Source organism: Pseudoalteromonas sp. MMG012 (genome assembly GCF_018100875.1).
Taxonomy (GTDB): domain Bacteria; phylum Pseudomonadota; class Gammaproteobacteria; order Enterobacterales; family Alteromonadaceae; genus Pseudoalteromonas; species Pseudoalteromonas aurantia.
Window position 1 is genome coordinate 1 of the sequence record NZ_JAGJEF010000004.1, and the last position, 57,671, is coordinate 57,671.

General features: G+C 39.9%; 39 protein-coding genes (1 of these 39 running past the window's edge). 17 read left to right on the top strand and 22 right to left on the bottom strand.

Annotation, left to right across the window (positions count from 1 at the left end):
• Positions 1 to 189: 189 nt before the first annotated feature.
• Positions 190 to 1,599 (top strand): sodium:proton antiporter NhaD, encoded by a 1,410-nt coding sequence (gene nhaD, locus J8L97_RS02170; protein WP_211047757.1) that lies wholly within the window; start codon positions 190 to 192, stop codon positions 1,597 to 1,599.
• 296 nt (positions 1,600 to 1,895) lie between these two features.
• Positions 1,896 to 2,879 (top strand): hypothetical protein, encoded by a 984-nt coding sequence (locus J8L97_RS02175; protein WP_211047703.1) that lies wholly within the window; start codon positions 1,896 to 1,898, stop codon positions 2,877 to 2,879.
• 61 nt (positions 2,880 to 2,940) lie between these two features.
• Here the strand turns inward: J8L97_RS02175 and J8L97_RS02180 are convergent, their stop codons facing one another.
• From J8L97_RS02180 to J8L97_RS02190, 3 genes are all read right to left on the bottom strand, one after another.
• Entirely contained in the window at positions 2,941 to 3,333 is a 393-nt protein-coding gene (locus tag J8L97_RS02180; protein WP_210995467.1) for an MmcQ/YjbR family DNA-binding protein, read from the bottom strand.
• 745 nt (positions 3,334 to 4,078) lie between these two features.
• The gene (locus tag J8L97_RS02185; RefSeq protein ID WP_409455146.1) at positions 4,079 to 6,349 is read right to left on the bottom strand and encodes a putative bifunctional diguanylate cyclase/phosphodiesterase; all 2,271 of its coding nucleotides are present in this window, start codon (positions 6,347 to 6,349) and stop codon (positions 4,079 to 4,081) included.
• A gap of 76 nt (positions 6,350 to 6,425) precedes the next feature.
• Positions 6,426 to 9,098, bottom strand: a complete 2,673-nt coding sequence (locus J8L97_RS02190) for an insulinase family protein (protein WP_211047704.1) — start codon at positions 9,096 to 9,098, stop codon at positions 6,426 to 6,428.
• 161 nt (positions 9,099 to 9,259) lie between these two features.
• On the opposite strand from J8L97_RS02190, the gene sixA reads away from it, so the two are divergent.
• From sixA to yegD, 6 genes are all read left to right on the top strand, one after another.
• Positions 9,260 to 9,727, top strand: coding sequence for a phosphohistidine phosphatase SixA (sixA, locus tag J8L97_RS02195; RefSeq protein WP_211047705.1), 468 nt, complete (start codon positions 9,260 to 9,262; stop codon positions 9,725 to 9,727).
• A gap of 493 nt (positions 9,728 to 10,220) precedes the next feature.
• Entirely contained in the window at positions 10,221 to 12,530 is a 2,310-nt protein-coding gene (locus J8L97_RS02200; protein ID WP_211047706.1) for a TonB-dependent receptor, read from the top strand.
• A gap of 132 nt (positions 12,531 to 12,662) precedes the next feature.
• The gene (locus J8L97_RS02205) at positions 12,663 to 12,962 is read left to right on the top strand and encodes a hypothetical protein (protein ID WP_192508330.1); all 300 of its coding nucleotides are present in this window, start codon (positions 12,663 to 12,665) and stop codon (positions 12,960 to 12,962) included.
• 38 nt (positions 12,963 to 13,000) lie between these two features.
• Entirely contained in the window at positions 13,001 to 13,660 is a 660-nt protein-coding gene (locus tag J8L97_RS02210) for an HAD family phosphatase (RefSeq protein WP_211047707.1), read from the top strand.
• 48 nt (positions 13,661 to 13,708) lie between these two features.
• On the top strand, positions 13,709 to 14,548 hold the full coding sequence (locus J8L97_RS02215) for a DNA ligase (RefSeq protein ID WP_211047708.1): 840 nt from the start codon (positions 13,709 to 13,711) through the stop codon (positions 14,546 to 14,548).
• 52 nt (positions 14,549 to 14,600) lie between these two features.
• Complete coding sequence (yegD, locus tag J8L97_RS02220) at positions 14,601 to 15,971, top strand: molecular chaperone (protein WP_211047709.1); 1,371 nt, start codon at positions 14,601 to 14,603, stop codon at positions 15,969 to 15,971.
• Between the two features lie 133 nt (positions 15,972 to 16,104).
• Here the strand turns inward: yegD and J8L97_RS02225 are convergent, their stop codons facing one another.
• Entirely contained in the window at positions 16,105 to 16,734 is a 630-nt protein-coding gene (locus tag J8L97_RS02225) for a LysE family translocator (protein ID WP_211047710.1), read from the bottom strand.
• Positions 16,735 to 16,953: 219 nt separating this feature from the next.
• The gene (locus tag J8L97_RS02230; RefSeq protein WP_211047711.1) at positions 16,954 to 18,138 is read right to left on the bottom strand and encodes a multidrug effflux MFS transporter; all 1,185 of its coding nucleotides are present in this window, start codon (positions 18,136 to 18,138) and stop codon (positions 16,954 to 16,956) included.
• Positions 18,139 to 18,314: 176 nt separating this feature from the next.
• Here J8L97_RS02230 and J8L97_RS02235 point away from each other — a divergent pair, with 176 nt between their 5' ends.
• Complete coding sequence (locus J8L97_RS02235; RefSeq protein ID WP_210995475.1) at positions 18,315 to 18,779, top strand: hotdog fold domain-containing protein; 465 nt, start codon at positions 18,315 to 18,317, stop codon at positions 18,777 to 18,779.
• On the opposite strand, the gene J8L97_RS02240 is transcribed toward J8L97_RS02235, so the two are convergent.
• The 13 genes from J8L97_RS02240 to J8L97_RS02300 form a co-directional block, all read right to left on the bottom strand.
• Positions 18,780 to 19,175 (bottom strand): polymer-forming cytoskeletal protein, encoded by a 396-nt coding sequence (locus J8L97_RS02240; RefSeq protein WP_192508323.1) that lies wholly within the window; start codon positions 19,173 to 19,175, stop codon positions 18,780 to 18,782.
• Positions 19,165 to 20,139: a M23 family metallopeptidase gene (locus J8L97_RS02245; RefSeq protein ID WP_211047712.1), complete on the bottom strand. Its 975-nt coding sequence runs from the start codon at positions 20,137 to 20,139 to the stop codon at positions 19,165 to 19,167. The genes J8L97_RS02240 and J8L97_RS02245 overlap by 11 nt, the downstream gene beginning before the upstream one ends.
• 202 nt (positions 20,140 to 20,341) lie before the next feature.
• Positions 20,342 to 21,655 (bottom strand): fumarylacetoacetase, encoded by a 1,314-nt coding sequence (gene fahA, locus J8L97_RS02250; protein ID WP_211047713.1) that lies wholly within the window; start codon positions 21,653 to 21,655, stop codon positions 20,342 to 20,344.
• Positions 21,656 to 21,764: 109 nt separating this feature from the next.
• The gene (gene hppD / locus J8L97_RS02255) at positions 21,765 to 22,811 is read right to left on the bottom strand and encodes a 4-hydroxyphenylpyruvate dioxygenase (protein WP_192508320.1); all 1,047 of its coding nucleotides are present in this window, start codon (positions 22,809 to 22,811) and stop codon (positions 21,765 to 21,767) included.
• A 453-nt stretch (positions 22,812 to 23,264) separates the two neighbouring features.
• Positions 23,265 to 24,698, bottom strand: coding sequence for a peptide MFS transporter (locus tag J8L97_RS02260; RefSeq protein ID WP_192508319.1), 1,434 nt, complete (start codon positions 24,696 to 24,698; stop codon positions 23,265 to 23,267).
• Between the two features lie 265 nt (positions 24,699 to 24,963).
• Positions 24,964 to 26,175, bottom strand: a complete 1,212-nt coding sequence (locus J8L97_RS02265; RefSeq protein ID WP_210995479.1) for a DUF642 domain-containing protein — start codon at positions 26,173 to 26,175, stop codon at positions 24,964 to 24,966.
• Positions 26,176 to 26,339: 164 nt separating this feature from the next.
• Positions 26,340 to 30,422 (bottom strand): poly-gamma-glutamate synthase PgsB, encoded by a 4,083-nt coding sequence (locus J8L97_RS02270; protein WP_211047714.1) that lies wholly within the window; start codon positions 30,420 to 30,422, stop codon positions 26,340 to 26,342.
• A complete protein-coding gene (locus J8L97_RS02275) occupies positions 30,412 to 34,692 on the bottom strand; it encodes a hypothetical protein (RefSeq protein ID WP_211047715.1) in 4,281 nt (1,426 codons plus the stop codon). Before J8L97_RS02275 ends, J8L97_RS02270 begins: the two co-directional genes overlap by 11 nt.
• Entirely contained in the window at positions 34,671 to 35,432 is a 762-nt protein-coding gene (locus J8L97_RS02280) for a hypothetical protein (RefSeq protein WP_211047716.1), read from the bottom strand. Before J8L97_RS02280 ends, J8L97_RS02275 begins: the two co-directional genes overlap by 22 nt.
• Positions 35,419 to 37,698 (bottom strand): hypothetical protein, encoded by a 2,280-nt coding sequence (locus J8L97_RS02285; protein WP_211047717.1) that lies wholly within the window; start codon positions 37,696 to 37,698, stop codon positions 35,419 to 35,421. The genes J8L97_RS02280 and J8L97_RS02285 overlap by 14 nt, the downstream gene beginning before the upstream one ends.
• Positions 37,685 to 40,798: a poly-gamma-glutamate biosynthesis protein PgsC/CapC gene (locus J8L97_RS02290; RefSeq protein WP_211047718.1), complete on the bottom strand. Its 3,114-nt coding sequence runs from the start codon at positions 40,796 to 40,798 to the stop codon at positions 37,685 to 37,687. Before J8L97_RS02290 ends, J8L97_RS02285 begins: the two co-directional genes overlap by 14 nt.
• Positions 40,798 to 42,777 carry a hypothetical protein gene (locus J8L97_RS02295; RefSeq protein WP_211047719.1) on the bottom strand — a complete coding sequence of 660 codons (1,980 nt, stop codon included), beginning with the start codon at positions 42,775 to 42,777 and terminating at the stop codon, positions 40,798 to 40,800. The genes J8L97_RS02290 and J8L97_RS02295 overlap by 1 nt, the downstream gene beginning before the upstream one ends.
• Positions 42,778 to 42,798: 21 nt before the next feature.
• Complete coding sequence (locus J8L97_RS02300) at positions 42,799 to 45,030, bottom strand: CapA family protein (protein WP_211047720.1); 2,232 nt, start codon at positions 45,028 to 45,030, stop codon at positions 42,799 to 42,801.
• 260 nt (positions 45,031 to 45,290) lie between these two features.
• On the opposite strand from J8L97_RS02300, the gene tyrR reads away from it, so the two are divergent.
• Positions 45,291 to 46,847: a transcriptional regulator TyrR gene (gene tyrR / locus J8L97_RS02305; protein ID WP_192508310.1), complete on the top strand. Its 1,557-nt coding sequence runs from the start codon at positions 45,291 to 45,293 to the stop codon at positions 46,845 to 46,847.
• Between the two features lie 30 nt (positions 46,848 to 46,877).
• Here the strand turns inward: tyrR and J8L97_RS02310 are convergent, their stop codons facing one another.
• Positions 46,878 to 47,366, bottom strand: coding sequence for a hypothetical protein (locus J8L97_RS02310; RefSeq protein WP_211047721.1), 489 nt, complete (start codon positions 47,364 to 47,366; stop codon positions 46,878 to 46,880).
• A gap of 133 nt (positions 47,367 to 47,499) precedes the next feature.
• Here J8L97_RS02310 and J8L97_RS02315 point away from each other — a divergent pair, with 133 nt between their 5' ends.
• Positions 47,500 to 48,036, top strand: coding sequence for a thioesterase family protein (locus tag J8L97_RS02315; RefSeq protein ID WP_192508308.1), 537 nt, complete (start codon positions 47,500 to 47,502; stop codon positions 48,034 to 48,036).
• Positions 48,037 to 48,089: 53 nt separating this feature from the next.
• Here the strand turns inward: J8L97_RS02315 and J8L97_RS02320 are convergent, their stop codons facing one another.
• The gene (locus J8L97_RS02320; RefSeq protein WP_211047722.1) at positions 48,090 to 48,740 is read right to left on the bottom strand and encodes an OmpW family protein; all 651 of its coding nucleotides are present in this window, start codon (positions 48,738 to 48,740) and stop codon (positions 48,090 to 48,092) included.
• Positions 48,741 to 49,023: 283 nt separating this feature from the next.
• On the opposite strand from J8L97_RS02320, the gene dapE reads away from it, so the two are divergent.
• The 6 genes from dapE (at position 49,024) to J8L97_RS02350 (ending at position 55,839) form a co-directional block, all read left to right on the top strand.
• Positions 49,024 to 50,211, top strand: coding sequence for a succinyl-diaminopimelate desuccinylase (gene dapE, locus J8L97_RS02325; protein ID WP_211047723.1), 1,188 nt, complete (start codon positions 49,024 to 49,026; stop codon positions 50,209 to 50,211).
• Positions 50,212 to 50,380: 169 nt separating this feature from the next.
• The gene (locus tag J8L97_RS02330; RefSeq protein WP_192508305.1) at positions 50,381 to 50,827 is read left to right on the top strand and encodes an Hsp20 family protein; all 447 of its coding nucleotides are present in this window, start codon (positions 50,381 to 50,383) and stop codon (positions 50,825 to 50,827) included.
• Positions 50,828 to 51,076: 249 nt separating this feature from the next.
• Positions 51,077 to 53,611 carry a YdbH domain-containing protein gene (locus J8L97_RS02335; RefSeq protein ID WP_211047724.1) on the top strand — a complete coding sequence of 845 codons (2,535 nt, stop codon included), beginning with the start codon at positions 51,077 to 51,079 and terminating at the stop codon, positions 53,609 to 53,611.
• 11 nt (positions 53,612 to 53,622) lie between these two features.
• Complete coding sequence (locus tag J8L97_RS02340) at positions 53,623 to 53,802, top strand: YnbE family lipoprotein (protein WP_210995492.1); 180 nt, start codon at positions 53,623 to 53,625, stop codon at positions 53,800 to 53,802.
• 11 nt (positions 53,803 to 53,813) lie between these two features.
• Complete coding sequence (locus J8L97_RS02345) at positions 53,814 to 54,134, top strand: YdbL family protein (RefSeq protein ID WP_211047725.1); 321 nt, start codon at positions 53,814 to 53,816, stop codon at positions 54,132 to 54,134.
• 103 nt (positions 54,135 to 54,237) lie between these two features.
• Positions 54,238 to 55,839 (top strand): winged helix-turn-helix domain-containing protein, encoded by a 1,602-nt coding sequence (locus J8L97_RS02350; protein ID WP_211047726.1) that lies wholly within the window; start codon positions 54,238 to 54,240, stop codon positions 55,837 to 55,839.
• A gap of 17 nt (positions 55,840 to 55,856) precedes the next feature.
• On the opposite strand, the gene J8L97_RS02355 is transcribed toward J8L97_RS02350, so the two are convergent.
• On the bottom strand, positions 55,857 to 56,771 hold the full coding sequence (locus J8L97_RS02355) for a glycoside hydrolase family 16 protein (protein ID WP_247688500.1): 915 nt from the start codon (positions 56,769 to 56,771) through the stop codon (positions 55,857 to 55,859).
• Positions 56,772 to 57,353: 582 nt separating this feature from the next.
• On the bottom strand, positions 57,354 to 57,671 hold the 3' portion of the coding sequence (locus J8L97_RS02360; RefSeq protein ID WP_211047727.1) for an efflux RND transporter periplasmic adaptor subunit. The gene runs 777 nt beyond the window's last position; 318 of the gene's 1,095 nt are visible here — the last part of the coding sequence; its start codon lies beyond the right edge, outside the window; it ends in the stop codon at positions 57,354 to 57,356.

Sequence of the window (57,671 nt, forward strand, 5' to 3'; positions counted from 1 at the left end):
GGGCTCTGACAAACCCCTACCATTAAACGCAGCATTCCTCATGAATTCTATAATAAACCAGTAAATTTAGACTTGTGTACAATTGGCACGATTAAAATTTATGCTATCTTCTGAGCTTTAAAATTTAACATTTTTTCAATATAAAATTTAATAGGTATATAAATGAGGATTTGGGGATTAAAGCTTGGGATGATTCTGGCTACCATGTTTGGGGTGTCTAATACCGCGTGGGCTGGTGCAGAGAAACTTGATTTAACTACATCAAATGTAGGGATGCTATGTATAGGTATCTTCATTGCTGCGTACACGTTAGTCATGCTTGAAGAAAAATTACACTTACGTAAGTCGAAGCCCGTATTAGTTGCTGCTGGCCTCATCTGGATTTTAATCGGTGGGTTTTATGTTAACCATGGCTCCCCCCATATAACTGAAGAAGCTTTTCGCCATAATTTATTAGAATTTGCAGAGTTGATGCTCTTTTTACTCGTTGCGATGACTTATATCAATGCACTGGAAGAACGTAAGGTTTTTGATTCTCTCAGGGCGTGGATGATTAGAAAAGGCTTTAGCTATAAAAATTTGTTTTGGATTTCAGGGTTTTTAGCATTTTTTATTTCTCCTATCGCAGACAACTTAACAACAGCGCTATTGATGTGTGCCGTGATCATGAAGGTGGCGGAAGGGGACAAGCGGTTTATTAATTTAAGCTGTATAAATATAGTGATAGCGGCAAACGCTGGTGGCGCATTCAGCCCGTTTGGAGATATTACAACATTGATGGTTTGGCAAGCTGGTTTAGTTCATTTCAATGAGTTTTTAGTATTGTTTTTCCCATCTCTTGTTAACTATTTGGTACCCGCCGCAATTATGAGTTTTTATGTTGAAGATAAGCAGCCAAGTGCCGTCTACGAAGAAGTTGAGTTAAAACGAGGGGCATTGCGGATCTTAACGTTGTTTTTACTAACAGTTGCAACCGCGGTTGCATGTCATACCTTTATACATTTACCGCCTGTATTAGGCATGATGATGGGGCTAGGGTACTTACAATTTTTTGGCTATTTTTTAAGGGTGACTTTGCCTGGTTCTTTAGCTCGTAAAAGAGCGCTTGCAGAGCAAAGCGGAGACAAAGAACGATTAGCAAAATTAGGCAGTGTAGTACCGTTTGATGTGTTCAGCAAAGTATCTAGAGCTGAATGGGACACGTTGTTATTCTTTTATGGCATTGTGATGTGTGTTGGAGGCTTAGGGTTCTTAGGGTATTTAAGCCTTATGTCAGAATTACTCTATGGAGGGTGGTCTGCGACATCAGCGAATGTATTTTTAGGGGTTATATCATCTGTTATTGATAATATTCCTGTTATGTTTGCTGTATTGTCGATGCAGCCTGAGATGTCGCATGGGCAATGGCTGCTCATTACATTAACCGCAGGTGTTGGCGGAAGTTTACTGTCAATAGGCTCAGCAGCAGGAGTGGCATTAATGGGACAGGCTCGAGGCTACTATACCTTTTTTGGGCATTTAAAATGGGCTCCAGTTATTGCACTTGGTTATATCGCAAGTATTGCAATGCATTTGTGGCTTAATGCAGATCTTTTCTAATAGGCAATTGAACATGGGCTTTGAGGGCCCATCTTTGACTTTTTTATACACGGCAATACTTGATAGCAGTAATACGCAGAACTGCATCGACTCTATGTGATTGTTGTGTCAAACATAAAGAACAACGTTCGTTTTTCCATCGCTTCTTTTAAAAATAATTATGATTTGAAATAAAAAAGTCATTTTTACGGTTAATACTCAAGACACTTATAAAATAAATAGGTTGTTTAAAATGATCTATTTGCCTTTGCATAAGCGTATTTTTGTCGCTAGTTAAGAATAGTGAGTAGGAGAGTATGGAGATTGCCAATTCAAAGATGCAGATATATCAGGATTATGAGTGCGCTATAAATCATGCGCCAACCGTTCAATTAACAAGTGAGATAGAGGTAACGCCCCAGCACTTCTTAAAGTATCATCATACACTAGACAGTGTGCAGACATTATTGTCTGAGATAACTTTTGATCCAAGTTATCGTTTAGTCGCGAGTGAAAATAATGGGCATCTACAAATACAAGTAGCAATGCTCAGCAGCGATAATTATCAAAAAAAGAGTAAAAAGTTACTATTCGGGCGCAGTTGGCCAGTAGAAGTGAACCTTCCGACATCTGAGCTATTACAAACCGCATTCTTGGCTTTATATGTTGCGAGAGAGCATGAGATCAGAGAGCGTTTAACTTTACAGTGTGACGGCGCAACGACTACGCCTTTGAATAATCACCAAGATATGCCTTTAATTACGCAAGCAGCTTACTTGCTGCGCGACACCGTATCTTCTTTAACCGAGACTAAAGTCAAAGAAATTTTAAAAACACTTCACTTTTTGGGGCAGTCTTTCAGTCTTGAAAGTTATATGGTAGTGGATGCTGCAAAAGTATTGATAGTGCTATCTTTGTCTGGGAGTGATGATGAATTACCTGAATTTAATGCATGTCAACTATATTTGGTCACATCAAAGCAAGATGCAAATCAGTTTTACTATGACGTAATGGATGGTTTATTAAAAATTTCCAAGGAATATATAACGGAGCACTTTAAATTTAAAGGCGTAGCACGATTCAGTCATTGTCACGATGTGCTTAAACTTGCTAAATTAAATAGGCATGTCAGAGATCCAAAGTTACTGGCTTTGTGTGAACAAACGAGTATTCATGCAGCTCAGCTGAATTATGAAGTTGATTCGACGAGAATGCCGAATGGGTGTGAGCAGCAGATGGAGAATTTCCTAAGGGATAATGGAAATATCGAAATTGCCAATCGACATTTATATACATTTTAAAGAATGAAAAATGGCCCTCGCAATAATTGCGAGGGAAACCACGACGTTATCAAAGACTGCTTTAAGATTGAACCATCTTTAATAACGCTTCTTTTTGAGCTGTTGGTAAATTGTCAACTACAATGTCATATGACGTATCAATCATACGACATATTTCAGCTTCAGGAACAGAACCATCAAGTATAATGGTATTCCAAAGCCGCTTATTCATATGATAACCCGGCACAATTGACGGATATTGATCTCGAAGTAATAGTGCTTCATCGGGATCACATTTTAAGTTTAACCACCAAACAGGCTCCCCGCTTTCATTTACCTGCCCTTCTTTCCCTTCCGAGAGTGTTGCAAACATCTTATGTTGTACTTTGTAGACATCGACATCTTGCGCAAACGGCTGGGTAATAAATGTTGCAGGCTTGTCCTGCAAGTATTTATGTACGCTCTTTTGATCCATAGCTCGTGTCCTTGAAGTAACTAATTATTTAAAACTACATGGTTTAATTTTAGCAGCTATTGTGAGAATACTGTAATTCAGTATCAGTAAAAACTATCAGATAGTTTAGACCAAAATATACTAAAGCAAATAAATGTCTTCTATCTAGCTCATTGAATTTAAATTATTTCAATGAAAGACTAGGCCTTTGTCAGCTAGGTTAGATAACGAATATCATTTATGTACTATTCTTATTACTAAATTTAATCTCGATGCGCCAAAGCTTTTATTACAGGCCATTTAGCACTTTTTAGCCGCTAAAACGGAGAAATACCTCTTCTCTAACCACAACATTATTATCAACTAGAATTGAAAACCCTTACAAAATAGCAATTACTTTAACATTTTCAATGTGTTAAGGTTGAAATTGCATCAGGTGTGTAATCGTTCCCAATTAATTGAGTGGCTATTAAATTAAATAATGCCATATTTTGCAACAATTAAAGTTTTTTTGTACAAAAAAAATACCTAAGGTACACTTCGCAATTCTTTCACTCTGGACGTCAGTATGCTGCTTTTTATCATTTCTCTCATTGGGGCGGGTGCCTTGTTTATTGAAACGACTCGTATGGGAATGCCTATAAGGCGGTGGGTGGTTATCGGGGCAATAATAGGCCCATTAGCATGGTGTTTACTACGAGTGCACTACAGAAGAGCTTTTATGCGTTCACAAGGTAGTGCTATTTGTCAGTGGCTGCCGTGAGCGCTAATTAACAACTTTTAAATTAGGCTGTTCTTTTCTTTGCCGTTGTTTTTGCCCTCGTAAGAATTCGCTGAACTCTTCTGGAGATAAAGGTTTGGAATAGTAATACCCTTGTATGGTTTGGCAGTTCAGTTCTTCTAACAGCACCAACTGCTCTGCTTGCTCGACGCCTTCTGCGACGACATGAAGGTCTAAGTTATGCGCAATGGTGACTATTGAATCTACCATATTACGGCCTCTATCAGTGTTCATATCATCGACAAACGCTTTGTCTACTTTTAGAGTATTGAGCGGAAATTGCTTTAAATATGCCAAAGAGGAATAGCCAGTACCAAAATCATCAATGGCGAGGTGAATACCTCTGGCACTCAATGAGCGCATAATCGAAATAGCTTCTTGAGGGTCATCCATAACGGTGCCTTCCGTTATTTCAAGTTCAAGGAAATAGGAAGGAAGTTGATTTTTTTGCAAGATGACATCAATACGAGTTGTTAAGTCAGGTAAACTGAATTGTTTTGCGGATAAATTTACAGCAACGCGACCATTGAATAAATCTTGATCAATCCAGTTTTTGACATCCTTACATGCTTTATCCAAAACCACTTCACCAATTTCTATGATTTGCCCTGTTTCTTCAGCTATGGGTATAAAAACGCCAGGGCTGATAATGCCTTTCTTTGGTGTGATAAAACGCACCAGAGCTTCCATTCCAACTAATTCACCTGTTTTTATATCCATTTTTGGTTGGTAGTAAACCACAAAATGATCTTCTTTCAAGCCATAACGCATTAGGTTTTCAATTTGCAATCGTTTGACTGCTTGCTCATTCATTGAGTCATTGAAAAACAAGTAGTGGTTACCTTTTTGTTTTGCATGATACATCGCTGTGTCTGCATTTTTCAGTAATATCTCTGGTGTTGACCCATCTTCTGGGAATAGAACGATACCCACGGAGGAAGTGATCACGAGCTCGTGATTGGCCATTTTAAAGGGCGTAGCAATGGCCGCTAAAAATTGCTTTGCTGTGCGAGTGATTGTATGAATATCATTGGTGCCAGACATTACTAAAGCGAACTCATCCCCACCAAGTCGATAAAATATATCTTGTTGACGTGAGAGTTTGTTTAAACGCATCGCTAATTTGGCTAAGAGGCTATCTCCTAGTTGATGTCCTAGGGAATCATTGATTTTTTTAAAGTTATCTAAGTCAAATACCAACAATGCATGATGTGTACCTTGCTGGGCTAGTTTTTTTAGATTAGTAAAGAATAGATTCCGGTTAGGGAGTCCTGTCGTTCGGTCTCGGTTGGATAAATTATGTAGTTGAGATTCGGCTTTTTTTCGTTCTGTTAGATCAGAAAAGACCACAACATAATTGGTTATTTGGCTATGGCTATTTTTTATTTCATCAATTGTGATTTCAATTGGTAATAAAATGTCTTTATGATTGCGCAGTTTAATTTCTTCTTGCCAGTGCTCAGTATCTTTTAAGCACGTTTTGATTTCACTGATATATCTATTGTCATACCCTGATAATGAGAATGCTCGCCCAAGATATTGAGCCCGGACACCGCCAAAGAGTTTTAAATAGCTGGGGTTAAGGTCGACCAAGTTAAAATTTCGGTCATAGATAGCAATTGCATCAGTGAGAGACTCAACGCATTTTGCAAAAAGGTTCAGGCGTTCTTCGGTACTTTTTAAGTGGCTAATATCACGAACTGTACCTGTCATTCTAAGGGGGTTTAGATTACCATCCTTTTCTATTATTTTTCCTCTATCAAGTACCCAATGATAATGGTCTAGGCTGTCTTTTATTCGGTAGCTGGCCTCAAAAAAAGCGGTTTTCTCGGCGAAATGCTGTTTTAATAGTCGGTCGACCACAATAATATCTTGGGGATGAATACGATTAGCATTGGGTATAAATTCTCCAGCTTCGCTTTTGTGCATCATGTATTTGTCATTAATGCGTATTATTTCACCTGTTGCTATATTCCAATCCCAAAGAGTATCTCCACTGCCTTCGACAGTACTTTTTAAGCGGTGCTCTGACAGTGACAGTGTGGTATGTGCACGCTGTAATTTTTTATTGTACAAATACTGTAAAATGATAACCAAAAGGAAGACAGCAGAAATTCCTACCAGAAGAGGGCTAAAGGCATAGACTTGTTCATCGAAGTTTAATGCAAAAACCGAGCTACTATACACGGTACTTAACAGCATCATGACTACGGATATTTTTGTTATTGGCTTTATCATAGATGCATAATCAGTCATTACCCTCCTAATCTAATAGAAGCGTGCTGTAGAGTCAAAAATATCGTATCACCTGTCGCGAGTTATTTCATTATGCTCAATTACACGTTAAGCGTATTTTTGGATGTTCAGCAGAGAAAATGCGCAGTACAAAATCTGTAAACGCTTGTTTGGTTAAATTATCAAGCTCAGTTATTAGCTTTTTCTGCATACTAAAGCTGTGGTCGTCATTGGTTATCGCAACCCAAAACCGCTGTGCTCTTAATCTTAAGTTTTTATCTTTTTCTGCAACTTGTAATCGTAATGCCGCTTTTGCATTTAGCCATTGTTCATGATTCATGTCTGCAATATTTGTTGTAAACGCTTGAATAAATTCATCATGGTGTTGAATTAGAGCATTAGAAGCGTTGTTAGGTGATTGGATGTAAAATGCAACCCCTGCACGGGTGTTAAATGGTGCATAACCTGATCCTACGAGATAACCCAATTGTAACTCAGTTCGTAATTTGTCAAAGTATTCTTGGTTTATGATCTGATTCATAAGCATTAATGTGACTTTCTCACTTATTTCACTACTTAGAGCTTGTATATATTCAACTATGGCGTGATCGGAATCAGGTTTATTTATTTTTAGTGTTTGTGGTTTTTCAAGTACGCTTAATGGTCTTTTCAAGTCCTCAAGAATTTCACTATTTGAGAATAGCCCTCGAACTTTTTTTTGTAGGGATAAAGCATGCTCTTTTTGCCAGTTGCCATGTAAAAAAGCTTTGATGTAGATAGATTCGAAAAATTGTTGGCGAAAGCGCCTGAACTCGTTAAAGCATGTGCCTTTTAACGCTTTGGCTAACGCGATTGGGTCAGGGTTCCATGGCATAAGTCGAGCACCTAATAAACCAAATAACTCACTTACAGGTTTGTTGTGATTATGGTTTTTCCAATGACGGATCAATTGTTTTTTATATTCAGCAAAGCGAGTGGCGCTAATTGGTTGCTCTAAAATGGCGGTTAACAACTCCAATGCCAATGTACTTTGGTTGCCAGACAATCCAGCTGTGTGTAGAGTCAAACCACCTTGGTGAGAGCTGATATGGTAATTTAAGCCAGCTAACTCAGCAGGATAGAATTGCTCAGCCATACTATCCATGAGTAAATCAGCAAATAACCTCGTAAGCGCCATACTCTTTACATTCGCAACTGCAATGGGGGAATCAATCTCAATATAAAAGTGACCTTTTGTAACACGAAAGGTGACATCTTGCTTGAACCAGAATGAGAAGCCTGGTTTGTCTTTTAGTAGCTCAGGTATATTGTTAGCAGGTTGAATATCATAGAGCGTATTCTCAACCTGTAAATATGGATTTACTTTTGGCAACATCATCTCAGGAAGTGCAATGTCAATGTCAGTTAATGCATTTAGCCAGTCAGAAGACAGCATTTCGACACTATAAGGAGTGTTATACCATTTGGCGGTGCTTTTTGCCGTGATATTTGGATGGATCAAAACCATGCGCATATTGTGAGGGACAAGGAAATGACAAAGTTGTTCAAAAATATGATGATTAAAGTCTGTCATAATGTAGTCACCATATAGGTAGTCTTGTGGCTCATAGTGATGCATGTTGACACTGATACTACTCACCCAGTCCAGTAGTCGACTGGGTTCTTGATTGTCAAAAGCAATATCAAGTAGTGTCTTTTTATCATGATATAAAACGGGCAAGTCGTTTAATTGTGATTTAATCAAGGCAATATATTCAAAGGTCATTTCTACGATGTCTTCATAGTAGCCAATGCCTTCATCGGTTAATGCAAAGCTTATATTAAAGTCTTTAAAGTTACTGCCACTGACTCCACCACCAGCTGAAAGTGCGTTGATCCACCCCTGTGCTTTTAAAATTGAATATAAAGAGCCTTCTCCTTCATATCCAATAAGGTGTGCCAAAAAACTCATACTTTTGTGTTTATAGAGACCTTCAATGCAAGGCATCGCAAAGCTAATAATGAGCTTTTGCATGTGCTTTTTTGGGGTTATTTGTAACAGTAAGCCTAGATCTTGTGTTCGGTATAGTGGTGTAGATATAGTCGGCTTTTTGATACCGTTCCCTACGATAGGACTAAATAAATTAGTAGCCCACTGTTTGAGCTCTTCTAAAGGTTGGGGGCCGACTATGACGAGTGTCATCCACTGAGCTTGATAGTTACGTTCAAAAAAATTGCGAACTTCTTCTGCAATACATACTGCTCTGTTCGCCAATGTATCTTCGTTGCCGACGGAAAACTTTGTAAATGGGTGCTTTGGATTCGATGTTTCTTTATGTACTTGATAAATTCTTCGACCGTCATCTTTGATTTTCATTTTGAACTCGGCATCTATGGCATTACGTTCATTTTCTGTTTGAGAAGCGTCTAGTAAAGGAGAGATAAAGAATCCACTGAATAATTTGAGCGCTTGGTATAAATGCTGTTGATGACAATCGAAAAAATAACTACTGTGCTCCGTGCCGGTCCAAGCATTACTTTGTCCACCCGCTTGGCTAATAAATTGTGAAAAGTGGCCAGGCTCAGGGTATTCAACGGTTCCAAGAAATAGCATGTGTTCAAGGAAGTGTGCCATGCCTTGGCGGTCGCTTGGATCATCAAAGTGACCTGTATTTACTGTGAGTGCAGCAGCAGCCTTATCACTTGTTGCGTCGTTCGCAAGGAGTACTTTTAGACCATTGTTTAATGTCAGGCTTTCATAGGTACGATTATCATTGCTGCTTATTTTCAAGTTGGCGCCGCCGATGTAAGAGTTAATACTGTTCAAACATAAGTGTTTGAACGCGAATTCATTTCATGTTTATCTAATGTTTGTTTTAATATAGCGAACAAATGAGGTATTTAGCTACTGCGACGGTAGACAAATTTTTATTGACGATACTCAGGAGTGTTATGAAAACAATATTGATAATGCGTCACGGGGAAGCTGTACCAATGCAAGCCATGGATGAACAGCGAGCATTAACTCAAAGAGGGGTAGCACAAGCTCATGAGATGGGCTGGTGGTTAAAAACACATTATTCACCTGATGCTCTATTAGTAAGCCCTTATATACGAGCCCTGCAAACTGCTGAGTGTGTCTTAACATTAAATCAGGTTGGCTTTAATGAAACCTGCAAAGATGTGATACCAAGTGGAGATGCGGCGTTTGCAATCGATTATTTAGAAACATTGATAAGTTTACACCCGCAGTACAATACCTGGTTAATCGTGGCGCACATGCCAATTGTGAGCTACCTTGTGGATCAGCTTTGCCCTGGAGAAATGCCAATTTTTAACACGGCGGCTGTTGCTGTAATAGATTATGATGAGCAAGCACACAAAGGCTGCTTACTTAAAATTCAATCACCATTAAAATAATATGCATAAGCGGACAGGTGTCCGCATTGTTATTTATATCTAAATGCTAAACTGCTCATATTCCCTGCTCGTTTATTATCAAACAAAGGGAATGCTTCCTCGTGAGTAAAATTTCCTTCGAATTCAACATAGCCAAAATTGTTCCTAATACCTAGAAAATATGATTTTCCAACCATATTAGCGCGCTTTCCAGTAAGGACATATGTCCTGCTTCTGTGGGTTTTTGTTGCTAAATGTTGTAAACGTCTGAATTCGTGTGGCGATAATTGCAAAAAAAGTTCAATATTATTGATGTAATTTACAGCAAACATATAAATTGCTGCTATAATTGTGCTCGTCGCATTCAGCCTCATAAAACCGCTTTGCACTCTCGGATTTGAGGTCCGCGTTTATCGTTAAAACGCGAAAAATTGAATGCACCACGCCACCGTGATACGGCGCCCATAGATACCGTTGAACAATAAGAGTGCATATTTAAAGGTTAAAACCCAACATGAAAGCAATGAAAAGATCTACGTTAGCTACTGTGATTAATGCAACGTTGTTCTCTGCTGTAGCAGGTACTTCATTTTCTACTATCGCAGCGGAAGAAGCTTCACAAGCGAAAGGTAATCAATTAGAAGTCATACAAATCACTGCGCGTAAGCGTGTTGAAAATGCACAAGAAGTGCCTGTATCTGTATCAGCTTTACAAGGTGATAATTTAGATGCATACAGCTCTGCGGGTATGGATATTCGTTTTATGAATGCAAAGATCCCGAGTTTATCGGTTGAATCTTCATTTGGTCGTACATTCCCACGCTTTTATGTTCGTGGCTTAGGAAATACTGACTTCGATCTGAATGCATCACAGCCTGTGTCTTTGGTCGTGGATGAAGTTGTGCAAGAAAACCCTATTTTAAAAGGTTTCCCTGTTTTTGATATCGAACGTGTAGAGGTATTGAGGGGCCCGCAAGGTACTTTATTTGGTCGTAATACACCAGCTGGCCTTGTTAAGTTTGATTCAGTGAAGCCAAGTCAAGAATTTGATGCCTATGGTGCTTTGTCTTATGGCAGTAAAGGCTCTACCGATTTTGAAGGCGCATTTGGTACGGGCTTAACAGACCGTATTTCAACTCGCGTATCGGTTTTGTGGCAGGATAAAGAAGATTATATCGATGTTAAAGCGCCTGGTTTTGAAAAAGAAAACTCTTTAGGTGGCTACAGTGAGAAAGCGGCTCGCGTGCAATTCTTGTATGAAGGTGACGATTTTACTGGTTTGCTTAACTATCACGTACGTGACTTAGATGGTCGCCCGATAGCGTTTCGTGCCAACTTAATTGAAAAAGGCTCGAATAACATTAATCCACTTTACGATAATGATGTGGTTTATCATGATGCTGCTTCTCGTGCGACACAGCAGGTTGACACACAAGGTCTTAGTTTAAAGCTTGAGTGGGACTTAAAAGAGCATACAGTAACGTCTATTACAGCATGGGAAAGTGCTGAGATTTATTCTAGAGCAGATGTTGATGGTGGTTACGGTAATGCATTTGCACCAGTGATGGGTCCAGGTGTTATCCCATTCTCTTCAGAAACAGCAGATGTTATTCCTGATCATGACCAACTTACTCAAGAGTTACGTTTATCAAGTAATTTCTCAGGAGATGTAAATTATCAAGTTGGCGTGTTCTTATTTGATGAAGAACTGACCATTGAAAGTTATAGCTTTGATACAGGGGCATATGATGCCGCGAACCGCAATTATGGATTACAAAATGGTTATGCAGTGCAAAACCAAGATACGTCTGCGTGGGCCGTGTTTGGTTCTGTAGATTACACGTTTACAGATAAGTTAAAGGTCACCGCAGGCCTTCGTTATTCTGACGATGAAAAAGAATTTTATGCTAAGCGTACTAAAACACCGGTACCATTCACAGGTGCTTCTGATTTTAAAGAAGGTCGTGCAAATCCAAGTGATAGCCACGTAAGCTGGGATTTAAGTGCAGCATACAAATATAGTGATGACATTAATTTGTTCGCGCGTATTGCCAACGGTTTCCGTGCGCCAAGTGTTCAGGGCCGTATTTTATTTGGTGATGAAGTAACGGTTGCTGAATCTGAGACGATTAACTCGATTGAGGCTGGTATCAAGTCAGATGTATTAGATGGTCAAGGGCGTGTGAACGCAACAGTATTCTACTTCCAGATGGATGATCAGCAACTTACTGCTGTTGGTGGTGGCGCTAACTTTAACCGCTTAATCAATGCCGATAAAACCACAGGCTATGGCTTCGAGCTTGATACTGAATGGGTGCTAACGGATGAACTAAATGCGACATTTAACTTGAGCTATAATAATACAGAGTTAAGTGATAATGATCTAGCTGTAGCGGTTTGTAATCAATGTACAGTGACAGATCTGACTTACATGGTGCAAGGTCCTAATGGTCCTGAGCCTCGTGCAATTCTGGATGGTAATAGTTTACCACATGCACCTGAGTGGATTACGAATGCAACTTTACGTTATTCAAAAGAGTTAGAAGGTGGTGAGTTCTTCGTATACGGTGATGTTTCGTATCGTAGTGAAATTAACTTTTTCTTATATGAATCGGTAGAGTTTAAAGGCGATGCTTTGTTTGAAACCGGTGTTCGTGCAGGATATGCATGGGCTGAAGGTGATAATGAGTATGAAGCGTCGGTATTCGTTCGTAACTTATTCGATGAGCAAACAGTGATTGGTGGTGTTGATTTTAATAACAATACCGGCATGTTGAATGAAGAGCGTTTTGTGGGTGCTGAGTTTAAAGTGCGCTTTTTTTAAGTTCACTGATGTAATTTAGTACTATATGATTAGTAAAAAAGCCCGCGCTTCAGCGGGTTTTTTATTATCCGTAATGAAAAAGTGATACAGAGCTGATAAAGTCACGGATATCGCAATATAGAGAGAAAGAGTATGGCTGGTTTTTGGAATTATCGGGTTATTTTTTGTGATTCAACAAAAGATGAACCTGCGTTATATCAAATTCACGAAGTTGAATATAACGTCAATGGTAAAGTAAGTAATTGGTCAGAAACGGGAGCTGCACCGTTTGGACGCTCATTGGTTGAATTACAAGACGATGCAGAGCGATTAAAATCCGCATTTGATAAGCCTGTACTTAAAGTTGCGCGTAAAGAGCGAGGCTATGAGTTGGTGGAAGTTGAAACGGGAAATCCGGCAAGTGCAGAACCGCCAGCAGGGTTGGCTCAATAGTGTAAAGTGACGACTATCAAGTGGAGTAAGGAGTATATATGGATATTAAAGTAATATTATTTGATTTTGATGGCACTTTGGTTGATTCGGAGGCGTTGCATTATCATAGCTGGATGAAGGTTCTTGCACCATTTGATATAAATTACAGCGAGTTAGAATTTTGTCGTGAATTTTCAGGAATCCCTACATTAAATAGTGCGGAAGTTTTGAAGAAAAAGCACTGCTTAGCGCCAAGTAGTACATTTCTTGCTGCGCAAAAAAACCGTCTATTTGTTGAGACGGCTGATGAAATAAAGCCAACATTAATGGCCTATGCTGAAGAGGTACTAAAGTTGGCCAGTGACAAGTTTCAATTGGCTTTGGTGACAGGCAGCACTCGCTCGGAAGCTTTACCCGTACTTGAACATTATGATTTACTAAAGTATTTTAACGCCATCGTTTGCAAAGATGATATTAGTTACCCAAAACCACATCCTGAACCATATCTGCATGCATTAACCTTAACTGAGCAATTGGCGAAACAGGCAATCGCAATAGAGGATACAAGTACAGGACTTTCTTCAGCTTATGCAGCGCAGTTACGTACCATAGTCGTACCAAATAAACATTCTCAAGCGCAGAAATTCGATAAAGCAACCTATGTAGAAAAGGATTTATTCAAAGCCTGGCAGCGTATTAAGCTTTTAACTGCTATATAAAATACACTACACTTCAATTTTATTCTCATAAAGTGCAAGGAGCCTAACATGAGTATTAAAAGGATCTTATGGATTGTTTTATTTCTATCCTTTTCGAGTTTTTCAGCCAGTGAATTACCCGCCTCAGTACAGTTGGCAAAGCGTTATCAAGCTGAACTACCGGTTAGCTTTTACCATATAAGTGAAAAGTATGATGGTGTAAGAGCGATTTGGGATGGGAAACAGCTCAAAACACGTGGTGGTAATATTATTTACGCACCACGATGGTTTACTAATCGGCTTCCTGAGCGTTGGTTGGATGGTGAGCTATGGGCTGGTTACAATAATTTTGCTTATGTAAGCTCACTGGTACGTCGTAGAGTTCCTAATAACGAAAATTGGCGCCAAATTACATACATGGTTTTTGATGCACCAAATATAGAACAGCCATTTAGTCAGCGGTATCAAACGTATAGTGATCTAATAGACAAGATTAAACAGCATCATGTAAAAGCAGTGATACAGCATCGATTTGAAACCCAGAGTGAATTAGAGCGCTTTTTTAACAAAGTGATTCACAATGGAGGGGAGGGGGTGATGCTGCATTTGAGCAGTGCTAAGCATAGCCAAGGCCGTAGCGGTAATTTACTAAAGTATAAACCTTATCAAGATGCCGAAGCCAAAGTAATTGCACATTTGCCAGGTAAGGGCCGTTATAAAGGGAAAACAGGCGCACTGTTGGTCCAAACTGATTCAGGTATTGAGTTTAAAATAGGCTCAGGGTTGAGCGATAATGAAAGAGCACACCCACCAAAAATAGGCACTATTGTGACCTTTCGTCATCAAGGTTTTACTAAGTATGGTAAACCGCGATTTGCTGTTTTTATAAGGCCAAAAACGACATTTTAATCAGCATATAAGTGTGTTACTCTGCGCGACCTTTTTGTGTTGTGAGATTGTTATGATAGTTGGTTTTGATTACGGTAGTTCAAATTGTGCGATGGGTATAATGGCCAATCATGATGTTAAATTGGTGAACTTAGAATCAAATCGGACGTACTTGCCATCGACTTTATATGCACAACACAATGCATTGGTTATTGATTACGTTGCAAAGCAATTGCAACAACGCAGTGTTAGTGAGGCTGAGCAGTATTGTTTAGAGCGCGCAAATACTTTACGGTCGGTGCCTGCTATTCGACGTGATCTAGGTTTAACCCAAGCAGAATCGGGCTTGGCCATTGGTTCTGCAGCGATTACTGAGTATATTGATTTTCCTGAAGAGGGTTATTTTGTTAAGTCGCCGAAATCATTCTTTGGTGCGGTTGGGTTAAAAGCACAGCAAATTGCATTTTTCGAAGATATTGCTACCGCGATGATAATGCAAATTAAACACCGTGCGGAGCAACAGTTAGGCTATGCTCTGACGCATACAGTGATAGGTCGGCCTGTTAATTTTCAAGCCATCGGTGGAGAGCAAAGTAACCAACAAGCGACGGCTATTTTGACGACCGCAGCAAAGCGCGCAGGCTTTTGTGAGGTTGACTTCTTGTTTGAACCTTTGGCTGCTGGCATCGATTATGAAACCTCTCTGACTGAAGATAAAAAAGTATTGGTCGTGGATATTGGGGGCGGAACGAGTGATTGTTCATTTGTCCAAATGGGACCAAGCTACCGTGGGAAAAGTGTTCGTGATCAGGATTTTTTGTCACACAGTGGGAAACGTATTGGCGGCAATGATTTAGATATAGCACTGTCTTATCATACATTAATGCCATTGTGTGGGCTCGGAAGTACGCTTAGATCAGGCTTACCTATGCCTAACCAACCTTTTTGGCAAGCATGCAAAATTAATGATTTACACTTGCAAACTGACTTCTATAGCAACGTCAATGCGCGCTCTTTAGAAGCGATGCTTCGAGATGTATCGGAGCCGGACAAGCTGGCTCGATTAATGTTTGTACAACAGCAAAAGCTGGGACATCAAATTGTTAGGCAAGGAGAGCTGGGGAAAATAGCGTTGTCTGAAACGGATCACTTTGAGGCAAACTTAAGTTTTATAGAGCGTGCACTTAGTCAAAAGATATCGGTTAATGAGTTAGCGGAATCGATTGATGATAGTTTATTGCAGATTTGTACGCTTGCAAAACAAGCAATTGATGATGCAAATACTCAACCTGATGTAATCTACTTAACTGGCGGCAGTGCACAGTCACCTCTTTTGAAAGCAAAGCTTCAACAAGCATTGGGCAATATTCCTATGCTTAATGGTGATAACTTTGGCAGCGTTACAGCGGGCTTAACTAAGTGGGCGGAGCAAATATATCGCTAATCAAGTTTTTGCTCTTGTTATCGTTTGTATTGCTCGTGCAATATAAGCGATAGCACCTTGCAGGCTTTTATGAAGCAATTAAAATACGCCTTTGTTTTATTCTTTTTATTTATGCAATTCGAAATCGTCACGATTACAGCAATAAATTAATGGCTAACGCGATAAAAATGCCCCCTGATACTCTATCAATCCATAGTGGTGCATTAGGGTGGCGACGAAAGTAGCTCGCAATCTTGTCACCACCATAAATGTAAGCACAGTCAATAGGAAATGCCAAGATGGGGTAGAGCAACCCAAAGATAGCCAATTGTAGTGTTGTGGATGATAATGTAGGGTCAACAAACTGCGGGATGAAGGCAATAAAAAATAGTGCAACTTTGGGGTTGAGCACCTCAGTCATCATTGCTTGCAAGAATACATTCTTTGGCTTTTTAGTACTGACATGGGGCTTCTCGCTGGTGTTATCTGTCTTGAGAAATGAATCTTTAATTGTCATAAAACCTAAATAGCATAGATAGGCTGCACCTAAATATTGCACTGTGGCGTACGCGAAAGGCGATGCTTTTAAAACTGCTGATAGTCCTATCACTGCAAATAATGTATGTATGACTCCACCCATGGCAAAGCCCAAAGCACTTTGCATTCCTGCAGCCCGCCCATTTGTAAATGTTTGCGCCATGAGAAAAGCATTTGATGGGCCGGGGGCGATAGCGATAACGGAACTTGCTACGAGAAATGAAATAAGGAAATCAGGATTTAACATAAGCGTATCTTATTATTGTTATTACGTCATAGTATAAATATCTAGAGGCGAAAATGCAGCTGCTAATTAGATAAAAGACAAAAGCGGGCATGGTGCCCGCTCATAATTAGGTTGGGTTGGGACTGATCTGAGTGAGTGCAAGTGAAGTTGCGTTGAAACGCCCACATATACATATCTGTCTGACGCAATTAAACAATACAACTATGACAATAATATGAATTATGTACTATTGTGGTGCACTTTTTCTTTTAGTTTGCTCGTTAGGATGAGTAAAAAAGGCGCTGCTATTAATAAGTGCAATGCTAACTGGACTGGAGCATCAAGTAGCAATTGCTGTGAACTAAACGCTAATACGCCCGCCCCACTCATTTGCATAACACCTATCAATGCGGAGGCGGTGCCTGCTTGTTTGGGAAAGCCCGAGAGCGCTTTACCTGCTGCCGCGCCAAGGGTAAATGCAAAGCCAATGGAGGCAATATACATTGGGATCATAATTGCACCAGGGTGCCGGATATGTTGCAAGCCTAACATCAGTAAAGCGCCTATAATAAATAAACTCAACCCGGTGAACAGGGCACCTCGACTGTTTCGTTTTATAAAGTGGGGGGCAATAAAGCTGACGACAATACTAATGATGGCATTAATCGTAAACCAGAATGTAAAAGTACTGACCGTGCCATTTAACTCGTTCATTATCCAGCCTGGGGTGGTGGTGACAAACACTAACATTGCCGCCATTCCAATCATTGTTAGTGCTGAGTTAAACATGAATTCAGTACTTTTTAGCATGGGAAAAAAACGTCTAAAATCAAGTAGGTGACCTTCGTAAATGGTACTTTTTGGTTTGGTTTCTTTAAATAGTATTAATGTTAACAATAAGCCTAAAACAGCAAAACCGCTCAAGAAGATAAAATTACTGCGCCAACCAAATTCCACAGTAAGCCAAGCGCCAAGTAGAGGAGCAAAAGCAGGGATGAAGCAGACAATTCCGTTGAGGTATGTGAGCATCTGTCCAGCACCTTTGTGGCCAAAACTGTCTCTGACTATTGCGAATGCAGCAACGAATGTGGCACATGCTCCTAGTCCTTGCAGTGCTCTAGCAACCATGATGCCTATCCAGTTGGGAGAGAAAACAGCCAAAATTGCGCCTAGCGTAAAAAGCAGTATGCCTGCAGTGGCAATTGGCTTTCTGCCAAATTTATCGGCAAGTGGTCCAGCAATAAGTTGACCTAGCCCAACAGTTAGCATGTATATACTAACCGTTTGTTGTATCTGGCTTTCAGCCACATTAAGACCTTGCTGCATCGCGACAAATGCGGGCAAATAAATATCTATTCCCAACGGACAAAAAATAACAAGTAGAGCAAGGATGAATATTAGAGATTTACTGGTGGACTGTTTCATTACTACATCTTTTGGTTGAGATCCCTGATGGGCGCTATTGTAATCATCATGAAAAAAAAGAACAGGACATAACACCGATCTGAAAAAATATTTTATTCGATTATATTGGTAGTGAATGTTTTATCATCTGGTCTGATGTGTTAGGTTTGATGAATTAATACAACGGGGATCATAAAATGACAACTCCACTTCTCAAAATATATAAAAAAATGAAATGGCTACCTTTTGGTAATTGGTTGTTTAGCAAAGCAGTATGTAGAAAAGCGCCTTATTTTGGATCAATAAAGCCGACTATAACGCAGTTAGAGCCAGGGGTATGTATGGCTACCATCCCTAAACGCAAAGCGGTGTTTAATCATATTGGCACCATTCATGCAATTGCACAGTGTAACCTTGCCGAATTGTGTGCAGGGGTGATGGTGGATGCAACAGTACCGCACAAGACCCATCGTTGGATCCCTAAAGGAATGACGGTGCAGTATCTCAAAAAAGCTGAAACAGATATTAGTGCGGAGGCTAAAATAACACTACCGAGACAGTGGCTGGATAAAGAGGATTTAATTGTACCTGTAGAGGTTTTTGATGCGCATGGAACAAAGGTATTCCATGCGGATATAAATATGTATGTTACTAAGCGCTAGCTATTGTGCATTTGAGTGTTCTGAAATAGGGGTGATGTTAGTCACCTCTGTTTTATGTGCAAGCTTACCTTCAATTAATGCACCAGCCTCTATACTAAGCGTATCGTGAAGCACATCACCATGCACTCTAGCTGACTCTTCTAGCATGACTTGGTCTGCATTTATGCAGCCATCCACAGTTCCCTTTATAAGTACTTGATGTGCTTTTATATTACCTTCAATAACCCCATGTTGGCCAACAATGAGTATATTAACCATAAGATCACCGGTTACCTTACCATCAATTTGGAGTTCCCCCTCGCAGGTAATATTGCCTTCTACGTGGGTGTTTGGAGATATTAGAGCTGGAATACCTGAGGCTGTCTCAAGTTGTTTTTTCTTAATTTTACTGAACACGATTAATTACCTTGGCAAGCTTAACTGGGTTGATCTGCTTATTATTTTGCAGTACCTCATAGTGTAGATGAGTACTTGTACTGCGTCCAGTGCTCCCCATAAGTGCAATCGTGTCAGCTTTGTTGACCGATTGTCCCTTTTTCACTTTGATAGTATGTAAATGACCGAAGCGTGTCGTGATGCCATTTGGGTGCTGTATCTCAATAAATTTACCATAGCCACCATTATTACCTGCTCTCAAAACGACGCCAGCAGCGGGGGCGATAATGGCTGTTTTATGCCAGCCAGCTAAATCAACGCCTTTATGAAATGCTCGCCTGCCAGTCATTGGGTCTTTACGAAAGCCAAATGGGCTTGATATGTAGTAGTCATCTTTAGCGACTGGCATTTCAGACGGTAACTGCGTGATGAGTTGCTGTAACTCGCTGAGCAAAACGAGTTTATCGATTGTATCAATATAATGACTTGGGAGTTGCTCAAGTGGTAATTTATGATAAGGACCACCTTGGGCGGCATTATCACTATCATGATAAGCGATACCAGCTTCATCTAATAAGTTATTAATTGTATGTGTTCTTGTGTCGATTGTTTGGTTTAAGGAAGTGATGAAGTGCTCTTGTAACCAGTGTACTTGCGTGCTATTTTTTTGAAACTGAGCTTGTGGTGAGGCTTCCGGCTGCGTGGGCTCTTCACTTAGTTTAGGTGGTAACGCTTCCATTAAACTCTGTAGCGCGAGTTGTTTTTCAGTTAACTCATTCAATTTACTTTGCTGTAAATTAAGCTGACTTTCTAATTGCAGCCTCTCTTGTTGCCATTGTTGTTGCTTGGTTTCATTGGATAAATTGAGTGTAGCAATGGTCGTTTTTTGTTCAAAAAAAGCACTGCTTACTATTGCTAGCCATACCGTCATCGCCGTAAGTATGATGACTATCGTGAATTGTAACCAGCTAGACAGCGTAACCATTCCCACTTCTCCGTTTTGGCGAAGCAGTAATTGGCGCTTTTGAAATAACAGGTCAAATAGGCGATTGATATAATTTAGCATACACATATAAATTTATAATTAACGCTTCACTTTAACAATTTCTATACAAAAATCCAGTTTAAACATTCAAAAAAAGGCGTGCTTATGCACACCTTTGATTTATATGAATTTTTGGAACTGACTATTTTGCTGGTAGGATTGTGCCTTCAACAGAGCCAAATCCAATGCGATTAAAGCCTTCAGCTTCACACCAACCACGCATGATCACGGTATCACCATCTTCTAAGAACTTACGCTCCTCACCATTGGTAAGCGTGATACTTTCTTTGCCACCACGAGATAGCTCAAGTAATGAGCCTGCTTCTTCATGATCTGGGCCTGATTGAGTACCTGAACCAAGCATATCGCCAGGTAAAAAGTTACAACCATTCACTGTGTGATGAGTCACCATTTGTGCAACTGTCCAATAGCTATGCTTGAAGCTAGATTCAGATACCTTACTTGGCGTATGGTTATCAGCACGCATCTTTTGTGTTTCAATAGACACATCCATTTGAATATCAAAAGAGCCTGACTCGCGGTTTTGCGTTGACTCTAAATACTCAAGTGGCTGCGGATCATTTTCATCACGTGTCCACTGCGTACGATAAGGTGCCAGTGCTTCAGTCGTTACTATCCAAGGAGAGACCGTTGATGCGAAGTTTTTCGCTAAGAATGGACCAAGCGGTTGATATTCCCAAGCTTGTAAATCACGTGCTGACCAGTCATTAAATAAACAGAAACCAAATGCATGGTTCTCGGCATTTTCTATTGCAATATGATCGCCAAGTTCGTTGCCTTTACCAAGGTAAATACCAAGTTCTAGTTCGTAGTCTAAACGCTTACATGGTCCAAAAGATGGCATATCTGCGTCTGGCGCTTTAGTTTGGCCTTTCGGACGTGGGAATGCTTGGCCAGATACACCTATTGATGATGAGCGACCGTGGTAACCGATTGGTACCCATTTGTAGTTAGGTAAAAGCGGATTGTCAGGTCTAAATAAACTACCAACCGCGGTTGCGTGATAAATTGATGTGTAAAAGTCTGTGTAATCTCCAATATGACATGGCATTGAATACTCAACGTCAGATTGTGAAACCAGTGCGGATTCAAGCGCACTTTGATGCTCAGACCCTTCACGTAATGCACGAGACAGTGCAAGACGAAGTGCAGACCAATATGATTGGCCCATACCCATGAATTCATTTAATGCAGCGGCATTTGCAGCCGTCACAGCCGAGTGAGCTTCGCCTGAGAAAATACCGGCTTCAGCAACAACTGCCAAATCTAAAACTTGATCACCAATGGCGACGCCGCCACGAAATTCTTCGTTGCTGTTTGTACGGCGAAATACGGCAAAAGGTAAATTTTGAATTGGGAAATCAGTACCAGCTAAGTTGGCGCTTGCTACCCAGCTCATTAAGCTATTATCGTGCGTTTCGTTAATAAAAGACATTATCTTTCCTGTTTAACTATCATTGAGACTATTTTGCCTCAACTTAAATAGAAAAGCAGCCTACTTAAGTATAAGTAAGCTGCTTAGACACTTATTTTTATCAGCGGCGTTAAAGTACACCGCGACGCTCTTGATCTCGTTCAATTGATTCGAATAGAGCTTGGAAATTACCCTCACCAAAACCACCGTCATCAACACGTTGGATCATTTCGATGAAGATTGGGCCAAATAGGTTCTTTGAGAAAATTTGTAGTAAGTAACAGTTCTCACTTTGGCTATCTACAAGAATTTGATGCTCACGAATTTTATCTTTATCTTCTTTTACCCAAGGAACACGGTCAAAAATGGTATCGTAGTATTCAGGGATGATGTCTAGTGTTGCAATGGTTGATTGATCAAGTTGGTCAAGTGAACCTACAAGGTCATCGGTTAAGAATGCTAGGTGTTGTACACCTGGACCATTGTACTCATTTAAATACTCATCAATTTGGTTATTATCGTTGCCTTTCCCTTCGTTGATAGGAATAGAGAAAGTACCACAAGGCGATTTAAGTGCATATGAGATCAGTGCCGTCTTTTGACCTTTAATGTCGAAATAACGCACTTCAGTAAAGCCGAATACGTCTTTATAAAAGTTAGCCCATGTTTCCATCGTGCCTTTATAAACATTGTTAGTAAGGTGATCTATACGGATGAATCCTTTATCTTTAACAATGCGCTGTTCTTCTAAATCAACAAAATCGTTGTTGTAGATAGAGCCTTTGTCACCAAATACGTCGATAAAGTAAATCAGGCTGTCACCAATACCGTAAATTGCAGGGTAAGGTAAGTTTTTGTGTGTTGAATCTGTTGCTGGTTTTGCGCCACGCTCAACAGCCACTTCAAATGCTTTTTGTGCGTCTTCTACTCTCCAGCCCATTGAGCATATCGCTGGACCATGACTTTTTGCAAACTCAGCAGAGAAACCTTCACGTTCGTTATTCAATAAAAAGTGAATGTCGTTTTGGTTGTAGTAAGTGATATCTTTATCTTTAAAAGATTTAAGCTTTGAAAAGCCAAAATCAGTAAAGACTTTGTCCATATAATCTGCATCAGGTGTTGCGTATTCCGTAAACTCAATACCAACTAACTTTAGAGGGTTACTTACTTCACTCATTGTCTTACTCCAGCAATTAAGCACATTAGATTGCTTGTTTAGATGTGTTTCTCATTAATTGAATAATTCACCAAAATGAGAAAAAGGGAAAGGTTTGGGGTAGATTTCACAAAGTCGTGATTTGTAAATTTACTTGCACAATGAGTCGATAAAGACGCGTGCATGCTGACAGCAATACACGTGGTAATTTTCTAAGCGGGTATTCTCCGGTATTAATCGTGGAGGGAATACTTTTTATATGTGATTTTTATGTTTTACTTATTGTAATGTAAGCATTTTTTATTTTTTTGGGATTTTACATTTGAAAAGCAATAAGTGGGTATAGGGTGAAGGGTACAGTGTTCTTTGTCTTTAGAGTGTAAACCAGCGTATACAGATGTGGCTTTAGGGGCATGTATGAATGAAAAAAAACCACGCTTTATCGGCGTGGTTTTTTTGTAAAACGAATTAAAACTACGATTTAACCGCTGAGATTTCTAACTCTTCCGCTAAAATGTGCTCTTGAGTGTGTGGTTCATGATGGCCTTCTGCGCCGTGCATCCAATCGACTAAGCGGTCGCTGAGCAAGTACATTGCTGCTGCAGACAATAAAGCCGTTGCGCCAAGGCCAATGAAGATGCCCATCGCGTTGTTCATGGCTTCTTGTCCTTCACCTAAGAATGAGCCAACAAAGCCTGCGATTTTATTTGCGATGGCAGTACATAAGAACCAAATACCCATTAGCAATGATGCTAAACGTAGAGGCGCTAATTTGCTCACCATAGATAAACCAATCGGCGACAAGCATAGTTCACCTAAAGTATGGAATAGATAAAACAGTACTAACCACATCATACTGATCTGTAATGAACCTTCACCAGAGCCTTCAGTGATTAATGCTAACATCATGGTAAGAAAGCCAAGGGCTAGGAAAACCAAGGCAATCGCAAACTTAACAGGGGAGTTTGGTTCTCGCTTATCAAGCTTTAACCAAATCATCGCGACAATTGGTGCAAAGATAATGATGAAAAGTGAGTTTAGAGACTGAAACCAAGAAGCTGGGATTTCAAAGCCCATCAGCATGCGGTCAGTATAATCGTTGGCAAAAAGGTTCATCAAGCCGCCTGCTTGTTCAAAGCCCATCCAAAAGATGATACTAAATACACTCATTGTAAAAATAACCTTGATGCGGTCTTTCTCAACACTCGTTAATGGTTCTTTAGTGCCTGTTGCTGACTGTGATTGCGATAACTTAGCTGAAGGAACAACGCCAATATCACCTAAATACTTTTTACTCAGTATAAGCTGCATAACTACTGAAATAACCATGCCGATACCAGCGGCAATGAAGCCTGCTTGCCAGTTTATGACCGCTGCAACATAACCTGCAACAAGTGGCCCTAACGCACCACCTAAGTTGATACCCATATAGAAAATAGTAAATGCGCCATCACGACGTTTGTCGCCGTCATTATATAAATCACCGACCATAGTTGAAATATTTGGCTTGAATAAACCATTACCAATACACAGTAAGGCTAAACCAAGATAAAACACGTTAACTTCCATGCCAATGACTGCGCTGTGAGGAACCCCCATGATAAAATGGCCTAGCGCCATTAAAATACCACCTATGATAATAGCTTTACGCTGGCCTAATACGTTATCAGCTAACCAACCGCCAAACAGTGGGGTTAAATATACGGCCATGGTAAAAGTACCATATAGGCTAAGAGCGTCGGCATTTGACCAGCCAAACCCTCCGTCTTGGGTCATTGCAACAAGATATAAAACTAAAATGGCACGCATGCCATAATAACCAAAGCGTTCCCACATCTCTGTGCCGAACAGCAAGAATAAGCCTTTAGGATGTCCTAAAAACTCTCCTGCTTTAGGTAATGAACTCATATGTACTTCCTAATAAAATCAAATATGTTGTTAGGCCTTATAATAATCGTGACACATAAAAAATTATGCGTTTGAACGGGTGGCCAATGTTTTTGGTGTTTCTGCTAGTTATGACGAAATAACTGACTAACTATGCAAAAAGGGTGCGTTAGTATAACTAGCTGCTGCGTGTTGGGGAAGCCTAGAAGCGGCTTGTACCTTAAAAGAGGCAATAAAAAACCAGTCATATGACTGGCTTTTTTAATAAAAAATGACGTATATACGATTAATTGCAATAATCGTCCACAAAAGTCAAATCATTAACGTGAGGGGCAGCATCCATTACATAGGTTGCGACAGCCGTTGCTGGGTTAACAGAGTATATTTTTGCATTTTCACCAGCTACTCGACCTGAAATATACACAGTTCCATTGTCGCCAATGGCCAAACCTGATGCCCAATTGACGCCATGGTCACCAATTTTGTCTAAACTCATGTCACCATCATCTAGAGTATATAAAGACTTTCCTGTCAGTACATATAACGTATTATTGTCCGCAGAATAGGCGATATCACCATGCTTAAAATCATCTCCTGCAAATGTTAATTTACCTAAGACAGTTTTTGCGCCAGTCTGTAAATTAAAATCATACATGTATGTTTTACTTGTTGACCGTAATGACTGGCCGTCAGGTGTTATAGCAGAGCGGTAAATAGGATATGACGTCGCATCTGCGGCCTCAGTTTCAGCATTACTTGCCAAATCCAAAGTCCACACTTTAGACGCTTTGGTGTTACTGTCTTGCTGTTCCATGAAATACAGCACGCCATCTTTGCTCGCAATATTGGATGCTGTGTGAGATACCCCTGTTAATTTACTATATGTACCAGTATTTACATCGAAGAAGTAAACATATCCAGCTTGCTCAGAACCAAAATCATTAATACCAAATAGGCCAGTTAAGCAGGCTCTATTTGCAATACCAGTTACTGAAACATTGTCAATAAAAGCACCGTATGAGTCAGAGGTACCGGTGCCTGTAAACTTCAATTCAGTTGAAGCCCCAGAAGCTGTTACGCTGACAGAGATATGCTGCCAGCCTCTTGAAGTGCCATTTAGATTTGCCACTTCAGCACCATCCCAATATACCTTTGCTTGGTTGGTATCGCTGTTATTATCAACGCGTGGAGAATAATAAAAGCTCAAGGTGTAGGTTTGGTTAGCTTGAGTAGAAAGCGTTTGCTTTACACTGTAATTGGCTGTTGAGTCTAGCTCTATGTATTGATTACCTTCTTGTGGCGTGATGATACCAAGTGTGTTTGTTTGAATTTCAAACTTAGCCCCATCTCTTTGCCAACCGGTCATGTTATCAAGTAGAGTCCATTTTTTAGAAACAACATCCTGTTCAAATGAGCCATTCGTCACTAAATTACTCGCAAAAGCGGTGTTAAGCGAAACAAGAGAAGCTAAGCTCAAAGTTAAAAAAGACAGTTTCATATAGAACTCCTAAAAATAAGAAACAGTGGAAGCAGTTAAGCTCAATAGATAAATTTCTAATCTTATTGTCGTACTTTTTAGTGTCGAGGTCAATTAAATGACAAAAATACGCACGATGCTATTATTCCAAGTGATAAGAATAAAGTATTTATAATCCTTTTGGGTTACTTTTCTTTTGGCAATGATAACCACCCAGGTTTTTGACTACGGTTTAGTTGTGCTAAAACTGTAATGGCCTTTTCCATTGTTATCCGTTGTTCAGCAATATCAATATAGACTTGTTGTGCGGTTTTTTTTCGTTTCACAGCAGCGCCAGCGTCTAAAAATGACTCGATAACTTGCAGTAGAAACATCGTTAATTTGGAGCGTTCCCTAGTTGAACGATTGGCAGTTATCAATTTACGTGATTTAGTGAGTCTGTCTTTTATATGTGTAATTTCTGCTTGGCTAAACTCATTTTGTGCATGAGCAAGTGCAGCTACATTCACTAAAGCGTTATCTAAATAATCAGTTTCTAAAATACTGAACCTGTCTTGTTGTGCAAATTGTGTGAGGAGTGAGCGAAACTCAGCTTGGCTTACTTGTTCGTTTAACAGTTTTTGGCACACTTGATACGTCTTTTGATACTTTTGCCATGTGTAAACATAATTTAAGCCTGCACCTTTAATATTTTGCATGCCAACAATCAGTTGGTGCTGATGATCGCATGCGAGGTGACTGATTGTGGTTGTTAGAGCATCAGGTGTAACTTGTGCATCATCAATTAACAGACAGCGTTCCGCAAATATCTCAACTAAAGGTTTTAGCATTAAGGTGCTGAGCGAGTGTGATCCATTGATTGTATCCAAAATTAACTGTATTTGAGTAAACTGCGTAAAACTTGTTGTGAGCAATTCAGCTTGTTTGTCATTACTATCGAGACGTTTACTTAAGGCGATGTTTAAAGTGTTAACCTCATTGATATCATCGACGCTTAAGGGATTGTCTACAAGAGAAACATTAGCTCGTTCTAACCATTCAGCGGTGTTGAATGGTATTTTAAGTTGCTTTATTAAGTGTTTAAGATCGTCAAAATCTTGATTGCTAATAATTCGTGCAATCCGTGTGTGTAATGCTTGCTCTAAATATGAATAGAAACCATCAACGTTGCTGCCAACCACGACGACAAAATCATAACTTAAATCTTCAATCACAATTTGCGCGAAGACTTTTGAGCGCGCAACTCTGTCATTGCGATTATTGATCAGTGCGATAGTTTGTATATGAGGCAAGTCCCCCATATCAAAAAGACCTAACCTGCGCCAGTTCTCCAATGTAGCTAAACGCTCATTTGCCGACATGCTGTTAACAAAGGATTGCTTTATTTTACCAATCGGAGCTGCTTCAAAGTGTTGTAATACGCCAATGTCAGGCACTATACGCTCAGCAGTTTCCTTAAATACAAAGTCTTTTTCAATGCCAATATATTGTGCCATCTTTGCAACTAACGCGATGTTGTCTGGATGCTCATCATATGGGTAGAGAGCACGTATATCAGGTGTAATTTGAAATCCATCTCCCCAATGAACCTGAATTAAGGTTGTGTTATTTATGGTAGCGGCTTCATTGAGGATCGGCATCATGGTTTGTTCTGATGTAAATACTTGCGTATTTTTGCCAATAAAAGCAGACATTTCTCGCGCAACATCTATACCGGTCGGGCCTAGTATATCTTCATGGTCTGGGTAAGCATTGGTGATTGTGGCGAAGTTGTCTTGCATCCATCGGCGCAATATTTTTACGTATCGTGGTGTTAATCCCATACACTCCCATAGAAAGACATCGGCGTTGACTGATTTGGCAAACGAAAGCACATCACTTTGTTCCCAAATACTTGCTTTATCGAATGGTCTAAAAAGTGGTATTTCACATTGTTCGCCAGAGCTTTTGGAATAAATCATCATCGCTTCACAGCCCGTGGTTTTGGTGATCACTCGCAGTGCTAGAGCGCTGAACAGAGCCGCTTTAAGCCGCTCAGTTCCCGACTTCCCCCGAGTGCCCCAGCCGCCAATACTGACTGGAATGTGTTTACGGTTATGCATGATTTTTCGGCTAACATAAATGTGGCGACTCCAAAAATATCCCATAAAGCCAACAACAAAAAAAACCAATTGAGGCAGGGTATTTTGATATATAGAATATAGGTACTCTTTAAAGCTGAGCCAAATATTAAGTATTGGCGCAGACACAGAGAGTCTTTCGAATAACTTTTTAATGCTAGGCTCTACTGGGAAAGTTGCACTTTCAAGTGCCCCATAAGGCTTAAATTGTAAGATAAACCCCATAGAGTTTAATTGTTCTAAAAAACGACGCTGCTCTAGTTCATTGCCCTTCCTAAGCTTGTCTAACGCTTTGAAGTTAATTGATATACGCCAATAAGCAGCAGTTCTTTTCCACAAAGTTGTGGGTTTTGTGATCTCTAGAAATCCATCAGGTGTATAGCTTTTCACTGGGCTTGGCAGGTTATCTTGGCTTAAAATTGAAAGTAGGTAATCAAGTAAAGGCAGATGTGGACGAGTACTTAATTCGGATAAATGATATAACGGTTCTCCAGGGACGTTGGTTTCACTTATTTCTGCGACGGTGCAGCTAGGGACATGAAGTTGAGCATTGGGCTTTTTGGCTAATACATGGCTAAAGCTTTGTCGTTTATCTGTACTTGGGTGAAAAAATTCGTGCCAAATGCGCCATAACCTGCGACCCATTTTATAACCTACTTGAATGGACCAGGCTCCCTTATGTTGCTTACCATTAAACCCATGTTGCTGTTGTGCTCTAAAGCTGAGCGCTCTGCCTAGCGCTTGATGTTCAGTATCTGCCGCTAACTTTATAGTGTGAACTGAGGTTATTTGTGCATCTATATTTGCGACTAACGATTGTTGGTAAAAGCTAGCTAGTTGCTCTCTAGTGCGTGAGATACACCGTTTTATAGCAATATCTTGAGTCGTTATTAAAGCGTTATTTAGCTGCTCAATAAATTGAATAAATACAGTATCAGGCTTATCACTATCTAATTGCATATTAAGCATAATACGCGCACTTTGCTCTAACGTAATGCGCTTGATGGCCACACTTTCTTGGCCATCAATCACTTTTTTCCAAATTTCATAAGATAATGCGGCATCACAAAAGCGGGTCGCAGATAGCTGTTTAATAATCGTAAATCGAACAGCGTCACAATTTTCTTCTATAAAACGGCTTTGTAATATCGCTTTAGCCAATGAGTCAGAGAAGTTAGCAATTTGTTCAATGAGTGATTGACGGACCCTCGGATAAGGGTGATGGCTACACTGCTCAATTAAACGTTCATCTTGAGTATTGAGGGTGCTTTGTCGGCATAATATTTTTGGAATTGCACTTAATATAAAAAGTTGATCATTGTTTTTCGGTTTATGGGGATAGCTATTGACGGATTCGTCTAACAACGCCCACATATGGCTGCGAATAAAGGTGGGTCGTTGGTGAATGAGTATCTCAAGGATATCTATGACAGCAAGATAAGGTGTATCTTGATTTTCTAGCTGCTCAATGAGTTTAGAGGTTAACTCTGAGTCAAGATCAGGGTCAGCATTACACTCATGAATTAGCGCAACTTGATTAACTAAAGCCCGGATCATGCCATGACGAACATGTGCGTTAGGGCTTGCTTCTAACAGCCTCAAGAAAAAGGGTTGTAAATCTAGTTTTGCCCAAGTGTCCGTTAGTAATGCTTCATTATTTCTTAAGTACCGTTTGGTTATAGCACCTAATTTTGAGATCAGAAACTTAAGGCTTTGTTCAATGTCAGCTACTTGACTTTGATAGCGACCAATAACAGCCCCCTCGTCAAACCAACGTGAAAAAGCGGCTTTGTCGGCTTTTAATTGCTCTGAACTGGCGCCCAGTTCTTCTGCATAATTTAAAATATGTAGCTCTTTTTCAGCATCAAAATCGGCTTTTGCAAACCTTTCAATAAAATTTTTATAACCCGCTTCAAGCCCTTGTAAATTCACATGTAATTGTTCTATTTTGTGGCGTAAAAATGCAATTGTTTGCAATTGTAGCCAGTCGATTTGTTGTTCAGCCTCTGGTTTGTGTTTGATTAACTCCCAGTTTGCAAGTTCATTAACTAAAGTTTGATATTTATGGTGATATAAATTAAGCCAGAACTTCTCTGTATCGGCAAAAAGTAAGTTTTCTAAGTGTTGTTGTATTTTATCAGTGGCCATAAATATCTTGTTCAGCAAAATGAGAGAGCTGGAGTGATTGAAATAAAATTTCATCGTGTGCAAAAGGGGTAAAGCCGGTATTTTGTAAATTGCCTAAATTAACTTCAAATCCTATAGCATGTTCATTATTAAACCAATCCTGTGTCCAGCTGAGTTTTACCCAACCAGCGGTATTGCTGCTAAAATCATACAATGTTTGCCAGCTTAATTGCGTTAAATATTGCCATGTATCGTTGGGCCTATTTTCATCTGCAAATTTATAAATGCTTTGCAGTTGTGCAGCAAAGATCTGGCCTTGATAATATTGTTGTGTGGTGGCGCTAAAGTAGACATTATCAAAAGAGTGCCAATTCTGGTTCGAGATACCGCCCATTCTAAAGCTGAGTTGGTTGTCTACCCAAGGTTGATATCGATATTCATATTCGGCTTGCCAGCCGTTCATATGATCCTGTCTATAAAACCCGAAAATACTAGGGTTAATTTTTAAGTCATCTAAATAAGTTTGTGTATCTACACTGGTGTAATAGTAAAAGGGCTGCCACCACCATTGATGCCTATCACTTTTATCGTTTCGCCAACTTTCACCAACTCTAAAACGTGCGAGTCCAGCATACTGACTCTGGGTGATATCACTACTGTCTTGCCAACGGTTAAATAGAGCAGTTTCGCTAAACCAGTGACTATTATCATCTTGCCAATTATGGACCGCGTTCATTACATAGGTATCATAATTATGATTACTGAGTGAATAAGCAATTTCTAACCTATACCAATGCTGCTTATTATTATTGCGTAACCTAATACCAAAATCTAAATTATGATTGGCAGGTAGGGGCTCGTTTGTTTCAAATATACCTGAGCGACCATAACGCATAAACCCTTCCACATGCGTTAAATTACCATCCATTTTAAGCGTATTTTTAATAAATTCGTTGGCTGTTGGCTGTTGTATCAATTTCGGCTGTACTATGGCTAATGGTGTGACCGGAGGGGAAACGGCTAGTGTATGTTTATTGGGCTTTAGCTGCCATGTAAATACACGAGCGAGTTGGGCATGGGTACTGGGTAACGTTAATGTTCCAGCAGGGTGAAAGATTACTTTTTCAGTGCGTTGCATCGCGTTAATTGTTTCTATTTTTAAGAGTTGATCTCTATTTAATTTCAGCGTTGTGGGCTGCTTTTGTGTCGCATAGTAAAACAGTTGTTTGGTGTCTAAATCTACGTCCTGCCAATAACCCTCTCTAAAGACTAAGACACTGACATTGAGTAGTTGTGATACATAAGGGTTTACCCAGTTGAGCATGACTTGACTGTCTGATTGCTCGGTGTTGTTTAAAGCATACTCTACTGGACTGTTTGGTGTTACGGGCCATAGAATATGATTATCACCCGTTTCAATCAATATGTTGGCATATTGATTGGGTAACAGCTCTGTTGGAGCAAACGTAAATTTTAGTTTGATGGGGAGCGTTTGTAGTTCGCTCATATCTAGATATAAAGTGTGATGAGGACGAAGCAATACGCCATCCAGTCGAATGTTTTTACTAGAATGACGATTTACTTGCTCAGCCAAGCTTCGTTTTAAAATAGCATCTGTATCAATTAATTGGGTTCCCGCATAATTGCTATAATGTTTACTCGTTTGCCAATGCCCAAAATGTTTCACGCGGCTCATTAGGGTGGCAAGCTCTGTTGGTAAGGTTTCAATTGCTAACCGAGTAAACAACAAAATAAATTCATGTTCAAGGAGTGATTGAGATTCAAGCCGCCACAGAGCATTCGTTAAGAGAGTTTGCAACGAAAGGCTTGGGTCATTAATTAAGTCATCAAATGGACGAGAAAACAAAAAGGGCACATTGGCGGTTTTAGGAGGTAAAGTCCCCAAACTTTGCTGATGGAGTGTATTGATGCTCACAGAAGTCGGCATATCACTATGAATATACAACTGCTCACCTGCTTGCAAAGTGACAATACTCTCACTGGCAATAGATAATCTTGTGTTCAATGCCGGAATTTGGGCCGTTGAGGCAATATCTGAAAATATGGGGACAATCGATTGTGTTTTTTGTAAATCAAGATGTAGCCACTGTGTGCCGTTTGAATGCGATTCTTGCCAAGGCGCTCTCGCGCGCAGTTGTAATGTTAAATCTCTTTTTGCGGTTAAGGTTAGCCCTTTACCTTTGGAAATATTAAAGGCGCTATAATGGCTAGTTTCACCGAATATTGTGCTGCTGCCATAATGCGAAATTTGATAATATGAGGGCTCTTGTAAGTGCGCTTTCGACACGCTGCGATAATTACTGACTTGTAACGGTAAGGGATTCAGATGAAGAATATCTTGTTTGTCATGTACTAACCAAAGTGCGTCTAAGTACTTTTGTTGCGACAAAAGCAGCTGCTCAGCGATCGGAGGACATATTTCTAACGCCGTATTAAATACGGCACATAGCCCTTGAAGCTGAAAACTATTTTTGTTCCTCTTATATATTTCAATCAGTTGTGTCGCGGCAAAAAGTTTTAGTTTTTGATCTGATGACAGTAATAGCCCTTCTAAATAACTTTGTGCCAAGCGTTGTTGGTTTAAGCTCTCAAGTGCCTTTATTCTGAGCTGCCATGCATTTTTTTTCACTTCAAAATGTGGACTTGTAACCAAGTGTTTTAAAATTGGTAATGCTTCTAAGGGGTTGCTTTTTAATAGTTGTAATGCATTACCTAATAGCCGGTGTGAGTGTATGATACTTAATTGCGGATCGGGGTTTGAGACCGTTTCTTGACTGTGATTTGTATAAGGAGTAAGTCCGTTTATGTAAGCGTCTGCAGTGCGTTGAATCTGAGTATTCATATGCGTATAAAGCGTTGGAAGTTTGTCTTTTAATTTGCCTTTTTGGACATATAACAGTTCGTTATTCGGCAAGGTTAGTAAGTCATCAACTTGCAGTGCTAATTCAATGCTATTTTGATGCTGAGTGCTAAATTCGACGGTGCGTATATCTCGGGGCAGCGGCACTGTAAGCTTAATAAAGTGCTGGCTGGCTTTTAATGCGATGGTAAAGTTTTTGTGTGGAGCCTTCATGTTTAAGGTTGTATCGATAGGCGTACGAACGAATAGGGTAATGTAGCTGCGCACACGACTGAGGTGTGACCAATCAAAAGCGAGTTTACCTTTTAAGCGATGTACTAGGGCATCACGAGTTAGTGAACTTGTATAAAGGTGATTTAGAACTTTACGTTGACCTTGAACTATCGATATCTCTTGTGTTTCAGAGTAACCGGGTTCATTGTTTAGTGTAGGGAAAACAAAGCGTTGAGTGCTTATCGTTTTCATTAAATCTTGATGGCGCTTTTTTTCAATAGGGTTGGCTTTTGCAAAGTTGAAATGCATAAAGTCATCAAATCGTTCATCAAGATAAATATGAGACAGCGTTGTATTTAGGTTGTTTACCCAGTAAGGATTAAAATTCGCCTCTTGGTATTGTTGTGCTGCGTTTGAATCACGGATCCCTCGGTGCATTTGCTCAAGCTTAATAAGGGCAGGCCCATGGCTTTTGATTGTTAGATAGCTGTCTTTGGGGAGTGCGATATAGTCTGTATTCGCTGTACTCACTTTTTGTTGAATATATTCACTGGCCTGTGAATTACCTATATTGAGTATGCTCACTGGTTGTTGATTGACATAAAGACTGATAGTGCCTCTTTTATCTAGGTTATGAAGGGTTTTCCTCACCGTCACCTTGAGCTTTTTTGCATGCGCAAAGTAGGTAGTTATTTGTTCTTTATCTTCCAAATTGTAGTAAATTTCATGATCTTGAGCAAGCGTGAGTCGCGTGGTTTTCAGAGGTAATTTCAGACTACGACGAAATGGAGAGCGATGATGATGATATTGCCCTAACCATATCTCATAGCGCTGACTTTGAGTGGAGGTGTTGGTAAATTTGATAAATTGATTGCTCTGCATTGCCGGTAGCTGACAGCGCTCGTTGCGACAAGTCAGCGAAGAGACGTTGATTTTACGCATTGCTAATACGCTAGACCCTTGCCAAAGGTCTACAGCATTTAATAATTGAGCTGGTACTTCTAGCCAATTACCCTCAGGTACAAATACAGTTTGGCTATCGTTTTCTGCAAGTCGTAAATATTGAGTTGGCATAGTTAAAGAGTTTGGTTTATTTTCGTCTAGCCAAAAAGGCGCATTATACAGCGGTGTCTGTGCCGCATATGCTGGAAAAACCCAAAGGAAAATAAGGAAGCTTAAAGAGTACGGCTTAAACATGAGGTAAACTTTCTTAATAGAGGTTGATCTTGGCGTAAACGTACGCGTGTGACTTTGCTTAATTCAATATGCATGAATGAACGAGGTTTTAACCCGAGTTTATGTACTATATTTTTTGTACCGCCTAACTCTTTAACAGACGTTCCGTATAAATACGCGATAAACCCAATGCTTGTGAAGCAAGTAGTGAGTTGTTGGCCAATCAAGTCGGACGTTTTTCCTTGGCTCACAATGATATCTGCATGTTTTGCTATTTTTGAACGCCTTTTTTTGTTACTAAAACCATGAATTTGGAAGATACGTGCGCTGGGATTGTGAGTTTGATATGCAACTAATGCCGCATTATGAATATTGTATGGCCGTTTTGAAAAATCCATTGGATATTTATCGGGACTGTCGACGTAGCGTTGATGAGAATTATTTAGCATAACCTGACAAAGGTGAGTGTAGATATGTTTGCCGATCATCAGCGTGCCCGTATCATAAAATTGATGCGGAACAGACACGACACAGCGTTGATTAATCGGGTTAAAATAAACGTGTCCACCGCCCTCTTTCGTGGATGTAGCCAGTAATGCAGATTGCGATTCAATTTGTTGAAATTGCCATGGTGCAATGGCCGTAGGAACTTTAAACCATACAACCATATCGTTGTATAATGGTTGAGAGTAATTACTCAACGCACACTGCGAAAATATTATGCAGATTAGATAGAGCGTCAATTTGCTAATTGGCTTCATATAACCACCATTTTGCTTGTTTTTGTTGTTCTGATGTTTCTTCTAGTACACTAACCCAAATATCTTGATCGGTCTTTATCGTAAATTTCTTTAATAATTCTATATCGTTATTAATCGGTATTGTTATTGAAGGATAGCTGAAAAGTGATATTTGAGCAGGGTGAAGTAAAAATTCTTTATTCTCATTCGCCTTGACGAGTGCATAACGTTTTTTCGAAATTGTGTACTCGTCGGTGAGCTTTTTAGAAAAATGCCCATGTAAATGGGTATCAACGAATAAAGGTGTGTCTTGCTCATTATCTGAATAGAGTTTGATTACAATCGAATCAGGTCTTTTATCAAAATTTAACTCAAGTGATTGACCTGCTTTTAATTTAAATAAGCGTTGTTTTGCCCAGCTCCGATTAGAACCTAGATTGGTATAAAAGTGTGAACGCTTCGATTGTATCCTTAGAGGGGCATCATCAGGTAAGTCATTTAGTGCATATTCAGTATAAAAGGGGGCACTTGATGATAACTCTATGACGCGTGATTTAGCGAGTAATATTGGGTCGTTAGGCACTGTAATCTCTGACAGGTTTTTTAGTGGCCTAAAATTAAAGTCTTTAGGGGGATCAATAGGGTTGAAGTACTTTGGTTCGGTTTTAATTAACGCTGTATTTGAGCGAGGTAAAATATCGATTAGATTTCGACCATAATGAAAGGTTTGCTTAACCTCAATTTCAGGAGGAGGCTCAAAGAGTCTAACATTCAACATCTTTTGTTGTTCAGTAAAGGTAAAGTCATTCTGCGCTTGTTGAGAAAACCACGCATCTATTTCTGTAAATTCAGGTAAATCGACTTGGCATAGAGCTTCGCATAATACCGTTTGGTAATGAAAGTGTGCTTGTCTCGCTTGCATTTTTGCACTAATTGTTTCTTTACTACTTATCGATAAAAACGCAGCATTGCTTGGAAGGCGCAGGTAAAACCTTTCTGAATCTGTGGTTACGCTTCTGAGTGTGTCGGGAGTGATGATGCGGTCAAACAGTGCTTGTTGTCCTTGCAATTTGACTTGATGAGTTTCGATAAGTTGTTTCTGAGTGTTAAATAAGGAAACAGATATGAGAGCGCCTTGTGCCCCTCTAAATTGAAAATTTATATCACTATTTGGCGCGACTCGATAGTTGGCAGATAAACTCTCATCAATACCGTAATAATAACTGTGCAAGGGTGAGATCGGGGTTGTATCAGCTAAAAACCAACTAGATTGTGTCATTGTTTTGGACTGAATGACGATAAGACCTGGTTGAGTATTAAGTAATTGATAGGAATTAGGGTTTTCTAATTTTTCCAGTGTTAATTTTTTAGGCTTTTCTCGTTGTTTAAGGTCGTACCAAGTTATGTTGATATCTGCGATGTTTCCCTTGATATTTGCAGTAATATCACCGCCTTCATAAACTCGAAATGAAGCCGATAAGTCTTGATCGGTATAGAAACCGTCGAGATCCAATTGTTGCGCACCAAAATCATATGTCAAAACATGATAAGGGAGAGTTTCATATAGAGTATCGGCTTTGAAATCAATATCAGGTACACCTTGTGGCGCAAGCTTTAGCCAATCAAATGTCACTGCATTATGAATTTCTCGAGTGGTAATCGCATTGGCGCCAATGGTGTGGTAAGCGATTGTACGTTCGCGCCATTCTACCGGGAGCTTTAACCAAGCGCTATTTATGTCATCTGTATCTATTGGTGTTTTTGCATGTATGCGAACGACCACGCCTTTGAGGCTAGAATCTTCAGGTATTACCCGCAATGCAATCCGGCTTGCATTGGTGAGCTGCTCACTATTTATATAAAAAGATTGTCCAGAAGACACTGATAATGCTGCTTTATTCTCAATAATTTGTTTAACTTGTTGTTGGTCGGCGTCCAGAGCCAACTTCGAAGCGTGATGATACACTTTTTGCATCAGCTGGTTATTGTCTTGGTCAAGTAATGTGTATTCTATGGCATAATTAATAGGCTTATCAAACTCGACCTGTTGAGCAAAAATTGCATTCGATAGAATTCGCAAGTTATATGTTCTCGATGGAGAGAAGTTATAAACAAGGGCTTTATCTGAATGTAGCCAATGTACATTCGACCGAGTTTCTTTATCTGAACGTTGCGCCATAGGCTCTGCTGATTGTAGCCAAAAGTAAAAGCGTACCCCAAACCAGAAAACAATGATAAGCAATACTAACCAAAATGTTATTTTCAACAGCCACTTAATATAATACATGCTGGCCCCTTCTTATCGCGGCTTCATATACATGGCGGTCTATTAGCTTGTTTCGGGTTGGTAAGTATAGGGCAATCAAGGTACTCCCGTCTTTAATGGCCAATGCGAGCTCATATTCCGGATCAAGTTTGACAGCTTGTAAAGTACAACGTTTTCCGGCTTTGCAATAGTCAGTGAGTAAAGGTAAGTGTTGAGATATTGCATATTCATCAGTGATGTGGCGCAGCTTTTCAATACTGGCTTTATCTACACTAGCCCAATCATTTGGTGCGAGCGTCGATAGCATTAAACTGGGTAAGTGTGCGACATCTGAAATTGCCAATAATCGTTGCAACAGTGCTTGTTCAGATATAGAAAAGTGTTTTTTAAAATCGGAGGCTAACCATAATGTAGCGAGTTCACTATTTGGGGCAAATAACTGATAACCAGTTTGTGGTGATGTGCCGAGCTCTAAGCCTCTTGTTGCAGTTTGACCTTGTACTATTTGATGCTCAACACCTAGTTTTGTTAACGCTAACCGTAAATCCCTTAATACTGTGCTTTGGAATGTGTGCGGATGCGTAAATTGAAATGCAATTGCACTGGGTCTTATATGTGACGGTGCACTATGACTGCGAATTTGCAAGTTCATGATATTTTTATCGTGATCATGACGCAACACACTTTGATGTACTATGTTAAAAAGTGACTTCACATTTGCAGGGGTCATTACATTAGAATAAGGGCTTGCGTACGGGTGCGCACCTGCGATAGACAGCACTTTACCTTGAATGTGTGTAAATAATTGTGCTGAAAATTTTAAAGTATTACTTTCGAATAAAGGCCTCGGCACTTGAATATTGAGTGATTTTGCTGGGTTTAGGTTAATAAAGAAAATACCTTGACCCTTTTCATAAAACTGCTGTTCAGGAATGGAGGCTATCATGATGTAACGGCCTTGCTCTGACATCATGAATGTTAGTTCGTAACCCACCATTTGTGCGATATTGTTAATTTGATTGAGCCTGTTTTGGATATTGGCATTAATCGTTTGATTATTTAAACCATCTACTAAAATGTACAGGGGGCGGAGTATCTCAAACTCCCATAGTGCCGCTTCATTATCAGACAATAATGCAAAGTGCTCACTGCCTTTTGCACTAATATGTGGGATGTAATGTTCAATTGCATTTTCTACTGAATCAGTCAAATATGTGATTGGAGCTTGATTAATTTGGCCGTCGGCGAGTGCCACTTTTGACATCAAGGAGGTATAATTTGCGGTGTCTAAAAAGGTTTCTAAAAACTGACCTGAAAACTCTCCCCCAGGTAGGCTAAATGAGCTTGCTAAACCAAACGAACTATTTTTGCAATTAAGTAGTTCTCTTAATTCTTTTTGGCTAATTGCATTCGGTAGTTGATTATAAGCCCACAGTTGACACTGATGTATAAATGGACTGTTGTTTAAGAGACTTTGGCTACGCGTATTTATTTCTCGTACTTGTAGGATTTGTTCAGCTGACAGTGCATTAATGAACGCAAGATAGTACTTACTTTGTTGGCTAGGTGAACTGGCACTCAAAGATTGTGTTAGTTGCGTGCCAAAGAGCAAAGCGCCGCTATTTAAATGTGATAATAATAACCCTGCGGCATCACTTGCTAAGCGCTCAGATGAGGGATGTGGTACTGTGATCAGTAGTTCAGAAGTTGGTTGTTTCGTTAATATAAATAAACCACGCAGTGAAAGCTTTCTTGCATCTTGAATATAAATATAGTGTTCGTCTTGGCGTAGCAAAAAATCTAGTTTCATTAACATAGCACGGGCTTCATCAAAGAGTTGCGTATTTTGCCTGTCTCGGTTTAACAACCTAACAGCGGACTGAAATTGTTGTAATTGTTGCCCCTGTTGATATTGGCTAATCTCAATTTGGTTTTTTTTATCCGTATATAAATAGCTTTTGTATTCACTGATCATATGCGTCAGGCCACTCACGGCTTGATGTGTCTGAAGCTCTTTTATATGTGCCGAGCCAAATATGGATGGTACAAACATGATCACAAAGCCAATCGCGATGGCGATAAAGCCGCCAACAACAGAGGTTTGAAATGTGGCCCTGATCACCAGTCCGAGCGCACTTTTTTGATAAATTTTTAATGCGAGTAAAGTTGAGAGCATATAACCGAATGCAAAAGTGTCGGTGACTTTTAAACTTGGATAATATTGAACAACGACGTAATTTAACAAGAGCTTATACACAAAACCAATATTAAAGAAAAATAGTAGGAGTCGAGCGCCTTCGAAATTAGCATGACGTAGTCTAGTAAAGTGCAATAGCCCACTGCCAATAATAAGAATTACAGCGGTTTCTGCAAATGATGTGAGTAATTTACTCGGCTGCATTAATTGTAAAGCGAGCAATGCAGGGAGCATGATACCATTAAACTCCCAGCCGTATTTAATATTTGCACGAGATGCGATAAACGCTGTGATGACCAAGATAATGTACGCTTTCGGCGCTGCTATAATGGATGCTGCAACGGCTTCATACATAATAGCAAGATTAGCAATACTAAAGTTGCTGTAAGGCATTAAGATAAAACGGACAATGACATAGGTGAGTAACAGCTGGATAAGCGTCACTTTTGCACCGTATCTGAACCCTCCATTCCACATGACATTCGCGGTAAGAGCAATAATAACGAGCCCTAAGCTATATAATTGGGCAGCATAATCAAAGGTAATGTCCCATAAAGAGAACAGCGACGCGATAGTGGGCCAAAATAAGGTGTCCATGGTGACCCTTACCAAAATGCTGATCAAAATTATGGCGAAGAACCTATCTCTGCCAAACATTTCAGCAAACCCAAATCGTTCCATCATAGTTTTGGCTGATAATTTCATCACAATGTAAACAATCACCGCCTCAATTAAAATAACAGTGGCAGAGGTGGGACTTACAATAAAGAGTGGAACTAAATACCCAGGGACAACGAGTCCCGTTAAGGGGAATCCAAAACGTAAATTGAGAAAGCAAACAACCCCAATGCCTACCCAAACCGTAGTAATAACAGATTGACCCAGGCCGCCCCCATTCGGGAATATATTTAATAACCAGTCCATTAATCAGATATCCACTCAGACTGCTTTTGAATTTCTTGCTGTTGGGTCAAAGTGGATAATTGTGATAATAACAAGCTGGGATCATCTAGATGTGCGACGAGATCTGAAATATTTATAAATTCGAACAAGATCCCACCGACCTCAAATGGGTCACCCGCGCTATTTTTCACCTCAGAAGCCCCAATGGTACGCACAGAAAGAATGTAAACTTGATCATCGAAAGTCACTGGCTGGTACAACTCACCTCTATGAAGTGTTAAATAACGTAACTTACCCTTAGCTACATCATGTTCGAGCTGGCCCACCTTAGCGAGTAAATCTAAAGCTGTCATGTCAAAAATTGATAAACTCTGCTGTCGGGCGAGGGTTTCTAATGCTTGGTTGGTTTGGATAACTTGTCCAAATAAATTAAATAAAACGGTTGCAGAGCCGACTTGATTAAACACGTGTTCAAGTGTGGATAGTTTCTGTTCCATTTCATTGATTGAGAGCTTTATTTTTTGGCTTAGAGGTTTTTCTAAATTTAATGTTAATGCCCGCGTGAGCACACTATTATTGGCACTGTCTTGGGCGCTAAAAATACGATAGTGAAATAATAACTCACCTATTTGGTTAGCAAAGCGGTTTACATTTTTTAAAAAAGCCGCTTCATTAAAATGTTCATCGGTGCGAACGGTCATCGCCCAAAACCCTCTGATATCCCCTGCGTACATAAGAGAGACAATATATTGTGTTTCATCGTCGGTGATATTATCAAAAAATGGCCGTGTAATGCTCACCGCACCAAACTGCTTAATGGCGTCAGAATAGGGGGGACGTTCATAGTCTCGCCGCATTTCATGAATATTTGAGAGCTGGCAGTTAATGGCACGAATTTCGTAAAGTCGATGATCTCCTTCTTGGCGAGCAAGAAATATGCTTCTATCTAAGTCGAGTTGTTGCTTAACGAGTTCAATAATTGCATCCCAAGGATTACTTTGTTCAACAAAAGATTTAGGCAGGTAGCGTCCTAACATACGTTGCTGGATATTGTTAATAATGCGTTGTAAGTCGTCTTCCTCTACCCATTTCTTAGCAAAGAACATCCACACTAATGTTAAAACAGTATAGGTAGTGAGTTGTCCCGCGGGAATTAAAGTATGCCAATAAATGAGTATAAAGTATGCACTTATAAACCAGAGTAGGCAAAGACCAAAAGCAATTATCAGGTTTATATTGATACTAAACTTTTGATAAAGCACCATTAATATTAAAACAATAATGACTTGCACAGTTAACGACGGCCAACCATCAAATGTAGCCACTAAACTATTTGTATCTATATTGTGTGCAATGTAGGCATATAAATAGGCGGCATCATGAAATGAGTCGACCTTTGGTGCTTTTAATCTCATTCCATAACCGTGAGTTCGTTGTGTTAATACGATTATTTTATTGTTTAATTGAGATTCTAAAATATCGCCAGATAATACGCGATCGCTATCGAATTTTGGTAGGGCGTGTGGTTGTAATGAAAAATTAATCAGTGCGGTATCAGGTAATTGTTTTTTAGGGAAAATGAGGTGCCAAATGTTATCACATGATTCAGTTGGTAAATTCTTAAAAATGATCGTGTAACCAGCCCAACTTTCAATGGGCGATAAGCATTGATTAGTCTGTGCATGAGGGTACAGTACCGTACTAGCGTGTCCGGTCGAGGTGCTGAAAATAAGGTCTGAAAATACAATGACAGCTTTTGGTGACCCAGCATCTATAATGTGGAGTAGCGCATTATGCTGTCTTTGAAGGTCGCCACTTTCAATGACAACGACGTCTGTATTTTGCTCAGATTGCACTACACTGAGTAAGTGATATATAGGCGCATTTATTTTCTCGATCGTACCACTTAACTCTAAGGCAAGCATGCACCCCACCAAGCTTAACATGAGCCAGAATGTTTTTTGGCGCCGAATGATAAAGTACTGCTGCTTTATCGACATATTACTCCTTGCGCAGAGCCGCTAAAAACTGCGAAAAGAAAGTGTTAATGTGAGTGCCTCATCAGTATTGACTCTAAGAAAATCAAGGCCATGCATTTTACTAGTTTGCCATTGAGATTCGTTAAATTGCAAGGGCCTTTGCCATGAAATCAACGCAATTTCATCTAATTGTAGAGTTGCATTACCGTCAGTGGGAGGAGCGTGCGTTAATGCTAAATTAACACCTCTAGCTGGCAGATTTTCAGGACCCATAACTTGACTATCATCAGGGAGTTCAAAATGATGGACGAACGGTGTCCAATCATAACTTGATGCAGTCATAAGAGGGACTCTATTGAATGAAAATTCGAACCCATCTTCCGCTGTCGTTACAGTTAATTCAGCATTAAAGTCGCCTGCATTGTCACCTTTAGCATAGCCAAAAAGTGTAAATTCGTGGTATGCATCGGAAACACTTTCCGATGGGGTGATAGGCATAGTGCGAATTGTTTGTCTAAATGGTAACCGCAAAGGGGTATTGTCGAATTGTGTTCTTGTAAGGCACATACCTTGGCGATGTCTATATACACCTGTTATACAAGGTATTGCATCTTCATCACTGTGTTCCCAGCGAGATACTTCACCAAACTCATCATCGTTATCCCAGTCTTCAAAGTCACCGAATATCATCAAATCTCTGCCGAGTGTGAATTGAGCACTGTTATTTTTGTCAGCAGTAATTTGCGCTAAAAATGCATTGCTTGGCGCGAAAGCTCTTAAATCTACAATTTGTGTTCCAGCCGATATGGTGATTGTTTTTGTGGTAGTTATCGGTGGAGTATTCAGGCCTTGGAAAGTGACTAAGGCATAGCCTGACTTGGGAATAACAGTCACATTATCGTCTGAAAACTCCGCGAGCCGTCGTGATAAATAATCACTCAAAAAGCCATTTACTAACCGGGGTTGGTAGTCTTCAATATAAATTGGATATGCTTTAGCACGTTGTATTTTGTGTTCAGCAGCATTATCAATGGTTACAGATACAGCCACACCTAACAAAGTCTCCAAGCGGTTTTGGTCGAATATTAAGTTGCCTAAACCTAAAATCGCGGGTGTCGAGTCATAAACAGCGAAGCCTTGGGCAACGTGAGGGTGGTGTGCAATAGCCAAATCAATAGAGCGTCGAGCTGCGAATTCGAAGCGGTTAGTTATGTACTGTGTCGGAGAGAAAGAGTACTCATCGCCACCATGCATTTGTACTATTGCAAAGTCATGATTTGATGCGACATCAGTGAGCGCATTGTTTAACTCTAAATCGTTGGTTAAATCGGCTGCCCCTCCCTTATTTTCTTGTGCGATATAGTTTATAGGATTGGCGTTACCGGTAATTGATGTCGCAGATACCAAGCCTAAATTAATGCCATTCACTCGTGTTGTAAGTGGGCGGTAAGCTTGAGTCGCATTCATGCCTGCACCACTATGGAGAAAACCCGCATCATTCACGTATTTTAACGTATCTATTAGGCCAGGTTCTAAATAGTCGTACACATGATTATTACCCAGTGCAACATAATCAACGCCTATATCTTTTAAACTATTTAATGTATCAGGGAGAGAGAAAAACGAAAACTCTTTGGTGGGGTGGACACTGCTTGGGTTTAATAATACAGGCGATTCTAAGTTTATTGAGCTAAAATCTGCAGTTGCAAACAAAGGTTTGATAAATTTAGTAATGTTTGTGGCACTGGTTGCCGCAGTTTCATTTTGAATGAGTGCTTGTGCAACATTAGGCACATTGTTGGTCATGGTCACTAAGCTGGGGTCCATGAACCTGCGGCCGAACATAGTATCACCACCAAATAACAGTGTAGCCTGCTGTGATGTTTGCGCGATTAAATTAATGGTTGTTGATGTGGTTGATAATAAACGCATATTAGAAATATGTGGCGCATACCCAAGTTTATTTACAACAAGGGTATAGTTTCCGAGTTTTATATTTGTAACTTCTACTTGGCCTACATTGTCGGTATTTAACACCTTACCTGCAAAAGTGACGAGTGCATTAGCAAGAGGTTGCCCTGAGTGATTAAGTACTTTTAGTGACATATTTGCGGTTTTGTCACTTTGTTGGTTTTGTTGTTGTTGTTCTTGTTGCTGCTGTTCTGTTTCTGGTGCATCGTAAGCATCTTCTACAGAGCAACCTAAAAGTAAGAGTGTAGTACACAGCGCAATTAATACATCTCTAATTGAAAACCATACTTTTTTTCTATGCATATAGCCTCGGACCTAAAAATAAAACATTATTAATACATAAATCCATCCTTTAGTATTGTAATTTAATTATTGTCATAACAACAGACTGTTTAAATATTTATTCAGATGAAATGAATGACTGTGTGGTGATAGCTGTACAATTTGAATGTTAATTAAGAGTATAGACCTTATTGTGCAAAATAGTTTACATTTTTCTAGTCCAGTGACTATTCTTAGAGTATGATCGCGCTAAATTGATAACACCCCTTTTTGAGGAACGAATGCGTCTTGAAATTCATTGTGCAGACCGTATCGGTATTGCTCAGGAAATACTCAATATATTAGTCAATTACCAAGTTGATTTGAAAGGTATTGAAGTGGATTCTGTTAATTGCAGAATGTACGTTAGCTTTCCACCGATTGAATTTGAACAGTTTCAAAAGATTATGCCTGAGATTCGCCTTATTGATGGGGTCGAAGACGTGAGAACGACGGCTTTTTTACCATCGGAACGTGAACATAATGAGTTAAACACTTTGCTCAGTGCATTGCCTGATGGGGTCATTTCAATTGATGCGAAAGGCTGGGTGAGGCATTGTAATGATGCGGCGAGTAAAGATATTAACCTCCCAGATTCAGATATTATTGGTGAAAACATCAATAATTTATTGAAAGGGTTTAATTTTACTCGATGGCTAGAAGGGAAAGAAGTATTAGGCCAAACAACGCGAGTCGAGGTTGGTGGTGAAGATTATATTGCTGATATATTACCGATCGCAGTGCCTCAAGGTCCAGAAGGGGATGTGTTAGCTGGTGCGGTAATTAATATTAAGTCACAAAGCCGATTAGGGCAGCAAGTGAGTGCGTTTAGGCGATACGGACAAGAAAGTTTTGCGACTATCCATAATCATAGTACCGCGATGCGACGGGTTGTACGCGAAGCGCGAAAAATGGCGCAGCTGGAAGCGCCAATATTAATTACGGGTGAAACAGGGACAGGTAAAGAGCTACTGGCAAGAGCATGTCACTATGCGTCAAATCGATCGCTCAAGCCGTTTATAGCACTTTCTTGTGCTTCGTTGCCTGATGATGTTGCTGAGTCTGAGCTATTCGGTTATGCCGGATATGAAGATAATGCTGCTCCTAAACGAGGTGTACTTGAACAAGCTGATGGCGGCACTGTATTTTTGGATGAGGTGGGGGAAATGTCTCGCCAATTACAGACCAAATTACTACGCTTTTTGCAAGACGGTACATTTAGAAAAGTCGGGGATGAAAACGAAGTTAAAGTCAATGTTAGGATTGTAGCGGCTACACAAAAAGATTTGCCAGCGATGGTACAAGAGGGGAGTTTTCGAGAAGACCTTTACTATCGAATCAATGTACTGACTTTGGAGATCGCGCCGTTACGAGACCGAAAGGCAGATGTTGGCCCGCTAGCGGAGCACTTTATTCAAAAGTACGCGCAGCAGAATGGCCAAGTTGCTCCTTTACTGGACAGTGATTGCCTCGAGTTTCTAGAACAGTACCCTTGGCCTGGAAATATACGCCAATTAGAAAACTCTATCTATCGAGCTGTGTCGTTACTCGATGATAAGCAATTGCGTGTCGAGCATATGCAACTACCGACCTTCACTCATGATTTAGGGTATCTTGAATCAGACTTTGAAGGGTCGTTAGAGCAGGCAGTAAAACGCTTTGAAGCAACGTTATTACGTAAGCTTTATCCCGCATATCCGAGTTCTCGACAACTAGCGAAAAGGTTAGGCCTGAGCCATACGGCGGTTGCGAATAAACTAAGAGAATACGGCATTAACAGAAAAACAGTGAAGGTGTAGGTAACAGCCTACACACTTTCAAATCAGGTGTTATTTAGTCCCCATATTCTTAATAACACCTTCTAGCTTGATATACTTGATGCCATTATCTTCAAAAATTACATCGATACTAATGTTATTCCGCGCAAAAAAGTAGTCAATACCATTGAGTGTAAGTACATAACTGCCTTTAACATCACTGCTAAAGTCTCCTTTACGCAGCGACAATTTGTTTTTACCTAATGTCCAGCTGAATTCATCGATAAAGCCTTTGTAAAATTCTTGGATCCACACATTACTTTCATCTTTGCTGAGTGTAATTGCGATGGAATATGACTCTGGGATTTCAGACATATTGTAACGTTTTGGGCCAATACGAAATTTTTTAATATCGCTTTCCCAACCAAAGCCAAAATAAAACCCCTTTGATACACCGCCAGAAAAGCGCAGTTCACCAGGTCCTTTAAAATCAAAATCTGCATAGCTGAAAGGTGAAAAAGCAAATAACGCAGCCGACAGTAAGATCTTAAATTTACGCATGTTTTCCCCTATGATCAAATCGTTATAACACTGTACTAAGCCTAGTTTAGTGTTTCATTCGGATCAAGTAATACTTGTGAGTGTAAGCGGCTATGATAGAATGAAGTGCCATGCAAACTGGTAAGACCATTTTATGAATCTGTATTTTCGACTATTATTACTTTTCTTAAAAATCAAGAATAATAAATTAACTCAGCCTTTATTAGACCCTGTTGATATTGATTTTAAAGTGATGCCAAGTGATTGTGATATCAATTTACACCTCACCAATTCACGATATCTTGCTTTTATGGATTTAGCCCGAACTTGGATGACAGAGAAAATGGGGCTATTCAGTGAAGTAATGAAACGTCGCTGGTTTCCTATTGTTAATGCTACAGCGATAACTTATATACGAGATATTAAGCCATTTCAAAAGTTTACCGTCACCACAAAACTAGTAAGCTGGGACCATAAATACTTTTATATAGAACAAAAGTTTCATTCGGAGCGAGGGCTACATGCAATTGCATTTGTGCGAGGCGTTTTTCGTCATAAGCATGGTATTGTTCCGATAGAAGAAATGTTAGAGGTAGCGGGCTACAAAGGAGATACACCAGAAATGCCTGTAGAAATTATGCACTGGAAAGCGATGCTAGAGGCGAAGAAAAGCAGCAATTTAGCAAAATAAAAGGCCATTAAACATGGCCTTGATGATTGAGAAAAGTACTGGTTGAAACGATTCTAGAACTTATACTTAATGCCAAGCATGGCGACAACGGGGTCAATCTCAACATCTGACGTGAGCGCTTTTCTACCATCAGCGTACACGGTAGCGTCAGTGTCGATATCCATTTTTGATAGCATCGCGTGGATGCCCCACTTATCATTGAGTTGGTAATTGAAACCCGCTTGTACGGCAAAACCGAGAGAGTTATCTAAATCGACTTTTACATCATTTGTTCCCAATGTTGCTTTTAATGCGGCTGTTGGCTCTTCATCAAAAAAGACTGTGTAGTTAACGCCAACCCCAATGAATGGTCTAAACTTCGCACCGGCATCCAAAAAGTGGTATTGGGCTAACAAAGTCGGAGGAAGTTGCTTTACTTTCGCGATTTCGGCACCTTGTAATCCACCCGCGCCATTTACCGTATGTGAAAAGGGGGTGGCTGCAATGAGTTCAAATACGATATTGTCTGAATATTGATAGTCAAACGTAATACCCAGTTGTGTATCTGAGTCTGCAACTAAACCAAGCGCTTTGTTTTGATCAATTGCAGAAGCTGTACTGGTAGGATTTACATTAATAGCACCTACATTCACGCTTAGTTTAGCTTGAGCAAATGGGGTTGCAACCAAGCATGTTGATAGTAGTACTGCGCTAAATTTTTTCATTTTCATCTCCTGAATCTCTGCAAGGTAATTTGCTTTGTTGGCCCCATGTTATAGCGTTATTTTTTTATAAAATTGTTCTAGATCAAATTTTAAATTGTGTTCTTTCAGAAATTTCTGAAAGTTTGATTTGGATTAAGTTTTGTAAATAATTAAGCGTCGATGGCCAACATTGATTTTTTGCATTACCTCTGTAAGTGACCTAAAAGCGACATAATTACGCCATTAAAGTGCAATAATTAGGCGCTGTAATAGGTAGGGTCTTTTCGCTATTTTGAGTATTGTCATGGCTCAGCAAACCGTTTTAAAAAGCTCGGCACTGGATATGCTTGTTACAAGGTTGCAAACACTGATACAGGCTCCGTCAATTACACCTAACGATGCAGGCACTATTGACTGGCTTGCCAATGAGTTGCAATTGCTTGGGTTTGAAATTGATGCTTTAACATCGCAGCATGGCGTTAAAAACTTGATAGCAAAGCGATGTTTTGGGGCTGGGCCTGTTATGGCTTTTTCAGGGCATGTTGATGTGGTGCCTGCGAAGAGCGTAGGGTGGATTGTCGACCCGTTTCAAGGTGAAGTTGTGAATGACAGTGTATATGGACGCGGTGCGGCAGATATGAAAGGTGGAATTGCCGCTATGCTCTGTGCGACAGAGAGGTTATGTCAGCATCATGAACATGCTATTGGTACCTTTTATTGGCTCATAACGTCTGATGAGGAAGGGGAAGCTGAGCATGGTTCAAAATATATTGCGGCGCATTTACAACAACACAATGTTCAATTAAATGGGTGTTTGGTGGGGGAGCCGACTTCGGATAAGCACGTTGGTGATACGATTAAGAATGGGCGCAGAGGTGCATTATCAGCACGAGTGCTGGTGTCGGGGATTGCAGGCCATGTGGCTTACCCTGAAAATACGGTGAATGCAGCACATATTGCAGGTGATATTGTATCTGCATTGGCGAACTTAACATGGTGGAAAGATGCTGCCGGTTCAAAAACCCATTTGCAAGTAACAGGCATATCAGTACCAAATATTATTGATAACCTCGTGCCGAGTGAATGTGAGGTTACATTTAATATTAGATATAGCCATGCTTATGATAGTAAGCAGATACAATCGCTCGTGCTATCAGCCCTTAGTAAGTGGAATACGAATATTTCTGTGACGTGGGAACGACCATGCGAGCCTTATTACACGGGGAATAAAGGGCAAGGGTGTTTTTTATCAATGGTAGAAAGCGCGGTAGCGAGTGTGACTGCACAGTACCCGGCATTAAGCACTGCTGGTGGAACATCGGATGGGCGGTTTTTTTCCAGCGACTTTACCCAAGTCGTTGAGTGTGGGGTTCGAAATCATACAATTCATCAAACTAATGAGCATGTGCCAATTGCTGATTTGAAACGGGTAGAAAAAATTTACAGAGGAGTGCTCGCACGATTCTTCATTGGCTCAAATAGCGCAGTATAAAAAATTGAAGTGGGGCCTTGAAAAAGCATTTGCCGACCATAGATAGGATTATGAAGGTGGCTCATGTAGGACCTTCATATTAATTTAATGTTTTTTATATTTTTATTACGTTATTTTTGGTTCTTTAAGAAGGAAAGTAACGTTTATCGCTTATTTAGAGGATAGCATTATGCGTACCGTAGATTTATCTCCACTATACCGTTCATTCATTGGTTTTGATCATTTAGCATCTTTAATGGATGCCGCTGCACGTACCGATAAGCAGCCGAGCTTTCCGCCTTATAATATTGAGGCGCTTGATCAAGATAAATATCAAATTACGATGGCAGTAGCAGGCTTCTCAGAGCAAGAGCTTAATATTGAGTCTGAAAACAATACCTTAAAAGTAGCTGGTGTTAAGGCTGATAAAGTGAGCCAAGCCGAGCGTAAATTTATTCATCAAGGCATTGCCGAGCGTAATTTTGAGCGGAAGTTCCAATTAGGAGATCATGTTAAAGTGATCGCAGCTCAATTAGATAACGGTTTGCTTGTAATTGATTTAGAAAGAGAGGTTCCTGAAGCGTTAAAACCTCAGAAGATAGCAATCAGAAAAAGCAAATTGATTGAAAGTAATTAGTTACTCGTCAAACGATAACTTGGTCAGGTTGGCCAAGTTTCAACTCACAATATTAAGTAATGTTATGCCAGCTTTTATACTTTGAGCTGGCATTTTTTTGTGTGGACATTGGCTTAATGATGCATCGCACAGTTCAAAACCCAATAGCCCAACAGTCTACAACTTCTTACACAATGGCGGATACTTCAGCGCTAAATTAACGTAAGATAGCCAAGGAATAGTGGTAAAACACAGGAATTTTTGGGTTATATGCAATTAAAACGCTGGCACGTATGGACTGTACCAAGTTTAATTATACTTTTCAGTTTATTTTGGTATAAAAACTTTTTAGTACGTTATGCTGTAAACGCTTATGGGTTACCTGCATCTTTTTCGGTTACGTGTTTGTCTTGGTCAATGAATAGTTTGAGCGAGTTAAAAGTTGAAAAGTTATGTATAAAAAATGATGAGTATATAGTAACTATATTTAATGCCATCGTCTCTCGAGAGATAGCTCTGATTGGAAAGCTAGATGTTCAATACAAAAAAAGTCATGATGGAACATCACAAAATCTTACCGCAACCCCACTGCAGATACCACTCATTGCACAGCGGCCAAGAATAAGTATCAACGAGCTCACAGTTGCGACTGAATATTTGTCAAAGCCAATATCTATAGGTCTCTATGAACATCAATTGAATATGTTTAGGTTAGAGAGCGACCTACAAGGGGAGGTGGCAATAAATGCAGACGCTGTAGCTGTCAGATTGCACCTCGATAGCCCATTGATTTATCGAAATACACCAAAACAAATCAAACACCTAAAAGGACAGACCTCTTTTATTTATACTGGGTTATCTGTACAGGCAACAGCGGATATAAATGTAGAAAGCGCTTTTACACAGGGGCAGTGCGAGGTAGGGGCTACTGTATTCGGCCAGCTTTTTCTTGATTTTGATATTGCTACAGCATCAGCCGATCTTGATCTAAGTAAATTACAGACTGAAGCGGTTGGTACAACGTGTATAGATAGTTTACCAGAAACATATGCGAATTATGTCAAGCCTTTATTAGCGCATCCATGGGACATCTCAATTCCAAAAATAGCAAGAGGGACAACAGATACGATAGCCATTTCAAAGATAACGGCCAATAACAATCTAACGGATGAGGTCGCAATGACTGATATGGAGTTTGATATTAATAAAGCGCAGCTTACTTTTGACTGGCATTGGGCACATAGTTCGAACACGTTAGGTACATTTACACATCGCGCACAAGTCGGAGTAGATGAGCATCAGTTTACTTCACAGAATAATTTGGCGTTTCAAACGTCGGAATTGAATGTTAATGGAGTAAATTTGCATGCTGGAGTAGGCGATATCGAGTTTTCAGTCAATGGAAATATTACAGCTAGTGCCAACTTTGACATGTCGGGCAAAGGGGTTGTACAGACCCAGATGCTCAGGTATGAAAGTGCACAATTCAATGACGTAAGAGCGGCTATTGAATTTGACGTGCTTAGGGGAAATGTTACAGAAATAGATGCCAATATTGAACTAAACACTGACTCGGTTAATTATGAACAGTTAGTGTTATTTGATATATCTGCCAAGGCTAATGTGGCACTTGATAAGTTGCAAAATGTGGTATTGCGTTCAGAGTCGTCCGTAGGAAAAATACAACACGCTGATCTACAAATAAAAGGGGTCGAACAGCAGCTTTTTGTTAATGCCAAGCTCGATACTAGCGAAAGCCACGCAAAATTTCGTTTACAGACAGCCATCGATGCGATAAAAACGCCCTCGATGAAAACTGGGTCCATTGATATTGCGAGCCAAGGAGATTTTAATCGAAGCTTATCTCTAGAGCATATTATAAGCTATGCAGAGCAAGAGTTACTACTAGAGCATCAGTTAACCCCTCAAGGTCATCCTTTCACCCTGACAATATCACAGCAGCCGGTTGTAAACTTACAGCCTCTACTGACACAAGTTATGCCTCAACTACAGGTAACCCAAGGTACTTTGAATGGTAAAATAGATGGCGATTTAGCATTGCAAGAGGCTGATTTTCGAGGACAACTAAAAGATGTTTCGGTGCTATATGATAGTCACTTTATTGATGGTGTTGATACCACTTTTTCGGGAAGCCTGAATTCAGGAGGTATTAAGATTGAAAATTCTAAACTGAACATTGAGCAAATACGAACAGGCGCAGTGTTATCAAATATTACGGCTGATTATTGGGTTGATGGACAGCAAGCAACGATTGCAAAGCTACGTGCTAACGTCTTTAACGGACAGGTGTATTTACCCCAGTTACACGTTTTTGCTGAACAGCAAGCATTAGCGCTGTCGTTGCTTGATCTTGACTTGGGTATGCTTGCTGAAGCAGGACGTGATGCGGGAATAGCGCTATCTGGTAGAGTATCGGGCAAGCTACCGATCTTTATTAATGGTAATGCCATTAGCATTGAAAATGGCACACTCTATAATGTAGACACGGGACAATTGGTCGTTGAAGACAATGCATCGGTGAACGCCCTGAAAGCTCAACAACCAAGTTTAACCACCGTCATAGGGTTACTTGATAACTTAACGGTCAACACATTGACCAGCGACGTAAATCTCACCGCAGACGGGTGGTTGACATTAGGGGTAAAGATTGTGGGTGAAAATGAAGAGCAAGCTCAACCTGTTAATTTTAATTATACCCATACAGAGAATATTTTTACCCTGTTTAAAGCGCTACGGTTAAGTGATGAAATAACCCAACGTGTTGAACAGGCCCTAACTAAATAGGAGTAAGTTAAATGAAATGGATGATACCCATATTGAGTATTTTACTGTTGTCGGCATGCACTCATAAAGTGCAAGTTGAAACGAAAGAGCCGATAACGATCAATTTGAATGTCAAAGTTGACCATGAGATACGCGTAAAAGTAGATAAAGAGTTGGACGATTTGTTTAGTGATGACAGCGAATTATTCTAAAGGAGAATGAAATGAAAATAATTAAATTAGCATTGGTAGCTATTGCATTTAGCATGACCTTTTCTGCACTTGCACTCACGCTGACTAACGCCAAGTCGCAAGGCTTAGTCGGGGAAACGGAAAGTGGATATTTGGCATTGGTAACAAGCAACCCACAAGCACAGGCTTTAATTAAGTCAGTTAATGCAAAAAGAAAAAGTAAATATGCACAACTGGCAAAGAAAAACAATTTAAGTTTGTCGCAAGTAGAGACTTTAGCTGGCCAGAAAGCAGTTGCAAAAACAGCCTCAGGTCACTTTATTAAAGTAAATGGTCAGTGGATAAAGAAGTAACTTTGTGTGCGTTCGTAACCGCCCGTTTTAGTACGATATCAGTTTCTGTTTAAGCTCTTTTTTGTAATACTCTGCTTATGCTTTTCAATTGAAATATGGTGTCATGCAGTACAACATTAATGGCTTATACGTAGATTTAGTGAAGGGAGTTGTGATTGATGGAGTTGAGTGCGCAACGATTCGTAGTAAGACATTACAAGTATTAGTGAAGTTAATTGCAAACCGAGAGCGCATTGTTACCAAGCAGGAGTTGCTAGAGGATATTTGGCATGATGTCATTGTGCAAGAGCAAGTACTGGCTCAATCTATCAAAGAACTTCGAGATTTATTTGGAAGCGACACCATAAAAACCTTCCCTCGCAATGGCTATCAATGGATTGCTGATTTAGAAGTATCCTCGGTAAAGAATAAAAACAATCAAGATAAAAAAAAGATGATATGGGTAAGCGCGATATGTGTCGTTAGTTTGCTGGTATTGACGTTGGTAAATACTCTTTCTTCAAAGAAGTTGAGTATTGCATTTTTACCTGTTGATAATGCGATGCAAGATACAGAGCATAATTGGGTGTCAGTGCAAGGTCTGGAATACTTAAGCCAGCGGTTATCTCAGTCGAGTGAACTCGATGTTATTGACAGCAGCCATATTTTATATGCTTTAGAGCGATTAGATGTTAATCAACGGCAGCGATTCGATGGTGCGAATGTTTATCCTTTGCGTGCTAAATTAGAAGCTGACTTATTGGTTAAAACACGTTTAACGGGGTTTCCTGAAGATTATCAATTACATTACTTTATCTATTCTGAGCATAATGCTGAACGAGGTGTGGTTAACGCTAAAACGGTTAACCGAGGATTTGAACTATTAGTTGAGTTAATCGCAAAGCGCTTTGATTCCTATCAGCCGAACAACTTTCAACTTAATAAAAATGTGTTTAGTAATGAAGCCTTCGCGAGGGGTGTAGAGTTATATTTACAAAATCAGTTTGAGCAAGCAAGTGCACTATTTGCAAGCGCATTACAAAGCAATCATGAGTTGTTAGCCGCAAGGCGATATCTTGCCGCTAGTTATGCAAATACCGCACGTCAAAGCGAAGCAATCACACTATTGGAAGAAAATATTGTACTGGCAAGTAAACAGCAAAGTAGAGAATTGATCAGGGCTCACTTACTGATCGGTTATTTGAAAATTAACTGGCCGACATCAGACAGTCGAACAAATGAATTAAGAGAGGCCTCAGAGCACATTGCTCAAGCAAAGAAATTGGCAGAACAACAGCAAGATAAACTATTTATTGCTTATTCGTATGAAGAACTTGGGAAAATAAAACGCTTACAAGGCCGATATACACAGGCGATTAGATTGCTGACCTTAGCATTGGCTTATCATCGTGAATTTAATAGTAGCTATGGACAAACCGCTGCACTCATTGAGTTAGCTAAGGTAGCTTTTGAACAATTTGAAGTTGATGAAAGTGAGCATTATTTAGAGGAAGCACTACTTATTGCGCAGAAAAGTCATGCTCAAGCGAACTTGGTTTGGGTTTATTTAGCCAAAGCAGATATTGCGCGTAGCCAGTTAAATAAAGTAAAGGCATTCAGGTATGCAAATAAGGCCAAAGAAGTCGCGCAGCAAAGTGATAGCCAGCTGCTGATCAGCCGTGTTGAAGCATGGTTTAACCATGCTTCAGTATATAGTGTTAACTAATCAGGTGATTATACGCACTATAGGCTACAGTAGTCTTTTTGCTTAGGAGACCACTCAGGCACACTGTCATATTGTTCAATACGATTGTTTCTAAATGAAGATATTTGCTGTGTTACTTGATGTGTTGATAGTAGGGTGTCTTTTGCAAAGTAGACCCAATCCACGTCTTGGTAGTATTGACGCATAACTGGATTTTGTACCAGTTGCTCTTGAATAAACCACAAATTGAAATTAATAGACATAGGTACCTCAGGAAATACTTCAGGTCCGTGAGTGGCGAATAATTGACCATTTATGTAGTAGCGTAATGTATTATCTGCCACATGTAGCACGAGTGTGTTCCAACCTTGCAGACTGCGTATACTTGCGTCATGCTGGTTTACTTTTGTCCATGGTGTCAGTTGAAATGTCTCCCATGACGTTGCAAATAAAGCATGGTTCCCTTCTCCCCAGCCCCCATTAGCTAAATATTCAAAGTCCATTTCACTGTAGTTTTTATCCATAGGCGCTACGAGTGGACTAATTGCATAAAAGGTCTCTACTATGCCATCTCCATCTGGTCCATATTGTGGTGTGTCGTTAAAGTACACTCGGGCAGCATAGGTACCTTCTCGATATTTTCGCTTGTGACAAACCTGAGTTTGACGGGTATTTACGGATGTACCGTCTGTTTTCGAGGTTAGCCTCATTATAAAATTAGTATGATCCAAAGGGTGTGGATGGAAGGTGACACCTTCTTCCCACCATGTCGCACCTTTAACACCAGGGTGGCCTTTTTCGGTTCTAACCATCCAACCATTTTCTTTCGCTCGGGTGAAATTGGCGTAATTAAAGTCGTCAAACATTACGTGTGAATATGATTGCTCAACACTCAATACGTGAGAGAGAGGCGCTAAGCATAGAATGCTAATAAACATCATTTTTCTGTGCATGACTGAATACCTTGTGGTCAATATTGTTTTTGGGTTTTCAGTTGTAGTCATGTTTATTATGGGTTGCGAATTAAATTACATTAAATTTACATTTTTTAGAGATTAAAATTTTTTAAATGTATGTATATTATTATTTTTATTTTAGATCTTTTTGATTTAGGTGTTATTTAACCTCAGGTTTGGATAAGGGTTTTGGAGTAGGAAATATTTTGAAAACAAACTTACGTCCAATCCAATGATGATATTTTGTTCAATATCAAGGCGCTTTTATGCAGTAATAGCGGGCTATTACAAATGAAAGCAACGCCGAGAGTGAGAAAAAGAGCTTTATTGGGCAAATTCGCTTATCCAGAGCTGAGGTTATTTATACATAAGGAAAGCGCACACTCAAAAGGAAAGCATTTTGATTAGGTAGGTGCATTACAAGAAAAATGACTATTGAAGTGAGTGTGGGGAAGCGCGAGAAGTTGCTCTGATAATGTTGATGGTTGATATGATGGAACTTAGAAGAAAAATGAGTAAGGTATACCTAAGTAAAGCTTACTCATTGGGCTAGTAACTTTAATTGTGGAATAGTGAGTGCTATGCGCTTGGCACCATTTGTACTTCAACTTCTTGACCTGTTTTTAATCGCTCAGCACCTCGAACGGCTACATTATCACCGATGGATAATGAACCTTGGCTGATAGGCGTGATGGCTACAAGTGTGCCTTGCCCTTTACCAACAGTCACTGGAATTTTATGCGCGGTGTTTTTATCATCAATTTTAACTATGTGCACGCCTTCTTTGCGTAAAATAAGGGCATCTCTATTGATTAACCAAGTTGTACTGTTAGTTTTGAGAGGCACTGAAACGTCGACTAGCTGGCCGACAGCCCACAGTTGTGTTGTGTTTCGTGT

Excerpts from the sequence above, each read along its gene's own strand:
- tyrR (WP_192508310.1), top strand. The coding sequence starts at position 45,291 with ATGCGTCTTGAAATTCATTGTGCAGACCGTATCGGTATTGCTCAGGAA.
- J8L97_RS02275 (WP_211047715.1), bottom strand. The coding sequence starts at position 34,692 with ATGTTTAAGCCGTACTCTTTAAGCTTCCTTATTTTCCTTTGGGTTTTT.
- J8L97_RS02270 (WP_211047714.1), bottom strand. The coding sequence starts at position 30,422 with ATGGCCACTGATAAAATACAACAACACTTAGAAAACTTACTTTTTGCC.
- J8L97_RS02185 (WP_409455146.1), bottom strand. The coding sequence starts at position 6,349 with ATGACTGATTATGCATCTATGATAAAGCCAATAACAAAAATATCCGTA.
- yegD (WP_211047709.1), top strand. The coding sequence starts at position 14,601 with ATGATAGTTGGTTTTGATTACGGTAGTTCAAATTGTGCGATGGGTATA.
- J8L97_RS02315 (WP_192508308.1), top strand. The coding sequence starts at position 47,500 with ATGAATCTGTATTTTCGACTATTATTACTTTTCTTAAAAATCAAGAAT.
- nhaD (WP_211047757.1), top strand. The coding sequence starts at position 190 with ATGATTCTGGCTACCATGTTTGGGGTGTCTAATACCGCGTGGGCTGGT.
- J8L97_RS02335 (WP_211047724.1), top strand. The coding sequence starts at position 51,077 with ATGCAATTAAAACGCTGGCACGTATGGACTGTACCAAGTTTAATTATA.
- J8L97_RS02300 (WP_211047720.1), bottom strand. The coding sequence starts at position 45,030 with ATGCATAGAAAAAAAGTATGGTTTTCAATTAGAGATGTATTAATTGCG.
- J8L97_RS02235 (WP_210995475.1), top strand. The coding sequence starts at position 18,315 with ATGACAACTCCACTTCTCAAAATATATAAAAAAATGAAATGGCTACCT.
- J8L97_RS02180 (WP_210995467.1), bottom strand. The coding sequence starts at position 3,333 with ATGGATCAAAAGAGCGTACATAAATACTTGCAGGACAAGCCTGCAACA.
- J8L97_RS02225 (WP_211047710.1), bottom strand. The coding sequence starts at position 16,734 with ATGTTAAATCCTGATTTCCTTATTTCATTTCTCGTAGCAAGTTCCGTT.
- J8L97_RS02320 (WP_211047722.1), bottom strand. The coding sequence starts at position 48,740 with ATGAAAAAATTTAGCGCAGTACTACTATCAACATGCTTGGTTGCAACC.
- J8L97_RS02285 (WP_211047717.1), bottom strand. The coding sequence starts at position 37,698 with ATGTATTATATTAAGTGGCTGTTGAAAATAACATTTTGGTTAGTATTG.
- J8L97_RS02215 (WP_211047708.1), top strand. The coding sequence starts at position 13,709 with ATGAGTATTAAAAGGATCTTATGGATTGTTTTATTTCTATCCTTTTCG.
- dapE (WP_211047723.1), top strand. The coding sequence starts at position 49,024 with ATGGCTCAGCAAACCGTTTTAAAAAGCTCGGCACTGGATATGCTTGTT.
- J8L97_RS02200 (WP_211047706.1), top strand. The coding sequence starts at position 10,221 with ATGAAAGCAATGAAAAGATCTACGTTAGCTACTGTGATTAATGCAACG.
- J8L97_RS02175 (WP_211047703.1), top strand. The coding sequence starts at position 1,896 with ATGGAGATTGCCAATTCAAAGATGCAGATATATCAGGATTATGAGTGC.
- J8L97_RS02340 (WP_210995492.1), top strand. The coding sequence starts at position 53,623 with ATGAAATGGATGATACCCATATTGAGTATTTTACTGTTGTCGGCATGC.
- J8L97_RS02310 (WP_211047721.1), bottom strand. The coding sequence starts at position 47,366 with ATGCGTAAATTTAAGATCTTACTGTCGGCTGCGTTATTTGCTTTTTCA.
- J8L97_RS02205 (WP_192508330.1), top strand. The coding sequence starts at position 12,663 with ATGGCTGGTTTTTGGAATTATCGGGTTATTTTTTGTGATTCAACAAAA.
- J8L97_RS02290 (WP_211047718.1), bottom strand. The coding sequence starts at position 40,798 with ATGGACTGGTTATTAAATATATTCCCGAATGGGGGCGGCCTGGGTCAA.
- J8L97_RS02330 (WP_192508305.1), top strand. The coding sequence starts at position 50,381 with ATGCGTACCGTAGATTTATCTCCACTATACCGTTCATTCATTGGTTTT.
- J8L97_RS02245 (WP_211047712.1), bottom strand. The coding sequence starts at position 20,139 with ATGGTTACGCTGTCTAGCTGGTTACAATTCACGATAGTCATCATACTT.
- J8L97_RS02230 (WP_211047711.1), bottom strand. The coding sequence starts at position 18,138 with ATGAAACAGTCCACCAGTAAATCTCTAATATTCATCCTTGCTCTACTT.
- J8L97_RS02295 (WP_211047719.1), bottom strand. The coding sequence starts at position 42,777 with ATGTCGATAAAGCAGCAGTACTTTATCATTCGGCGCCAAAAAACATTC.
- hppD (WP_192508320.1), bottom strand. The coding sequence starts at position 22,811 with ATGAGTGAAGTAAGTAACCCTCTAAAGTTAGTTGGTATTGAGTTTACG.
- J8L97_RS02355 (WP_247688500.1), bottom strand. The coding sequence starts at position 56,771 with ATGCACAGAAAAATGATGTTTATTAGCATTCTATGCTTAGCGCCTCTC.
- sixA (WP_211047705.1), top strand. The coding sequence starts at position 9,260 with ATGAAAACAATATTGATAATGCGTCACGGGGAAGCTGTACCAATGCAA.
- J8L97_RS02265 (WP_210995479.1), bottom strand. The coding sequence starts at position 26,175 with ATGAAACTGTCTTTTTTAACTTTGAGCTTAGCTTCTCTTGTTTCGCTT.
- J8L97_RS02350 (WP_211047726.1), top strand. The coding sequence starts at position 54,238 with ATGCAGTACAACATTAATGGCTTATACGTAGATTTAGTGAAGGGAGTT.
- J8L97_RS02210 (WP_211047707.1), top strand. The coding sequence starts at position 13,001 with ATGGATATTAAAGTAATATTATTTGATTTTGATGGCACTTTGGTTGAT.
- J8L97_RS02260 (WP_192508319.1), bottom strand. The coding sequence starts at position 24,698 with ATGAGTTCATTACCTAAAGCAGGAGAGTTTTTAGGACATCCTAAAGGC.
- fahA (WP_211047713.1), bottom strand. The coding sequence starts at position 21,655 with ATGTCTTTTATTAACGAAACGCACGATAATAGCTTAATGAGCTGGGTA.
- J8L97_RS02280 (WP_211047716.1), bottom strand. The coding sequence starts at position 35,432 with ATGAAGCCAATTAGCAAATTGACGCTCTATCTAATCTGCATAATATTT.
- J8L97_RS02345 (WP_211047725.1), top strand. The coding sequence starts at position 53,814 with ATGAAAATAATTAAATTAGCATTGGTAGCTATTGCATTTAGCATGACC.